This is a genomic window from Myroides odoratimimus, from assembly GCF_001485415.1.
Lineage (GTDB): Bacteria > Bacteroidota > Bacteroidia > Flavobacteriales > Flavobacteriaceae > Flavobacterium > Flavobacterium odoratimimum.
In genome coordinates this window covers 1-57,671 of sequence record NZ_BCMQ01000018.1, presented here as the reverse complement: position 1 = coordinate 57,671, position 57,671 = coordinate 1, and the positions used below count along the sequence as shown (strand labels likewise).

The 57,671-nt window shown below is 33.0% G+C and carries 49 protein-coding genes; 31 read left to right on the top strand and 18 right to left on the bottom strand.

The genetic code is table 11. The features are described 5' to 3' along the window. Nucleotides 1-67 precede the first annotated feature (67 nt). Nucleotides 68-640 (top strand): Crp/Fnr family transcriptional regulator, encoded by a 573-nt coding sequence (locus MODO_RS14040; RefSeq protein WP_006259408.1) that lies wholly within the window; start codon nt 68-70, stop codon nt 638-640. 43 nt (nt 641-683) lie between these two features. On the opposite strand, the gene MODO_RS14035 is transcribed toward MODO_RS14040, so the two are convergent. From MODO_RS14035 to MODO_RS13990, 10 genes are all read right to left on the bottom strand, one after another. Beyond that, nucleotides 684-2,204 carry a PH domain-containing protein gene (locus MODO_RS14035; RefSeq protein WP_006259409.1) on the bottom strand — a complete coding sequence of 507 codons (1,521 nt, stop codon included), beginning with the start codon at nt 2,202-2,204 and terminating at the stop codon, nt 684-686. Next, nucleotides 2,197-2,793 (bottom strand): PH domain-containing protein, encoded by a 597-nt coding sequence (locus MODO_RS14030; protein ID WP_006259410.1) that lies wholly within the window; start codon nt 2,791-2,793, stop codon nt 2,197-2,199. Before MODO_RS14030 ends, MODO_RS14035 begins: the two co-directional genes overlap by 8 nt. Before the next feature lie 145 nt (nt 2,794-2,938). Then, nucleotides 2,939-3,661, bottom strand: coding sequence for a DUF4397 domain-containing protein (locus MODO_RS14025; protein WP_006259411.1), 723 nt, complete (start codon nt 3,659-3,661; stop codon nt 2,939-2,941). Nucleotides 3,662-3,767: 106 nt separating this feature from the next. After that, a complete protein-coding gene (locus MODO_RS14020; protein ID WP_006259412.1) occupies nt 3,768-4,292 on the bottom strand; it encodes a hypothetical protein in 525 nt (174 codons plus the stop codon). Nucleotides 4,293-4,611: 319 nt separating this feature from the next. Further along, nucleotides 4,612-5,043: a carboxymuconolactone decarboxylase family protein gene (locus MODO_RS14015; RefSeq protein WP_006259413.1), complete on the bottom strand. Its 432-nt coding sequence runs from the start codon at nt 5,041-5,043 to the stop codon at nt 4,612-4,614. A gap of 69 nt (nt 5,044-5,112) precedes the next feature. Continuing rightward, nucleotides 5,113-5,688, bottom strand: coding sequence for a Crp/Fnr family transcriptional regulator (locus tag MODO_RS14010; RefSeq protein ID WP_006259414.1), 576 nt, complete (start codon nt 5,686-5,688; stop codon nt 5,113-5,115). A gap of 27 nt (nt 5,689-5,715) precedes the next feature. Then, nucleotides 5,716-6,660: an alpha/beta hydrolase gene (locus tag MODO_RS14005; RefSeq protein ID WP_006259415.1), complete on the bottom strand. Its 945-nt coding sequence runs from the start codon at nt 6,658-6,660 to the stop codon at nt 5,716-5,718. A 65-nt stretch (nt 6,661-6,725) separates the two neighbouring features. Continuing rightward, a complete protein-coding gene (locus tag MODO_RS14000) occupies nt 6,726-7,295 on the bottom strand; it encodes a Crp/Fnr family transcriptional regulator (RefSeq protein WP_006259416.1) in 570 nt (189 codons plus the stop codon). Next, nucleotides 7,295-7,915, bottom strand: coding sequence for an alpha-ketoglutarate-dependent dioxygenase AlkB family protein (locus tag MODO_RS13995; RefSeq protein ID WP_006259417.1), 621 nt, complete (start codon nt 7,913-7,915; stop codon nt 7,295-7,297). The genes MODO_RS14000 and MODO_RS13995 overlap by 1 nt, the downstream gene beginning before the upstream one ends. Before the next feature lie 146 nt (nt 7,916-8,061). Further along, on the bottom strand, nt 8,062-8,451 hold the full coding sequence (locus MODO_RS13990) for a group III truncated hemoglobin (protein ID WP_006259418.1): 390 nt from the start codon (nt 8,449-8,451) through the stop codon (nt 8,062-8,064). A 58-nt stretch (nt 8,452-8,509) separates the two neighbouring features. Between MODO_RS13990 and MODO_RS13985 the strand changes: the two genes are divergently transcribed. From MODO_RS13985 to MODO_RS13965, 5 genes are all read left to right on the top strand, one after another. After that, nucleotides 8,510-9,259 (top strand): Rossmann-like and DUF2520 domain-containing protein, encoded by a 750-nt coding sequence (locus MODO_RS13985; RefSeq protein WP_006259419.1) that lies wholly within the window; start codon nt 8,510-8,512, stop codon nt 9,257-9,259. Continuing rightward, on the top strand, nt 9,259-9,786 hold the full coding sequence (locus MODO_RS13980; protein WP_006259420.1) for a KdsC family phosphatase: 528 nt from the start codon (nt 9,259-9,261) through the stop codon (nt 9,784-9,786). Before MODO_RS13985 ends, MODO_RS13980 begins: the two co-directional genes overlap by 1 nt. A gap of 8 nt (nt 9,787-9,794) precedes the next feature. Beyond that, nucleotides 9,795-10,382 carry a Maf family nucleotide pyrophosphatase gene (locus tag MODO_RS13975; RefSeq protein ID WP_006259421.1) on the top strand — a complete coding sequence of 196 codons (588 nt, stop codon included), beginning with the start codon at nt 9,795-9,797 and terminating at the stop codon, nt 10,380-10,382. Nucleotides 10,383-10,384: 2 nt separating this feature from the next. Continuing rightward, nucleotides 10,385-10,909 (top strand): mechanosensitive ion channel domain-containing protein, encoded by a 525-nt coding sequence (locus MODO_RS13970; RefSeq protein ID WP_006259422.1) that lies wholly within the window; start codon nt 10,385-10,387, stop codon nt 10,907-10,909. Nucleotides 10,910-11,162: 253 nt separating this feature from the next. Next, a complete protein-coding gene (locus MODO_RS13965; RefSeq protein WP_006259423.1) occupies nt 11,163-12,851 on the top strand; it encodes an SLC5/6 family protein in 1,689 nt (562 codons plus the stop codon). A gap of 475 nt (nt 12,852-13,326) precedes the next feature. On the opposite strand, the gene MODO_RS13960 is transcribed toward MODO_RS13965, so the two are convergent. Then, the gene (locus MODO_RS13960; RefSeq protein ID WP_006259425.1) at nt 13,327-13,935 is read right to left on the bottom strand and encodes a trimeric intracellular cation channel family protein; all 609 of its coding nucleotides are present in this window, start codon (nt 13,933-13,935) and stop codon (nt 13,327-13,329) included. A 22-nt stretch (nt 13,936-13,957) separates the two neighbouring features. Further along, nucleotides 13,958-14,695, bottom strand: coding sequence for an RDD family protein (locus MODO_RS13955; protein WP_006259426.1), 738 nt, complete (start codon nt 14,693-14,695; stop codon nt 13,958-13,960). Between the two features lie 17 nt (nt 14,696-14,712). Here MODO_RS13955 and MODO_RS13950 point away from each other — a divergent pair, with 17 nt between their 5' ends. The 9 genes from MODO_RS13950 (at nt 14,713) to MODO_RS13910 (ending at nt 24,965) form a co-directional block, all read left to right on the top strand. Further along, nucleotides 14,713-15,678, top strand: a complete 966-nt coding sequence (locus MODO_RS13950; RefSeq protein WP_006259427.1) for a stage II sporulation protein M — start codon at nt 14,713-14,715, stop codon at nt 15,676-15,678. A 3-nt stretch (nt 15,679-15,681) separates the two neighbouring features. Next, the gene (locus tag MODO_RS13945; RefSeq protein WP_006259428.1) at nt 15,682-16,602 is read left to right on the top strand and encodes a hypothetical protein; all 921 of its coding nucleotides are present in this window, start codon (nt 15,682-15,684) and stop codon (nt 16,600-16,602) included. Then, the gene (locus tag MODO_RS13940; protein ID WP_006259429.1) at nt 16,602-17,429 is read left to right on the top strand and encodes a DUF4129 domain-containing protein; all 828 of its coding nucleotides are present in this window, start codon (nt 16,602-16,604) and stop codon (nt 17,427-17,429) included. The genes MODO_RS13945 and MODO_RS13940 overlap by 1 nt, the downstream gene beginning before the upstream one ends. A 1-nt stretch (nt 17,430) precedes the next feature. Continuing rightward, nucleotides 17,431-18,636, top strand: coding sequence for a DUF4350 family protein (locus MODO_RS13935; RefSeq protein ID WP_006259430.1), 1,206 nt, complete (start codon nt 17,431-17,433; stop codon nt 18,634-18,636). 9 nt (nt 18,637-18,645) lie between these two features. After that, the gene (locus tag MODO_RS13930) at nt 18,646-19,644 is read left to right on the top strand and encodes an AAA family ATPase (RefSeq protein ID WP_006259431.1); all 999 of its coding nucleotides are present in this window, start codon (nt 18,646-18,648) and stop codon (nt 19,642-19,644) included. 14 nt (nt 19,645-19,658) lie between these two features. Then, nucleotides 19,659-20,993 (top strand): DUF58 domain-containing protein, encoded by a 1,335-nt coding sequence (locus MODO_RS13925; protein ID WP_006259432.1) that lies wholly within the window; start codon nt 19,659-19,661, stop codon nt 20,991-20,993. A gap of 4 nt (nt 20,994-20,997) precedes the next feature. Further along, nucleotides 20,998-21,792, top strand: coding sequence for a TrmH family RNA methyltransferase (locus MODO_RS13920; protein ID WP_016361608.1), 795 nt, complete (start codon nt 20,998-21,000; stop codon nt 21,790-21,792). 109 nt (nt 21,793-21,901) lie between these two features. Further along, entirely contained in the window at nt 21,902-24,499 is a 2,598-nt protein-coding gene (locus MODO_RS13915; protein WP_006259434.1) for an SEL1-like repeat protein, read from the top strand. 1 nt (nt 24,500) lies between these two features. Beyond that, complete coding sequence (locus tag MODO_RS13910) at nt 24,501-24,965, top strand: GNAT family N-acetyltransferase (RefSeq protein WP_006259435.1); 465 nt, start codon at nt 24,501-24,503, stop codon at nt 24,963-24,965. Between the two features lie 40 nt (nt 24,966-25,005). Here MODO_RS13910 and MODO_RS13905 read toward each other — a convergent pair whose 3' ends face one another. Beyond that, on the bottom strand, nt 25,006-26,379 hold the full coding sequence (locus tag MODO_RS13905; protein ID WP_006259436.1) for an MFS transporter: 1,374 nt from the start codon (nt 26,377-26,379) through the stop codon (nt 25,006-25,008). Nucleotides 26,380-26,592: 213 nt separating this feature from the next. Here MODO_RS13905 and MODO_RS13900 point away from each other — a divergent pair, with 213 nt between their 5' ends. From MODO_RS13900 to MODO_RS13850, 11 genes are all read left to right on the top strand, one after another. After that, on the top strand, nt 26,593-27,495 hold the full coding sequence (locus tag MODO_RS13900) for a helix-turn-helix transcriptional regulator (RefSeq protein ID WP_006259437.1): 903 nt from the start codon (nt 26,593-26,595) through the stop codon (nt 27,493-27,495). A 92-nt stretch (nt 27,496-27,587) separates the two neighbouring features. Further along, nucleotides 27,588-28,061, top strand: coding sequence for a GNAT family N-acetyltransferase (locus tag MODO_RS13895; protein WP_006259438.1), 474 nt, complete (start codon nt 27,588-27,590; stop codon nt 28,059-28,061). Nucleotides 28,062-28,066: 5 nt separating this feature from the next. Then, nucleotides 28,067-28,858: a hypothetical protein gene (locus tag MODO_RS13890; RefSeq protein ID WP_006259439.1), complete on the top strand. Its 792-nt coding sequence runs from the start codon at nt 28,067-28,069 to the stop codon at nt 28,856-28,858. Between the two features lie 589 nt (nt 28,859-29,447). After that, a complete protein-coding gene (locus MODO_RS13885) occupies nt 29,448-31,664 on the top strand; it encodes a RelA/SpoT family protein (protein WP_006259440.1) in 2,217 nt (738 codons plus the stop codon). 97 nt (nt 31,665-31,761) lie between these two features. Then, the gene (locus MODO_RS13880; RefSeq protein WP_006259441.1) at nt 31,762-32,232 is read left to right on the top strand and encodes a Fur family transcriptional regulator; all 471 of its coding nucleotides are present in this window, start codon (nt 31,762-31,764) and stop codon (nt 32,230-32,232) included. A 27-nt stretch (nt 32,233-32,259) separates the two neighbouring features. Then, the gene (locus MODO_RS13875) at nt 32,260-33,531 is read left to right on the top strand and encodes an adenylosuccinate synthase (protein ID WP_006259442.1); all 1,272 of its coding nucleotides are present in this window, start codon (nt 32,260-32,262) and stop codon (nt 33,529-33,531) included. A gap of 124 nt (nt 33,532-33,655) precedes the next feature. Then, nucleotides 33,656-35,338 (top strand): OstA-like protein, encoded by a 1,683-nt coding sequence (locus tag MODO_RS13870; RefSeq protein ID WP_006259443.1) that lies wholly within the window; start codon nt 33,656-33,658, stop codon nt 35,336-35,338. 4 nt (nt 35,339-35,342) lie between these two features. Beyond that, nucleotides 35,343-36,536: an aspartate aminotransferase family protein gene (locus MODO_RS13865; protein WP_006259444.1), complete on the top strand. Its 1,194-nt coding sequence runs from the start codon at nt 35,343-35,345 to the stop codon at nt 36,534-36,536. Nucleotides 36,537-36,565: 29 nt separating this feature from the next. After that, nucleotides 36,566-37,963 carry a tetratricopeptide repeat protein gene (locus tag MODO_RS13860; RefSeq protein ID WP_006259445.1) on the top strand — a complete coding sequence of 466 codons (1,398 nt, stop codon included), beginning with the start codon at nt 36,566-36,568 and terminating at the stop codon, nt 37,961-37,963. 39 nt (nt 37,964-38,002) lie between these two features. Beyond that, entirely contained in the window at nt 38,003-38,755 is a 753-nt protein-coding gene (locus MODO_RS13855; RefSeq protein ID WP_006259446.1) for a shikimate dehydrogenase family protein, read from the top strand. Between the two features lie 133 nt (nt 38,756-38,888). Then, nucleotides 38,889-40,772 carry a DUF349 domain-containing protein gene (locus tag MODO_RS13850; protein ID WP_006259447.1) on the top strand — a complete coding sequence of 628 codons (1,884 nt, stop codon included), beginning with the start codon at nt 38,889-38,891 and terminating at the stop codon, nt 40,770-40,772. Between the two features lie 121 nt (nt 40,773-40,893). Here MODO_RS13850 and MODO_RS13845 read toward each other — a convergent pair whose 3' ends face one another. Together MODO_RS13845 and gyrA are read right to left on the bottom strand one after the other, a co-directional pair. Then, nucleotides 40,894-42,168: a tetratricopeptide repeat protein gene (locus MODO_RS13845; RefSeq protein WP_006259448.1), complete on the bottom strand. Its 1,275-nt coding sequence runs from the start codon at nt 42,166-42,168 to the stop codon at nt 40,894-40,896. An 18-nt stretch (nt 42,169-42,186) separates the two neighbouring features. Beyond that, nucleotides 42,187-44,700 carry a DNA gyrase subunit A gene (gene gyrA, locus MODO_RS13840; RefSeq protein WP_006259449.1) on the bottom strand — a complete coding sequence of 838 codons (2,514 nt, stop codon included), beginning with the start codon at nt 44,698-44,700 and terminating at the stop codon, nt 42,187-42,189. Nucleotides 44,701-44,950: 250 nt separating this feature from the next. Between gyrA and MODO_RS13835 the strand changes: the two genes are divergently transcribed. From MODO_RS13835 to MODO_RS13825, 3 genes are all read left to right on the top strand, one after another. Beyond that, nucleotides 44,951-47,485, top strand: a complete 2,535-nt coding sequence (locus MODO_RS13835) for an ATP-dependent Clp protease ATP-binding subunit (protein WP_006260846.1) — start codon at nt 44,951-44,953, stop codon at nt 47,483-47,485. Between the two features lie 530 nt (nt 47,486-48,015). Further along, nucleotides 48,016-49,380 carry a 30S ribosomal protein S6--L-glutamate ligase gene (gene rimK, locus MODO_RS13830; protein ID WP_006259451.1) on the top strand — a complete coding sequence of 455 codons (1,365 nt, stop codon included), beginning with the start codon at nt 48,016-48,018 and terminating at the stop codon, nt 49,378-49,380. A 62-nt stretch (nt 49,381-49,442) separates the two neighbouring features. Further along, the gene (locus MODO_RS13825; protein WP_006259452.1) at nt 49,443-50,612 is read left to right on the top strand and encodes an LETM1-related biofilm-associated protein; all 1,170 of its coding nucleotides are present in this window, start codon (nt 49,443-49,445) and stop codon (nt 50,610-50,612) included. A 10-nt stretch (nt 50,613-50,622) separates the two neighbouring features. On the opposite strand, the gene MODO_RS13820 is transcribed toward MODO_RS13825, so the two are convergent. Next, the gene (locus MODO_RS13820; protein ID WP_006259453.1) at nt 50,623-51,273 is read right to left on the bottom strand and encodes a carbonic anhydrase; all 651 of its coding nucleotides are present in this window, start codon (nt 51,271-51,273) and stop codon (nt 50,623-50,625) included. A gap of 4 nt (nt 51,274-51,277) precedes the next feature. After that, the gene (locus MODO_RS13815) at nt 51,278-51,922 is read right to left on the bottom strand and encodes a carbonic anhydrase family protein (protein ID WP_006259454.1); all 645 of its coding nucleotides are present in this window, start codon (nt 51,920-51,922) and stop codon (nt 51,278-51,280) included. A 456-nt stretch (nt 51,923-52,378) separates the two neighbouring features. On the opposite strand from MODO_RS13815, the gene metK reads away from it, so the two are divergent. Both metK and MODO_RS13805 read left to right on the top strand, forming a co-directional pair. Continuing rightward, nucleotides 52,379-53,671: a methionine adenosyltransferase gene (gene metK / locus MODO_RS13810; protein WP_006259455.1), complete on the top strand. Its 1,293-nt coding sequence runs from the start codon at nt 52,379-52,381 to the stop codon at nt 53,669-53,671. A gap of 130 nt (nt 53,672-53,801) precedes the next feature. Next, complete coding sequence (locus MODO_RS13805) at nt 53,802-55,451, top strand: MutS-related protein (RefSeq protein ID WP_006259456.1); 1,650 nt, start codon at nt 53,802-53,804, stop codon at nt 55,449-55,451. Here MODO_RS13805 and MODO_RS13800 read toward each other — a convergent pair. Beyond that, nucleotides 55,448-57,379: a polysaccharide biosynthesis protein gene (locus tag MODO_RS13800; protein ID WP_006260845.1), complete on the bottom strand. Its 1,932-nt coding sequence runs from the start codon at nt 57,377-57,379 to the stop codon at nt 55,448-55,450. The two genes, MODO_RS13805 and MODO_RS13800, sit on opposite strands and share 4 nt — an antisense overlap. Nucleotides 57,380-57,671 lie beyond the last annotated feature (292 nt).

The following is a 57,671-nucleotide window of genomic DNA, read 5'->3' as shown; positions in this document are numbered from 1 at the left end:
TGATACTGCAAAAATCACTATTATTGTATAACTCACATAGGACATTTGTCCTTAATGCTATAAAAAAATGTTAAGAATAAATATTGACTTTCTATCATACATTGAATCATTGGCACAGACTGATGTTTTTAATGACAAAATTTTATTGCAACCTTATAAGCCTAAAGAAGTTCTACTACATCAGGGTGATCCTGTTACTAAGGTTATTGTTATTAAAGAAGGGATTACTAAATGCTATATCACAGAAGAAAATGGTAAGGAATATATCCCTGAGTTCTTAAGTACAGGAGAGATAATGGGAGAGATAGAGTTTATTGGTAAAAAAAACTGTCTATGCTCAGTAGAAGCTATAACACCCGTAAGTGCTTATATCATTCCTCTATCCGTATTTGAACATTTATTAAAAACAGATATAACCTTTAATAACACCCTACTAGAAGTAGAAGCATTAAGAGTGTTTCATACTAGCGAAAGAGCATCTTTTCAACAACTTTATACAGTAGAACACGCACTAGAAAAACTGTTAGAGCTACAAGAGAAAGAACAAGTACATATCTCTAAAGAAGATATGGCTTCTTATCTAGGTATCACTACACGTACCTTAAACCGTGCTTTAAAAAAAGTACAAGAAGAGGAATAAAAAACGAGGGAATAGTATGTATTCCCTCGTTTTTTTATACTTATTACATCCAGTGTAATGCTGATGATTCTACCTGATAAAGCCATTTATCTCTTAACTTCACTAACTCACTATACTGAGTAGTACTAAAGGATACTATTCCACCTGCGGTATATATCTTTAAACTACCTACATCTGCAGACTGTTGCCACCATAACTGTGACACCACTATCTTCTGTATCTTATGCGGTTCTAAATAGATATGAGAGATATCCCATATTCCTCTTCTTATCACGATGAAGTCTTCATTTACTTGAAGTAATCCTACTTTATAAAGTCTATAAAGAGCTAATAACATTATCACACTATAGCTCATTGCCATTCCTATAAACGTAACAGAACTAAAGTTTGCTCTAAAGAACAAGGTTAAAAACACTAAAGGAACAACTATGAATAAGAATACTCTAAATCCTAAGTATCGATAATTATATTTTAGAACAGTAGTGTACCCCTTGTTATCTTCTTTAGCCATTATTATTTTAAACAGATCCTTTCTCTCTTGAGTAGAACAGCCAGGTATCTGTAATCCTGATTTCTTATTATTCTCCTTATCCCCTGCTACTTGGCTTATTTTCAAACTACAGATATCAAATAACTTCTGAAAATAATTCTGCTCTATCTCTATTTTTTGTACTCGATTAGGTCTAATGATTGTATTTCGTGTAGATAGTAATCCATGAGACAACAACAATGTCTTATTCGAAAATGTCACTTTAAAATCCCAAAATCGCAACAAAGTACGGATCACATTCACTACTAATACCGTAATCACTAAAAAAACAACTAAGTATAGAAAAGCGACCAAAGGCAGCCCTCCTTCTATATAATTTGTCACCTCTTCTTTATCAATATACTCTTCTATAGAAATACTTCTCACTATAGAATCATACACCATATTAAAGAATACAAGTATTAACCCCAATGTGTATAGATAATTAGACGTTATACCTACTTTTAGAAGAGTCGTTATACTGATTCGTTTTGAATCTTCTTGCTCTTCTATAATGTTTTGTTCTCCATCTACTAAGTCTATTGAGGTATCTTGTATTACGTGTTCATTCTTATAGTTCAGTAGTATTTGTTTTAATGCATTAGCATCTGATAAAGCCATAGAAGGGATGGTAGCTTCTTTATCTTTACTACCTGCAGAGTCTATTTCTACAGAGTACACATTGATTATTTTGTTGATAAAACTCTGATTAAGATTCACCTGTTGTATTTTCTCTAGTTGAATAGTAACTTTAGATTTATTAATAATCCCTTTTTGAATTATAAAAGAATTAGTTTCTTCATCAATGTAAAACAGAAAGTTACGATAACTTAAATAAGCTATTCCCAAACTTAAGATACTTCCTAAGATCACTACTCCCCAAATACTAATAGGTAAATCTATACGCTTATTCACTAAAAATAAGACTATAAGAGGAACAAAAGCTCTTACTATCTTCTGTAAAGCATTCAGAAAATTAGCAATGATTCCTATTGTAGCTTGTCTAGTAGGCTGATAAAAACTATTCTTATTCATGAACAGATTCGTGTGAGTGTTCTACAATATCTAGATTAGTCCTTAAAGCCTGTTGAGGAGACTTCGTTATCTTCTGTATAACATACGCTTTTAGTTGCTCTCCCTCCTCTTTAGATATCCCTGTTATCTTCAGATCACCTAATGCTCCTCCTGCAGTAAAAAACTCCACAGTACATAAATTAAATACACGTAGTAATGCTCCTTCATATACTCCTACATGCTGCACTCTATTAAAAGGAATAACAGTCTGAGATCTATTAATAATACCTGTTTTATAAATAATATCTAGCTCACGTAGCGCATAGCCTTTCATTGCTACTCCCTTCATAGAGATAATACAGATAAGAATAATCAATATAACTCCTAATCCCATAAGTGAGTATAACAATGCTTCATTCAACAAAGGTTCACTCGTCAAATACTGAAAAATATAAGGTGTAAAAGCAATTAGTAAGATAATAATAGAAATTATTATTAACCTTATCCCGACTACTGTTCGATACCTAGAATCTAAGTTTTTAAACATTACTTGCCCTACTTGAGGTAATGCATCGATATCGATTTGTTTATTTTCAAACATACTATTCATACTCTTGTCCTTCTGTGTAAACAGACATTAATTCTACTAGTAAATATATCATTTAAAAAGAGATACTACTGTATGCAATCCATAAAAAAAGTCCTTTAAAAGTAATACACCGTTAAAGGACTTCTTATTATAAGTTACTACATTCTTACTTTACAACTTGATTTACAACACCTATATAGTAAGGCTTTTTCGCATTATCTTTTGCACCAATTAAGATAATAGAATAAAACTGTGAAGGTTTAAACACAACATCTTTTCTAGTTGCGAGTACCTTACCATCCTTATCTTTGATTGTTAGTGCATAACTATTAGCATCTAATGCATTAAATTCCTGTGTTTTCACAGCAGTTGTCTCATTGTCTTGAACTCTATTTTCAAACTCCTTTACTACTGTCTTATCATTAAACTGAACAGTAGCTACTACATTATCCGAGCTCAAATTAAAGAAACGAACTCCTGACTGCTTAACTTCATTTAAAGGGGTTGCTTTCTTAACATTATCCTCTGTTATAAAGTGGATTACCTTCGATTCGTTCCCTCCTATAAAAGAAGTATAAAACTGCCCACTAGTTATCTTCTTCGTAGTTGTAGTAATTGGCTTGACCTTATTACCTCCATAGATGTCTATTAATCTATTTCCTTGCCATAGATTCACATAACCTACACTCTGATAAAACAGAGGATAATATGGACTCTGAATAGGGCGACCATCTGCAACATAAATAAGTGCATCTTCACTCTCATAGGCATTTACCATAGTAAAACCACCTGCATGTTCTGACAAATCAATATAATCGTCATCACTGCTACAACTAAACACTGCAAAACTTAGAAGCAATACTGTCAATAAACTTAAAACTCTTTTCATAATAGATCTTTTTAAATTAGTTTCTCATCATCTTTAATTACTTATAACGACATGCAATAATCATGCAAGTCTATGTATGAACTACCATTAAAATTTTCTAATACTCTTATTCACTTAGTTTTCTATTCGCATACAATAATAAAGACTCTACATAGTCTCCATCAAAGTCAATCTTATAAATTTTAGACACCTTAAATTCCTCTATCTCCTCAAACCATTCACCTGAAGCAGATAACTCTTCGAATGCAAAATACTCACTATCATCACTATCCATATACTTCCCTACATAGACACAATCCTCTTCCTTAAATTCTAATCCAAAAGCACCATATTTATTCCCAATAGCTTTTAAAGTATCAAAAATATTGTCTTTTAACTGAATAGGGCTACTATAAAAGTCAACATGTTTTGCTTTCAGTACTTCTTCAATAAAAGCAATATTTTCTCCACGCTCTATAGTAGATATTTTATCCACAGCTATCAACTCATACCCATCTATAATATAATCGACCGAATTACACTTCGTTAATAACCACTTATCATTATAAGCTAATACTATACCTAGTATTAATTCTTTCTTTCTACCTTTTAAGCGAATGCCTACTAATTTATTCAAGTAATCTTTTATCATAGTAATAGATATTAATGAATTAGGTAATACGTAATGAGAGAATTTTGCGCTCTCTACTCCCTATTCTCAATAGGTCTTTACTAAAATTATGAATATTTCGACAATTATTCACAAATAATCCCTCTTTTTTAACCACAAAACAGAAGTGAATCAACATTCTATTAATCAAATAGATATACTTAAATGAGTAAATCAATATTACTTTTTTTGATATTTATTTTTTCTATTCCCCTCTAAAAGAAAGCATATTTGACTAAAAACAAATACTTCTGTATAATAAAAAAGCAGGATATACTATCCCGCTTCTATTCTATAATTACTATTTTGCTTTAAGATGAGTAGCTACACCTATTCTATTCCATGCGTTTATAGTAACCATGCACATAATAAGTTGCGCTAAATACACTTCACCAAATAACTCTTCTGCTTGCGCATATAATGTATCACTAATTCCTCCTTGATGAATAAATGTAACCGCTTCAGTCATCTCCAGAATCACACGTTCTTCTTCTGTAAACAGCTCTGTTTCTTGCCACCCTGCTAACACTAATAATCTTCTAACAGATTCTCCATGCTTTAAAGCGTCTTGTGTATGAATATCTAAACAGTACCCACATCCATTTAACTGAGATGCCCTAATCTTTATTAGCTCTTTATGTATTGGTGTTAATTCTGATTCGTTTAAGTATTTTTCTAATAATAACATTCCTTCATACGCCTTAGGCTGTACACCATAAATTGTCTTTCTCATAATCGTAACTTTATTGTTTTTAATTTCAACAAATCTAAAGCTATGATTAATCAATAAACTTAAACAGGTTTAAGAAAATCTCTTCTTCTTTATCTCACTTAAATACTCTGGGCTAAACCCTAAATAAGAAGCCATTAAATACTGAGGAATACGTTGTATAAACTCTGGAAATCTCTCTTCGAAGTGGAAGTACAACTCTTCTCTACTAAACTCGTACAAATACTTCACTCTATATTGAGCAGCAGCATATGCACGTTGAAAAACTTGTCTATAGTACTTCTCCATAATTGGGTGTTTCTCTACTAGTAAAACAAATTGTTCTCTAGTAATCACGATTACTTCTGACTTCTCTACTGCTTGAATATAAAAGTTACTATTCGTATGCTGTTCAAAAGCCATATTATCCGTTAACCACCAATTCTCTATGGCAAAATCCGTAGTCTGTTCTATACCATTATTCTTCATATAATAACTTCTCAAGCACCCTACTTCCACAAAGAATAACTTATCACAAAGCATATCTGCTTCTAAAAGAATCTCTTTCTTTTTGACCTTGATCAGCTCAAAATAAGATAAAATAGAATCTGCTTCAGGTACTGATAAAGTCCCTACGAATTTTTCGATATGTTGTATAAGTTTGTTCATTGAATATAAGTTATAAAACAAAGATACTTACTTCAAGTGTAATTGTTTATAATACGTTATCTTATACTTTGTAAAATCATCTGTTAGTTTACACTCAAAGAAATCAAAAGTATGCACAGCACCTTTTACTTCTAAGACTGTGACTTTTCCTCCATTGCTCTCTACAGAAGTCACATACTCTTTTGCTTCATCTATTAGAGGATCATATTCTGCTAGTACCATTGTCATAGACGGTAGTGATTGGTAGTTCTGCATCTTATTAGGCACTGCATATTCCCTCCACTTATTCTTATCCCCTGACAAATAATGTTTCCACATATAAGTTGCACTTTTCTTAGATTGCATAGGTGCATAAGCATAAGTGTCCATAGAAGGAGTATTCAGCTCATCTGATGTAGGAGGATATAGAATAAAAGCATTGCTTATTGGGATATTATGATGATCTCTATTTAAGTGTAAGAGTGATAACGCTATTGTTCCTCCTGCACTACTTCCCATCACACTGATATTCTGTTTATTTCCTCCTATTGCTTCTATATTGCTATAACACCATTCTAGAGCACTTACACTATCTTCTAAAGCTGCTGGAAAAGGATGTTCTGGAGCTAATCTATAGTCAACAGAAACTATGATAACCTGAGCCTCTCTCATTAGATCTCGCAACTGAAAATCATACTGCTCTGGACTTCCAAAAATAAAAGCTCCTCCATGTAAGAACAAGACTACAGGCAAGGGTTTCTCTATTTCTCTTGGCTTATATATTCTTATTTTAAGAGAAGTATTATATGCTGTAGAAATTACTTGATTATATACACTGATATCATGAGGTATAGTTATAGCTCCCTCCCCTAGCATTAACCGTTCCTCTTCTATGCGTATTTGTTGAGGATTATACTCTAAAAGAGAGTCATAGGGTATCTGAGTCCAAGCGCTTAACGAAAGTGCTATTAATAGTTCTTTATCTATATTCATATCTTAAATGATTACTGTAAAGAACAAAAGTCTTGTCTTTTTACCACATCCTAGAGGACATAGGTCTATAAATTCACTTCCTTGCGTATTCTACTCAAATGCCTTGGGGTAATATTTAAAAATGAAGCTAAGTATATACCAGGTATCTGCTGTATATAGTGAGGATAGTTCTGAAGTAACTTCAGGTACCTATCTTTAGCATCTAGACGTTGGATATCGAAGAGTTTTTCTTCTAATTCCATAAACTGCTCTTCTAATAACTGTTTAAAGAAGTTTGTCCATACTATGCTATCTACACATAGTTTATCTACATCTGCTTTATAGAGGACATATAATTCTGTTTTGCCTATAGACTGTATATTCTCCTTAGATGGTTGTCCTGATATAAAGGAAGTCATCGCTGTCATCATACTTTCGTCGAAGGTGATACAGTATGTACGCTCTTCTCCACTTTCTAATAGAAAATAAGAACGCAAAACCCCCTTTTTTATCCACACTATCTTATCAGCTACCTCTCCTTCGCAGATTAGCATTTCTTTATTTTCTAATACCTGCTCTTGTACTAATAGTGATAATGACTTCCACAAGTCTTGTTCTATCACATTAGACAGTGTACTAAATGACTTCTTTCTCATCAGACAGACTCTTTTATTTCGATGGTTCTAAAGGTAAGATTAATACGTGGAGTATGAACCACTTTTGTAGGAGGTAATCTATGTAGCCAATTTTCTTGTGTAGTCCCTTTCATGACTAATAGACTTCCATTGTCTAAGATAATATCAATCTTAACTCCATTCTCTTTGTGTTTGAAAGCAAATTTACGAACTGCACCAAAGCTCAGAGAAGCTATAGCTCCATGTTTTTTTAAATCCTTCTCTCCATCGCTATGCCACGCCATTCCCTCTTCTCCTGTGTGATATAAATTTAAAAGACATGAATTATAAGTCTCCCCTGTCCTCTCTTCTACTATTTTCTTTAATGCTAATAACTCTTCCGTCCAGAGCAATGCTGTCTTTGTAATATTCGAATAAGTATAACTAAATGGAATGTCGCCATACCAAGCCACCTTTCGCTTAGTAGTTACTTTCTTCCCAAAGATAATAGCTTGATCACATTGCCAATCTACATGAGTCAAAAGTTGATCATAATAGTAGTCACACTGCTCTTTATTAAATACTATCCCATAATAATCAACTTCTCCATCATAAGGAAGAATGTTTGTAAACTCTTGACTATAATCACTAAACAAATCCATAAGCACTGATTTAATGCTACAAGTTTATAGATTATCTAACACAGAATAAAAAAAGTAATGCGATAAATTAAAGCAATATGATACTAACAAAAAAACGGAGTTACTATTTAAAGCAACCCCGTTTTATGATAACACTATATTCTTCTTTACTCCAATGGCTTCATCCCTGCTTCTCTAAAGTACTCTATTTTACTTAAGAACATCGCAGCCATACGCTCTGCTCGCCACTTCGCTTCATCAGCTATTTTTCCTTCATATAGTTCATCCACCGTACCATTAAAGATTCTCTTCCATTCTTCAAAATGCTCGCCTTCTACAGGTAGCTGTGCATGAGGAGGAAAAGGTTTTCCTCTATATGTATACTCTTCTAATAGAATAGTTTGCCAGAAGGCGTACATTTTCTCTAAATGCTCAGGCCATCTCCCCTCTAGTTTACTATTAAAAATAGGACCGATAAACTCATTCTCCTGTACTCTTCCATAAAAGGTATCTACTAATACCTTAATATCTTCTATGTTTTCTATATCTTTTCTCATTACAAATTATTATTTTTACACACTATCTGTTTACAAACAAATACTAAACTTCACTGCTATGATTTCAATATCCATTTTAGGTTCTGGTAAAGTTGCTCGACACTTGATACTAAACTTTTTAGAACACGACAATATTTGTTTACAACAAGTGTATGCACGAACTCCTAACAAAGTTAAGGACTTAGTCTCTCAGAATCAAATTATTTCAGATATCAATGAGCTAAAACCTGCAGATATTTTTATCATTGCAGTTAGTGATGATGCTATAGAAGAAGTATCCTCTATCATCCCTTTAAAAGATGCCTTTGTGGTTCATACTTCTGGGACAATGCCGATGAACTCTATTGCTACCACAAGTAGAAAAGGAGTCTTCTATATGCTACAGACTTTCTCTATCGATAAGGAGGTTGATTTCAGCCTTATCCCTTATTGTATCGAAGCTAGTAACAAACAAGATTTTGAACTTTTAGAAAAGTTAGCTTTATCTTTTTCTGAAAGAGTGTATAAAATCTCTACTGACCAGAGACAGTCTATACACCTAGCAGCAGTATTTGTAAACAACTTCACCAATCATCTTTTTAAACTAGGTGAAGATATTTGTAAAGAGAATATGGTGCCCTTTGACATTCTAAAGCCTCTAATTCTAGAGACTGCTACTAAGGTCCAGACTTTATCTCCTAGAGAAGCCCAGACAGGACCTGCTGCACGTAATGATCAAGGAACTATAGACCGTCATCTAGAAGCGCTAAATGACCCAATAAAAAAAGAAATATATCAACTTATAACTAATTCAATACAAAATAACTAATGTCTAAACATTTTAAAGAAATAATGAATGACATCACTACATTCATATTTGATGTAGATGGTGTATTAACAGATGGTACTGTACACGTAACGCAAGAAGGAAATTTACTAAGAGATATGTACATTAGAGATGGATATGCGATGAAAGCCGCTATCGAAAACGGATACAATGTATGTATTATCTCAGGAGGTAGTAATGAAGGTGTACGTACTAGATTTGCTAATCTTGGAGTGAAAGACATCTACTTAGGAGTACCTGATAAAGTAAAAGTATTTAAAGAGTATATAGCAGCTAATAACATCAATCCTGATACTGTATTATACATGGGAGATGATATACCTGACTATCATATCATGCAAGAAGTAGCACTACCTACTGCTCCACAGGACGCTGCACCAGAAATAAAAAGAATCTCTAAGTATATCTCTCATCTTAACGGTGGTAGAGGGGCTGTGAGAGATGTGATCGAACAAGTCATGAAAACACAACAAAAGTGGTTTCAACACTTTAACGCTAAATTTGACTAATAAAAACTATGCTTAATAAGCTATTTAAGGATTATAATATCGTACTAGGATCTAATTCTCCTAGACGTAAACAATATTTAACAGACTTAGGATTCACCTTTACAGTCCGAGCTTCGGATATAGATGAGTCTTATCCTGAAGAACTAGTAAGAGAACAAATCACTGACTATATCGCTAAAGCAAAGGCTGATGCTATAGAAATACTACACGATAACGAAATCATCATCACCAGTGATACTACAGTATGGAATAATGATACCTCACTAGGCAAACCTGAAAGTAGAGATGAAGCCTATACCATGCTGAAGAGCTTATGTGGTCATGAGCATGAAGTAATCAGTTCTGTATGTTTAAAGAGCAAGGAGAGCGTAAGTGTATTCCACTGTATTACTAAAGTGAGTTTCTCTGACCTATCTGATGAAGCCCTTTATTTCTATATAGACCAATACAAACCTTATGATAAGGCTGGGGCTTATGGTATACAAGAATGGATAGGATTAGTAGGCATAGATAAAATAGATGGTTCTTATACTAATATAGTAGGCTTACCTACTAAAGAGCTTGTTGAAGAATTACTAAAATTCATTAAAAAATAAATATGCTAAAAGAATATTACACAGAGATCATAGCGACTGTAATTACATTAGTTCTATATATTCCTTGTAGAAAGTTAATAGGATATATCATCCGATCATTCTCTACTAAAGAACAGCGTAAAGATAGCCGAGTACTACTGATCATCAGATTATTTAATACACTTCTATCTGTTATTTTTCTAATTCTCATACTAACGATTTGGGGAGTTCAGCCGGAGAATTTCATGGTTACACTTACGTCTGTATTTACAGTAATAGGTGTAGCGATGTTCGCTCAGTGGTCTTTATTAAGTAATATCACTGCCGGAATCTTATTATTCTTCTCATTTCCATTTAGAATAGGAGATACCATCAGATTACAAGACAAAGATTTTCCTATAGAAGCTAAGATCATTGATATCAAGGCATTCTGTACTATATTACTCACTACAGAGAATGAGAAAATCTCTTATCCAAACAGTTTATTATTACAAAAGGGAATCGTTATAGTCAATAAAAAAGAGGATATAGACAATCCTACAATATAATAGTGGCACAAATTTTGTATTTACCATTTCGGTTTAAATAGTCAAATGGTAGTAGAAGAAAGGCTAGTTAACCTATTTATAGGTTTTACTAGTCTTTTTTTTATAAAGTCAAAACTAATCAATAAAACTACTTCAGAACACAAACACTTATCTATACTGTACTCTTTATAGAAGATCATAGATTCTATTCTAGCTATATAAAGAACAGTACCACGAGATCATTTGCAGTTTATACCTCCTTAATTTCGTTGAAATGAATGCAATTGATTGGAGTATTTTTATACTAATTTTATTTATTGTTATCACCATTAAGCACTTTAAACTTAATAAAGCAGATAACAACTCTATTTACGAAAAGTCAACACTACACTATGGTTTCAAGATTATAGCGGTACAATCTTTTATATACACTTTTATCTCTCTTCCAGGACAAGCTTATTCACAAGGAATGACATTCCTACAGCTGTATCTAGGTATTCCCTTAGCCGTATTTATCGTTATATTCTTAATTATCCCAAAATACAAAAAACACAATACTAAAAGCGCATTTGAGTACATCAAGACGAAGTCTAATAAAAGAGTCTACTACTTAACCAGCATTATTTATCTAATCCTAAGATTACTTGTTCTTACTATTACATTCTATGCTACGGCTATGATACTCTCTATTTTATTAAAAATAGATTTCAAAATCTTACTCTTAATCATAAGTGCAATTTTTATCGTTCTAAACATTCTTTTTAAAAACAAAACCAATTTATTCCCTAGACGAAACCAGTTATTATACGCCATTATAATAACGACTATCATCTTTCTGACCATATTATATAAACTACCAGAAGGTATGTATCTAGAAGATACATTAAGCTTCACCGCCTCTTTTGATAAACTTACCGTGATCGATAGCGATCTTGCTTTAAAAGATAATTTTGACTTGCTTAAATGTTTAGTAAATGGTACTATACTATTCGTCGCCCTATTATCTATAGATACAAAGATTCTACAGATATATAGACAGAGTAAATACTCTGATAAGACTAAGGATGGATTGATTATCAATGGGCTATTCAATGTCCCATTTCATTTCTTTATTCTATTGACAGGGTGTGTGTTATTTACATTTTATCAGTTTAACGATGCCCCGCTACACTACAACCCTCATAATGTACACACAGTATATCAATCTGAATATGCAGAACAATACGACCATATCAAACAAGAGTATCAAAAAATATTGAACTTAAAGAAAGAAGCTAGCTTCTTATACAGTGGGCAAATCTATCAGAACTACAGTAATCAAATACTAAAAGATCAAATACTAAGCTTAACAGAAAATGCAAATAAACTTCAACTAGAAGCAAAAAAATTAATTAAAAAGGCGAATCATAATGTAGAAGTGAATGATTCTGACTTTATACTTCTTCACTTTATCAACTTTCATGTACCCACAGGGATAGCAGGTGTTATCATGGCTTTATTTTTTATCTGTTTACTTTCGATAGGATTTCACGAAATAAATTGGCTATCAAAAAAAACAAAAAAACTGTTATCTCAGACCAAGTCAAGTGCTCTGCCTCATCCAGACAGCAAAAGATATCATGATATCATTACTCTTATTATTATTATCCTTGCTCTGATTATAGTATATAATATTCCCGTATTTTTAAATCTTATCCAAATACTATGGGCGTACTCTTCTCTGTTTTCAGGAACTCTACTTGGTATTTTACTAGTGACCATGTACTTTAAAAACAATAATAAAGCTTTGTTTTACACCATTTTACTAACTCAAATCACTATTATTACCCTATACATCACTACTCCTATTCATTATCTATGGTATAACACTATTGGGCTAGCTACTATCCTTATACTAGTACCTATCTCTAACCTAATTAGTAAACTATTTTCTAATCATAATAGATCTAATATTTTATCTTAGTATTAGATTAACCACACTTAGTTTCTAACGCATATCATCCAAAGATTCGGATTAGCACTCTATTGCACTGAAGCACGTATGATGCTCTAGTCTCATTTTGTATAAAAGCTATATGATAATGCTATAGGTCTATATTGTGTCCGTTATTTTACTTGATTTAACGGACTCACTACAGACTCATAACGGACTCACTACGGACTCAAATCAAGTGAGACAAGAATAAGAATGCTCTCAGAGTACAATAAATTACTTACTTACCTGGCTTTAAAAAATGTACTGATGTATGAGTAGCTATATTATTACCAATGCATTGTTATCTCCTTAGCTCTTTGTAATATAGGTTCTTCTACTCTTTCACTTTTATAACCACCTATTATTTAACAATATAATCAATAAAAAAAAGTATATACTACATCATGATATGTACTATACACTTTATATTCTTTCTTTAGTTATTTATTCTAAGAAAGCAAGCTTACACATTCGCAAATGGCAAACTCCACTTATACTTCACAGCTAATACTCTAATCAGAATAATAATACCTGCTGTACCTACGTATAAGATATCCTTACTCAGCTCAAAATAATTTAGTAAATAATAAACCAAACCTCCAAGGATACATGCTGTGGCATAGATCTCTTGTTTAAAAATAAGTGGAATCTTATTCGCTAAAATATCGCGAATAACCCCTCCAAAACAAGCAGTAATCGTACCTAAGGTAACACAGATAATCGGGTGTAAGCCTACTGTCATCCCTTTTTCTATACCGATTAGTGTGAACACAGCGATACCTATGGTATCAAATAGGAAAAGAGAATAACGCAAGAAGTTAAACTTCTTATAGAACACAATAGCCATAGCTACCCCTAATAAGGTTACATAAAAATAACTAAGATTAGTAAGCCACATCACAGGTGTCCATCCGATCATCATATCTCTGATAGTCCCTCCTCCAATAGCTGTCGCGAATGCTAAAATAGTCATCCCAAACAGATCTAACCTTCTTTCACGCCCTGCTAATGCTCCCGAAATTGCAAAAGCTAATGTTCCGAGCAAATCTAAAATATCGAAAAAATTAAACATTAAATAGTATAAAAATAATGCGCTAAACCTTAGCTGTTAAATAATTGTAGTCTTTTAATACCGTTTCTATAAACTCCTGATCAGAGAGTGTCTTCAGCTCACCTATACCTAGTACGCTCTTAAGTTTAACGACTAGCTTCTGTAATAACTCGTGATCTCTATTTGCTTTAAAAGTAGTTAAAGCTTCTTTTATAATATAAACATCTTTATCTGTCAAACTTAACACCTGCGCAAATAATGGGGTGTACTCCTCCTCTACTTCCTGAAAAATAGTGGATGACAAAAGTAATCTTTCTTTAACAGATATCACTGCTGTACCTGCTAAAATATCACCTAATCGCTGACTCTTATCTGTACATATAATTGTAATCAAACCAACTGCTGCTGAACCTATCCAAAAATCTACTAATCTCATTACCCAACGGCTAGCATAGTCTACCACAGAAGCTTCATAGCCATCTATCTTAATTACCTTAATCCTCATAATCTTCTTACCAGGAGTAGCTCCCTGCATAATCGTCTCAAAAAATAGAGTATAAAACAAAGCAGGAGAAGCGATGAGAATCATAACCGCAATTTTAGACCAATCATCTATAAAAGCATTAACTATTCTTAGTTGACTTACAATATAAAAAATCAGAATCAAATACAATCCCTTAAAAATAAGATCTAAAATAGAAGCAATCATTCTTTCACCAATAGATGCAGTTTTAAATTCTATTTTGATATTTTGTGTTGTATTTATTGTTAAATTAGCCATAAATTATCTGCTTTTAAATGAGAGAAGTCGCTTTTATCAAATATAATAAAGAAAAATGGATTGAATATGAACATACAATATATTCTAACTCAATTCATAAACCTGATTACTTAGCCGATATGTACATTCAGTTAATGAATGACTTATCCTATGCACAAACTTATTATCCCAAGAGTAAAGTTACACAATATCTCAATATTTTAGCAGCGCAAACTTATCAAAAAATTTACAAAACAAAACGTATTGAGGAAAATAGACTTGTTTATTTCTTTAAAACAGAAGTACCTCTAGTTGTGCATGAAAATCGTAATTATCTTTACTTTTCTGTACTAACCTTTCTGATTATTGTAGGTATTGGTTTTGTTTCTGCTCATTATGATTTAGAGTTTATTCGTTTAATATTAGGAGATCATTATGTTAATCTAACGTTAGATAATATACAGAATGATGACGCGATGGGTATCTATAAATCTGGTAGTAACTGGGGAAGCTTTGTAGGTATAGCGTTTAACAATCTATATGTATCTCTACAATTTTTTATATACGGAATCTTCGCTGGGTTAGGCACACTATTCTATCTACTCTATAATGGCATTATGCTAGGTGCGTTTCAATATATGTTTATTAGAGAAAATGCTTTTATGGATAGCTTTAGAGGGATATGGTTACATGGAGCTATAGAGATCACAGGGATTATCATTGAGGCATTTGCAGGCTTTGTATTTGGAGGAAGTCTTCTATTTCCTAAAACCTTCTCGAGAAAGAATTCCTTTATTCGAGGATTTAAGAATGGATTTAAAATATTCTTAGCGATGGTACCATTCGTTATCACAGCTGCTTTTATAGAGGGCTTTATAACACGCTATGCTAAAGAGATGCCTGATGTACTAAACTATATTATTATACTAGGTACATTCTCTATCATTATTTATTACTTCTTCATCTATCCGAGAAGAGTATATTCAAAACTTATTAAATTATAATCTATGTTTGTTGTTTTTAAAAAAAGAGATTTTAGTGACTTAATGAATGATACAATTTCATTCTTTCAAAAAGAAGGAAAACCATTCTTCAAAAATTACTTTACCCTATGTGGTATCCTATTACTAGTCTTATTTGTATGTACTTACTTTTTATTTGATATGGTATTTTCTGGGTCTAGCTCTGCAAATAACTCATCATTAGATACATTTATAGACAATAATGTTGGTCTTTTCTTCTTAGTAGTCTTAGTAGCGGCGGTTGTTACTATTCTTATAAGTATTATCGCTATGTCATATCCTGTATACTATCTAAAGGCGATGGTAGAACACCCTAAGGATTATCAAGATATAAAGCATATTACTAATCCTCTAAAAAAGGATATTTGGAGATTACTTGGCTTCGCACTTGCTTCTTTTTTCACTATATTTCCCTTAATTATAATTGCTTTCTCTATCGCGGCTGTTTTAATATTTTTATTAATAGGGATTCCCCTTTTACTGATTATGATGCCTGCTATTGCTTCATGGATAAACTTAGCTTATTATGAATATGTGACCAATAGAAGTGGAATCTTTGAATCATATCAAACAGCTTACTATATGCTGAAAAGTAAATTCTGGATTATCGTAGGGAACACTTTCTTAGTATATCTAGTAATACAAATCGTTACTACTATGGTAAATATTATCCCTCAAATCATGTTCTATGGAGGTACAATATTCAGTGAAAAAAGTTCTTATGATCTAGAAGACACACAAGGTTTTAAACTAATGTTCATCGGTATCGTTATCTTAAGTACACTAGTATCTTTCGTAATGAATAATATTATGTTGATTAATCAAGGATTAGTTTACTACAGCATCAGAGAACAAAAAGAAAATACACAGTCTCATGCAGACATTGATATGATTGGAAAAAACTAATGAAGAGATTCTTATTTATACTATTATTTTTATCATTTGCTACTCCTCATTTTGGGCAGGTAGAGCAGGATACTATTGTATCTGATGTAGAATCTTCACAAGATGAAGAAGACATCTCTGCGACTGCTCATGAAGCTGGAGTTATCAAGGCTAAGCCTGTCAATGTACTTCCATACTTAGAGGAGACGAGTACAGATATAGTACTTACTAAATTTGAGACAGATTATAAAAAGAAATACAAGAAAGATCCTGACTTCGATTATAAAGAAGAACTTAACAAAGACTCTATCTGGAAGCGCTTTAAGCGATGGTTAAATCAGCAATTAACTGACTTCTTTAGACAATTTGATATTGACTATGAAACAAGTAGCCGTTTACAAGTTTTTTATAGAATAGCAGGAACACTAGTTATCTTTCTTTTAATTTATTATATCGTAAGAGCTGTTATTCAGAAAGATGCCTATTGGCTATTCAAGAAGAGCGCTAAAAAGATGGAGATACAGGTCGATGAAATTGAGTTAAACCTTAAAGTTGTGGACTTCCCTTCTCTAATAAGCAAGACCATTGCGGAACAACAATACCGTCTAAGTATTCGTTACTACTACCTATGGCTTCTACAGAGATTACAAGAAAAAGAGGAGATCGAATGGCATATCGAAAAAACGAACTCTGACTATCAAAACGAAATAAAAGATAGCAAACTAAAAGAGGATTTTAGGTATCTTTCTTATCTATATAACAATATATGGTATGGAGAATTTGAAATAGAAGAATCTGAGTTTAACCGTGCAAAACAGTCATTTGACACTATACTAAAACAAAGCTAAAATGAGTAAATCAACAAAAACAATGTTGTTCCTTTTTATCGTGATTATGGGCTTTGTTTATTTTATAGAGTCTAATAAAGTAGATCCGATAGATTGGCGCGAAACCTTAGATAATACACATAAGATTCCCTTTGGGACATATATACTAGATCAGGAAATAGACAAAGTGTTTCCTAATGATAGTATAATCAGAATCACTGGAAATGTCTATGACTTCTTTAAAGATAAAAAGTATGATAGTATACACACTAACACACTGTTCTCTTTAAAGAACTATGGGTATATAGACTCTTTCGCTAGAGTCAACCTACATCACTATATAGCAAAGGGAAACACTGCTGTTATCTTTCAAGATAATATAGATGGGTTAATCGAAGGTATAGAGACAGACTATCTACAGTATACATTACAAGAGGAATTATTAGATCAAGATAAGGTGTCAGTAACATTAGCTAATCCGAATATTTCTACTTATTCGTTTCAGTTAAAAGACTTAAATACGAACTACTTCGATATTCCAGATTCTCTACGTACAAAGGTAGAGGTGCTAGGATACTTAAAGTATAAAGGAGTCAAATATCCTAACCTTATCCGCTATAAAGAGGGATCAGGTCAACTTATATTAGGACTTCAGCCTATTGCATTTACAAACTATAATTTGTTAGAAAGTAATAATCACCTTTATGTTCAGGGTGTATTATCTTACTTACCTCAACAGAACACCTACTTCACTGTATCTAGATTACCAGGAGATAATGAGTACCACTCTACTTCTATTCTTAGATTTGTGTTTAAACATCCTGCCTTGACATGGGCGTGGTATTTCTTCCTTGGAACGTTGTTTGTGTTTATCATTTTCACAGCAAAAAGAAAGCAGAGAGTAATACCGATTATCACACCGCTGTCTAACACTACTGTTGAATTTACCAAAATAGTGTCTAATCTTTATATTCAAAATAAAGACTATGAAGACTTGATTAATAAACACATTATATACACCTTAGAAAAAATAAGACGTGTACATTGGCTAGATACCACTAAACTAGATGAAGTATTTATCAATAACCTGCATACCAAAACCAAAAAAGACAAAGAAGATATCATCAAATTTGTCAGGTTTATAGAGCAGTTTAAAGCTGCCCCACACCATGCATCAGAAGAAATGCTAATCGAATTAAACAAAATAATTGAGAAAATCATTGATTAAAGATATACTATGGAAAATACAGTAACCCCAGAAGAAAACTTACATTTCGAATCTAGACTAGATTTGAGTTTGTTACAAGAGAAGGTAAAAGGAATCAAAAGTGAGATACAGAAAGTAATCGTTGGTCAAGATAAAACGATAGATCAAATCATTGTATCTCTATTAGCTAATGGGCATATTCTATTAGAAGGTGTACCGGGAGTAGCCAAAACACTTTCTGCTAAATTATTAGCTCAGACTATCGATATGGGCTTTAGCCGTATTCAGTTTACACCAGATTTAATGCCTTCTGATATATTAGGTACCTCAATTTTCAATATGCAAAAAAGTGAATTTGAGTTTAAAAAAGGCCCAATATTCTCTAATCTTATCTTAATCGATGAGATAAACCGTGCTCCTGCCAAAACTCAGGCTGCGCTATTTGAAGTAATGGAAGAACGCCAAATCACAATAGATGGACATTCTTATAAAATGAATGAGCCATTTATAGTAATAGCTACTCAAAACCCTATTGAACAAGAAGGTACTTATAGATTACCTGAAGCGCAATTAGACCGTTTCTTATTTAAGATTAATATAGACTATCCTTCATTAGAAGAAGAAATCGCTATCGTTCAAAGAGAACATGAATTATTAGATAAAAAGAAAACTACGATGATTAATAAAGTAGTTACTCCTAATGAGATCATTTCTTTCCAAAAGCTAATCAAAGAAATTATCGTTGAAGAGAAGATCATTGAATACATTGCTAAGATTGTTGCTGATACTCGTATTAATCCATTGTTATACCTAGGAGCTTCTCCTCGTGCCTCTATTGCCATCCTGAATGCCGCAAAAGGATTCGCTGCTATTAACAACAGAGACTTTGTAACACCTGAGGATATTAAAGAAGCTGCTATACCAGTACTAAAGCACCGTATAATAGTATCTCCTGAAAGAGAGATGGAGGGGGTGACAGCCAATGATATTATTAATCAAATCATCGAATCAATAGATATTCCTAGATAATAAAAACAATACTTATGTTTAAATTATTCAAGCAACTTTATTTACAAAAACGAGTGTATATGGTCTTAGGGACTATTATAGCTCTATTTGTACTTGCCTTTATATTTCCAATACTGTATAAAGTTGTTTGGGGGTTATTTGTATTATTTTTTGCTATCATATTGGTAGATATCACCCTGTTATTCAACAAGAAGAATAAAGTAGATGCTGTGCGTATCTTACCCGAAAAGCTATCTAATGGTGATGATAATACCATCTATATCTCCATAGAGAATAAATATAATATCACAGTACAATGCGATATTATAGATGAGATCCCTTTTCAATTTCAGAAAAGAGATTTTGAAATCACTAAAACCTTGGCTCCTAAGGAACAAAAAACTCTTAGCTATACCTTAAGACCTACGACTAGAGGAGAGTATGTCTTCGGAAAGTTAAACGTATATATATCTAGTCCTCTTAAATTAGTATCTAGAAGATTTGTTTTTTGTGATGACAATACCTTAGCTACCTACCCTTCTTTCATTCAGATGAAGAAATATGATTTGATTGCTTTTTCTAAAAACAAGTACGCTTTTGGAATGAAGAAAATCAGAAAGATTGGTACTACTACTGAGTTTGAACAAATAAAGGAATATGTATTAGGAGATGATATACGCAATATTAACTGGAAAGCAACGGCTAAATCTAGTCAATTAATGGTCAACCAATTTCAGGATGAGAATACAGAGTCTGTTTATAATATTATCGATAGAGGGCGTGTGATGCAGATGCCTTTTAATGGTTTATCTTTACTAGATTATGCGATTAACTCTACCCTAGCCTTATCTAATGTTATTCTTAAGAAAAATGACAAAGTAGGATTAATGACTTTCTCAGAGAATATCACAAACCAACTCCCTGCTGAAAGTAAAATAAGTCAATTGCAAAAAGTCATGGAACAATTATACAGAGTCAATACTAACTTTGTAGAAAGTGACTTCGGAAAACTATATGCGCATATTAGACATAAGATTACACATCGTAGCTTGATTATTCTTTACACTAATTTTGAATCCTTATCTAGCTTAAAAAGACAGTTACCTTACCTAAGAGCTATTGCAAAAAATCACGTTCTATTAGTCGTTTTCTTTGAGAATACAGAGTTAACTAAACTGACTGAAAAAAAGGCTAAAAACACAGATGATATTTTTGACAAAGTAATTGCAGAAAAATTTAACTTTGAAAAGCGTTTAATAGTAAATGAATTAACCAAATATGGTATTCAATCTATACTAACTGCTCCAGAAGAATTATCCATAAACACGATTAATAAATACCTGCAAATCAAAGCTAAGGGTACCTTATAATATGATGATTAAAAAAATAGAAAGCTCACAAAACACCTTGATTAAAAGCATTGTTCAACTTCAAGAAAAATCTAGAAATAGGAAACAATCGGGTACATTTGTTATTGAAGGGCTTCGAGAAATAGAATTAGCAACTAAAGGAGGATATTCATTAAAGACTCTTTTATTCTATCCTGACCTTGTGTCTGAGACCTCTCTACGACCTTTTATTTCAAGAGAAACAGAGCTAATAGAAATATCTAAAGATGTATATCAGAAACTAGCTTATAGAGATACAACTGAAGGGGTAATAGCTATCGCACATACAAAATCATTAGACCTAGAGGATCTAAAGCTTTCTGAGAACCCTATAATCTTAGTAGCTGAAGCTACAGAGAAACCCGGAAACATAGGTGCCATACTTAGAACTGCTGATGCGGCTAATATAGATGCTGTCATCATCGCTAACCCTAAAAGTGATATCTATAATCCTAATGTAGTGCGTTCTAGTGTAGGATGTGTTTTTACAAATCAGATAGCCATGGCTTCTACTACGGATGCTATTGCCTTTCTAAAAAAACACAACATCAATATCTACTGTGCCACATTACAAGATTCAACTTCTTATCATACAATAGATTATAAAGAAGCTACTGCATTCGTAGTAGGTACAGAAGCTACTGGACTTACTCAAGAATGGAGAGATGCTAGTACGAAGAATATCATCATACCTATGAGTGGGGTGATAGACTCCATGAATGTATCTGTAGCTGCTTCTATCTTACTGTTTGAAGCAAAACGCCAACGAGATTTTAAATAACAATATATACAGCACCTTATCCAAGGTGCTTTTTTGTTTTATATAGCGGTAAATAGTGACATTGCAATACTATTTTTTATTCTATTTTTGAATACAAAAATAAAGCAACATGGGACATAGACATATCGTAACTAATATAGACTTAACATCACAGGGAGAAGTAGAATATCACTTCGTAGGAGAGTGGAAATATGAAATACCTTTATTCTTCTTTCCCCTATTCTGCATTCCTGTACAGTCTAAAGAGTTAAAAGATTACAGTCTTAAACCTTCTTATCTTCTATACTTCAGAATGAAAGAAGCCATGCCTTTATTTGAACAGTTTCATCAGTGGATACAATCAAATATAGATATACTCGTTCCTAAAGAACATCAACCTAGTTATTTTGAGTCTTATCAAAAGCAACTATATTACTTCAATAATTTAGAGGGAGATAGCTTTGTACTTGATGGTTCTGATGTCTATAATATGAGTGAAGGTAGCCATAAAGCTCTAGCTAAAGAATATTTAGCTACTATAGAGCGATTAGCTGCTGAGTTTAAAGAGCTATTAGATAGTAACGCTTCTATAGAACAATTCAACAACTCTGATATTGCAAGTTACTTCTTTCCTTTTAGTACATTCCAAGAGTATCTTAATAATGATAATGCTAACTATGGATGGGATTGGTTAGAAGTTGCTTTTCAACCAAACTATGACTTTTTACACTTTGAAGAGAACGAGCGTTGGGGAATAAAAAAGCTTGATGGAGAGATTATTCTACCTGCTATTTATGATGGAATTGGGGAGTTTGAAGAAAGTGGATTAGCTTATATTATTTTAAATGATAAATGTGGATTAATAGATAAAACAGGAAAGATTGTCTTAGAGCCTGTTTGGGATTATGTAAGTGATACAGGTGTCACTTATGTGCAAGGTAATACTGATGATCCTGAAAACTATGACACCATAATAACTTGTTCTTTAAAGAAAGAAGAGAAATACGCACTGTATAACCTTACTACCCAATCTTATATTACTGACTTTATCTACGATGAAATAGAGCTACTAAAAGACGATTATTACAATGTTCTACAAGGTGATTTATACGCTGTATTTAATTATAAGGGAGAAGAGTGCATATCGTTTACCTCTACTGCTCCATTCGAATACTACTATCAATATTTCTGTGGAAAACAGAAGAACAAAAACATCATGTATTCTAACGAGTATAGTTTTATAGGTAACTTTGATTTTAGTGATATCACGGATATTGGGACAGGTAATTGCTTATTAGTTCCTTCTATAAATGGCCCAAAAATCAAGAAAATTATTAATGCGCAAGGAGAACTTGTCTTAGATAATGTAAAAACAGCAGAAGGGCTTACAGAGAAGTGTATTAAAGTAATCACTGATGCAGGAATGTCTATCTATGATCTTGAGTTACAACAAAACTTATTTGAACCAATAAAAGGACGTATCGAGAAGTATATCTTAATGGATATTAACCTTAGAATAGGCGAAGTATATGTAAGTTCAGGCAAGAAAAAAGGTATTTATGATTGTAACAGACGGGTATGGACTACTCCATTACAAGTTTGTACAGACTTAAAAAATGTGGCAGATGATTTGTATGCATTAAAAAACAATCAATGGTCATTAATAAGAACAGAAGAAGAAATACCATTAGTAGAAGGATGTAGTTATATAACAATACACCCTCTAAACAAAAGTACCTACCCTGTTATTATTTACAAAGACAATGGTGTATATACTTGGCATGACAATAGTTTGCAACTATTATCTAATACCCAATTAATAGCATTAGCTACTCGAATGCATTACAATCAGGAAGGTGAAGTAGGTTTGTTTAAACCTTCTTTTACAGTACAGTCAAAACAATTTACACTAAGGGATTATAAAGATTTAGAACCTTTTTATATTACTAAGATTAAAGATTATTACTTAGAAAATGACTTTACAGAGTTGTATGAACAATTACTGAGCTTTGCAGAAGAATTAAACAATGATGATCTCTTGCAAGACTTAGGGTACAAATATTTAACTGAAGAAGAACATCTTGATTATCCTAAAGCATTAAAGTTATTTTTAAAGGCTTCTGAGTTGGGTAATCATTATTCTGCTACAAACATTGGTTATATGTATTTTGAAGCCTTAGGAGTAGCTTATGACAGTAAACAAGCTATAAAATATTATAAATTAGGAGCTGAAAGAGGAAATAGTCAAGCTAAGTTAAACTTAGCTTATATTTACTATGAAGGCGCAGAGGGAGTTGAAAGAGATTTTAAAGAAGCACTAAAGTACTTTCTTCCTTTAGACAAAACATGGGGCTTCTATGTGACTAATTATATTGCTGATTGTTATTACCTTCTTGGTGAGTATAAAAAAGCGTTGAAGTATATTAAAAAAGACCTTAAAGAAGAAGATCATTTAGGTTCTTTCTTAATGGGTAAATTCTATAACCTTGGTTATGAAGTTAAACAAGATACGGCTAAAGCCATTGAATACTTTGAACAAGCTGTGGAAAAAGGTTATGTATATGCTACTACTGATTTGTTGTATATTTATGCCTATGATGAGAAGTTTAAAAACAGTGAAAAGTTGGCTTATTACTTAGATATAGCTAAAGAACACGATTTAGATGTTCCTTTAGATCTTAAAAGCAAAAACACATTGAAAAACTTTTTAAGTAAATGGTTTAAATAATATGATACAAATACGTCCTGCTAGATTAGAAGATATACCTCAATTACAATTGCTTTATCAAAAGCAGTTTGTAGTAATGCAAGAATATCAACCTGATTACTTTAAAGCTGACCTACCTGCTATTGAATTCTTAGAAGAAACCATACAATCGGATGAATGGGACTTCTTAGTCGCTGTAGATAATGAACAACTAATTGGTATGGTTGCCTTGTTTATAGAGCATACTTTACCTTATGAATGCTTTGTGCAACATAGATACCTCAACTTTGCTGATATCTATGTAGAGCCTGAGTATCGTAGCTCAGGAATTGGGAAGCAATTAATTGATGCTGTTAAACTATGGGCAAAAGATAAACAAGTAGACTACATAGAGCTTCTTGTAGTAGAACAAAACAAACGTGCTTATGAGTTATATCTCAAAGAACATTTCGAGCCTGTTCATACTGTAATGAGGTATAAGATATAATAAGAAACGCCCTTGCAATGATTTGCAAGGGCGTTTCTTATTACTCTTTTAGAGCTTTAACAATGCCAAAACTCAAAAAAAAAGCTATCAATAGCAATACACAAATTAAAGCCAGCACTACTGCAAACGCTAAAGTATAATCTATAGTTTGAGCAATGCCAAAAAACACACTTCCAATAGCAGCTACTCCAAATGCTGAACCTATCTGCAAACCACAATTGACAACTCCTGAAGCTAATCCTGCAAACTGAACAGGTATATTACTTAAGCTTAATCGAACTACAGATGCTAATGTCAATCCCATACCACATCCAATTACAAATAAATCAACCTTAAACAAAAAGGGCTCAAAACTATACAAAGTATATAGTAATAATAAGAAACCTATTCCATACACAACTAATCCTAAAGAAAGAATAGTCTGCTTAAAATACTTACTTATTAAAGAAGAGCTCAACGACATTATAATAAAACCTATGCCGAAAGGAATAATAGCCTTACCTGCCTCCATACTTGTCCAGTGTAATTCTTCTTGTAAATAAATACCTAATACTAAATAAAACACTCCACTTGCATAGTATAGAAAGCTTGTAATTACTCCTAGTTTTAAATTCTTAAACTTAAAGATAGCAAAGTCTACTAAAATGCTCTTTTCTTCTTGTTTACGCTTATACTGAACCTTGACAAACAAATACAAAAATACTACTGAAGCAACTAAGAATACTATAGTCTGTATATCTATTCCCCTCTCCACTATAGTAGTCAAAGGATAGATAAAGCTCATTAATCCTAAACTTAACAAAGCAGTCCCTCCATAATCGACTTTCTCTATTGACTTAAACTCTTGTTTAGGCAAGGCTATAATTGCCATGACCAACGCAAATAGCCCCACAGGCAGATTAACTAAGAATATCACACGCCATCCTAAGTTAAACACATTCCACTCTATCAATACTGCCCCAAGATATTGTCCTAATGCAGCGGCTATCCCAAAAGTAAAACTATACAAAGCCATTACTAAACGCTTTTCTCTTTCATCAAAAAGCGTATGAAGAATAGCTAAAACTTGTGGTATCATTATAGCTCCAGACACTCCTTGTAATACTCTACCAATAATCATCATCACAGGTGACTGAGAGAGGCCACAGAGTACAGAAGAACTAATAAAACCTATTAACCCAATAATGAATATTCTCTTGCGCCCATAGATATCTCCAAATCTCCCACCTGATATCTGAAACACAGCATAAGCACAAGTATAGAAAGATACAATCATCTGCAATTCACTACTACTCGATTGAAGAGAGTGTTGTATAGAAGGCAATGCTAAATTGACAATATAAAAATCTAAAGGTGAAAGTATAGTGGCTACTAATAATATAAATAGTATAAACCATTTGTCTTTAAAAATCATAAAACACATTTTAAAAACTTAGTCTAAGATCTACCTCAACTAAGCTATTATTACCTTACAAAATTCTTAAAGAATTATACTTACTTGATAACGCTATAAGGTCACAAAACAACGTGAGAAGAAGTATCATAACTAACTACAAATCATTTCACTAACAACTTATTTAAAACCAATATAAAAACTTATTTTTGCAGATGATAAGAAACATAAGCTATGTTACAAGGAAATAATCAGGGAAACCTAATCGTAGATAATCATCATATAGTAGGAGCTACATATACTATGGATATTACAGTAATCCATACTGCTATAGCGAGTATTAAACACGGAGTATACACTGCCGAAGAAGACTTCTATCACACTGTACTTCCTACTAAAGAATCTATTCTTACATGTAGCTGTATACAAGGAAGTAGCTTAACCTTAAACCATGACAACCTCAACATTCATGAGCAAGGGGCTCTATTGTTTAAAGAAAAAGCTGTTCCTTATGAACACATTATGAAAACAGCAAAAGACAAAAGAGGAGAATTCTTAGAAATAGCAGTAAACAAAACCTTTGTCACCAACTTATTTGAAGAAGAAAAAGAATACTTAGAAGAGCTATTAGGTAGCCAATCTTCTAAACTCATCTTTGACTTAAATCTTAATACATTACAAGTATTACAACAGCTTATCTCTAATCCATATCAAGGAAAACTTGCAGAACACTATATCAATAATAAAGTAGAGGAAGCTCATTTATTACAATACCACAATTGGAGTTATAATAGACCCCATAAAGAATTAAGCCTTCACCGAAAAGATGAACAGGCACTACACGAAATCAAATCGTATATCACAGATAATTATAACAAAGACTTCACAATACAAGAGTTAGCGTTGAGAGTAGGTATTAACCAAACCAAACTAAAGAAAGGCTTTAAAACACTCTTCGGAACGACTACGTTTAAGTATATCCATGACCTGCGCATGCAGAAAGCTTTAGAAATGATAAAAAGTAGAGAGTATAATATCTACGAGATAGCAGAGTATGTAGGTTATAAACACAGTCACCACTTCTCCACAGCATTTAAGAAATACTATGGTCAGCTACCTACTAAGATAAAAACATAACCTATGCTACCAACTCCTTTCATATAAAAATATCATATGTCCTAGTCAGTCTAATGATAAACCTATATTTTAGTCACTTAATACTACAACCCATGATAAGAAAAGCACACTTAGACGACATCCCTGCGATACATAAACTATACAGCACTCTCTTTGACGGAATGGCAGCATTAGAGCCTGCCTATATGAAGGTAGCACAGCAAGACACTGCTTTTATAGAAAGTGTTATCAAAGGAGAAAATGATTTTATTATTTTTGTAGCAGAAGACGATAAGGAAGTTCAAGGTTTTGCTATAGCACAGTTACAGAGTGCACCACCCTATAGCTGCTTTGTACAGCAACGTTTAGTTTACCTAATGGATTTAGTTGTTAACCCTGATAGTCGCGGAAAAGGCTATGGAAAGAAGCTAATCCAAACTGTCAAAGAATGGGGAGTTCAAAATAAGGTAGACTACTTCGAATTAAGTGTTCTATCTCAAAATAATAAAGCAATAGACCTATACCTAAGAGAAGGGTTCGAGACCTTTAATATCTCTATGCGTATGCGCCTTGACGACAAAGCATAAAACAAATGAATCAAACTGACTATGCAATAGGTATCACCGTACCAATAGAAGCAGATTATGTATTATCACCTACTGTACTGTATGATGACGAACTTACAGGTATCTACTTTAACACAGAAGATGAGCAGTACGGCCGTATCACATTTAATAATCTAGATGCGATACGAGTATGTCGTGGAGAATATCTTCCCTATCCAGATGACTGGACAGAAGATAAGGAAGTGCCTTGGGTCTATGAAGTACAGCATTCAAAATGGCAGATGGAACGATATAGGTATGAAAAAAGTCATTATGGAAGAGCTTATGAATTCGGTGGTGATGTAGAAGATATGTGTACAGATTTTAAGCATTATATCTTTAAGTTTCATGACCAATTTGTTGAAGTTATCGCAAGAGGTTTTTGGTGGGAAAAAGACACTAAATCTTTAATGAACCAACCTCTACAAGTAGGTCATCCTTTCTTAAACTTACCAACTGAAGAAGCAACTTTACATCAAGCCCATGGGTTAACTACTCAGATTACTAAAAATACACTGCCTATTGAGGTGCTAATAGAACAAGCTAAGTATTGCTCTCAAAAGTTATATCAATTTTCATTAGTATTAGAAGGGAGTACTAGTGTGGACAACACCGTATCTATAGTGAATAAAGAAGGAAAAATACAGAGTGAACTAAGAGGATACTTTGGCGGAAAGACTAAGGCTTTTGATGGCATCCCTACTTTAGAAGAAGTCCTTCCGTATATAGAACAGTACATGTCAGAAGTAGCAGAAAGAAGAAGAGCAATGGGAAAATAGATTCTATTTTCATTATATTGCTCTCAAGAACTTCTAATCGTTATTTAGCCACTTTCAGATTAATGACTCATAAGATATTTCAGATTACCTAATTATCCTAAACTACTCTAGTTTTCTAGCTGAATGGTATTAGATTGATTTGGTATAAGTCCGTACTGTGTCCGTTATGAGTCCGTAGTGAGTCCGTTATTTTGACTAAAATAACGGACTCACTACAGATTCATGTCTTAATTACTACTTACTCATTTCGAATGAGATTAAACCTATACATTAAGGACAGTAAAAGAGATTTACTAGATTATTCTTAAGAATTACACAATATCATATATAATATATCTCTTTCATAAACATACAGTTTATCATTTCACCTTTATCAGTCAGTATTTTACTATCATTTACTCTATTATTTAGCCCTCTTAATCTTATATAAATCCAAATATACTATCTAATCAATTGACAACAAACAAGGTGTAACAAATAAAACTAAATAATAAATCTCTATTTTTTTAACAAATCATAGTCCTCCTATAACTGTTTTTTCACTATATTTAATGAACACTATTTTAGATATAAAAGTTGCGAATTATATATGACAGAGGAAGAAATTGAATTAGAAAACAAAGCAATTGCTAAAGAATACAAAGAGCTTTTAAAAATAAGTTATCAGACCTTATCTGAGGATGATAAAAAACTAATCCGTAAAGCATTTGATGTAGCGGTTGAAGCTCATAAAGACCAAAGAAGAAAATCTGGAGAAGCTTATATTTTCCACCCAATTGCTGTGGCCAAAATTGTCGCTTCAGAAATCGGTTTGGGTCCTACTTCTATTGCAGCTGCTTTAATGCATGATGTAGTAGAAGACACAGATATTACGGTAGAGCAAATAGAAGAATGGTTTAATCCTAAAATTGCCAAAATTGTTGAAGGATTGACAAAGATGGCGCTGTTAGAACCAGATCCTCATATCTCAATGCAAGCGGAAAACTACCGCAAAATGCTATTGACACTAAATGATGATGTCCGCGTAATCTTAATTAAGATAGCTGACCGACTGCACAATATGCAGACGATGGAAAGCATGGTAGATTATAAACAGGCCAAAATAGCGTCTGAAACTTTATATATCTATGCCCCTTTAGCCCATAGACTAGGATTATTTAACATCAAGACTAAACTAGAAGACTTAGGTCTAAAATATACAGAACCTCGCATCTATCAAGACATCGTCAATAGAATGCAAGAAAGTAAAGAGGAACAAGATCAATACATAAAGACTGTAAGTGAGATATTAAAAAAATCATTAGACGAAGAGCAAGTAGAATATTCAATGAAAGGTAGACCGAAATCTATCTACTCTATCCGTCGTAAAATGAAGGCTCAGAACGTAACCTTTGATGAGGTTTACGATAAATTTGCCTTGCGTATTATCTATAAGTCTACTCCACATGATGAGAAATTTATCGCATGGAAGATTTATTCTATTGTGACAGATCACTTCCGCCCTAGCCCGAATAGACTTAGAGACTGGATATCAGCGCCTAAATCTACTGGATATGAAGCATTACACATCACAGTGATGGGACCTAAGGGAAGATGGATAGAGATACAGATACGTAGTGAGCGTATGGACGAAATAGCTGAGAAAGGGTATGCTGCTCACTATAAATATAAACAAGGTATCACAGAAGAAAACAGCTTAGACAGATGGCTTAATCAACTGAAAGAAGCATTAGAAAATGCGGAAACAGATGCTGTAGATTTTGTAGAAGACTTTAAGCTGAGTTTATATGCTAAAGAGATTTACATCTTTACTCCAAAAGGAGAGATTAAATCTCTACCTAAAGGAGCTACAGCCCTTGACTTTGCCTTTGCGATACACTCAGAGGTAGGCTTGCGTACTAGAGGAACTCGTGTTAACGGTAGACTAGTACCACTGAATCACGTGCTTGCTAGTGGTGATCAAGTAGAAGTAATCACATCAGAAAACAAAAAACCTAGCGTAAGTTGGCTAGATTATGTGACTACGACTCGTGCTAAAAACAAGATTAAGAGTTCTTTAAATGAAGATACGAAGCGCATAGCTGAAGATGGTAAAGAACAACTACAGCGCAAGCTAAAACACCTAAAGGTAAATCTAGACGAAAAAACGGTCAATGAAATGGTAGCTTATTTTAAGCTAAAAACAAGTCAAGATTTATTCTATAGAATTGGAGCTGGTGTCATTGATAACGTTCAATTAAAAGAATACGCTGCCAATAGAAACAACTCTTTATTTAGCTTCTTTAAAAAGACAATAAAAAGAGCGCCTTCTATCCCAGTTATCACAGATACAGCTGCTAATAAAACAGGTGATTTACTTGTATTCGGTAAAGACAATGAGAAGTTAGATTACAAGCTAGCTACTTGTTGTAACCCTATACCAGGTGATGATGCATTCGGATTCGTAACGATAAATGAAGGAATAAAAGTACATAAGACTGACTGTCCTAACGCGATCAGTATGCGATCTAATTATGCTTATAGAATCATCCAGGCACATTGGGTAGATTCTAAGGAAGCGATGAACTTCGAAGCGACTATTAACATTACAGGTCTTGATTCTGCTGGTCTAACTACTGAGATTACGAAGATTATCATAGAAAGTAAAGTCATCAATATTCGCAGTATCTCATTAAGTGAAAATGCTGGAATATTTAAAGGATCTATCACAGTGATCGTTCCAAACAATGATGTACTGAAAAAAATGATGGGTAATCTTAAGAAAATCGAGGGAATAGAAAAAGTAACACGTGTAAATCCATCATAAAATAATTATAATTTATTCGCATATAGACTAACCTTATTTGATTTATTATAATTCAAACGAAAATAGCTCTATATTTGCAACTAAGATATTTTTGAATATGGGAAGTGAAAAAAATCAAGAAATCGTAAAAAATGTGTTCACGAAGTTTTTAGAAGAAAGAGGACATCGTAAAACACCTGAGAGATATGCTATTCTTCAAGAAATATATGATAGCGAAGAGCACTTTGATATAGAGTCTCTTTATATCAAAATGAAGAATAAAAATTATCGTGTAAGTAGAGCTACGCTTTACAATACTATTGAAATTCTTTTAGAATGTGGGCTTGTAAGAAGACACCAATTTGGTCAAAACCAAGCACATTACGAGAAGTCATATTTCGATAAACAGCATGATCACATTATCTTAACCGATACAGGAGAAGTAATCGAGTTTTGTGATCCTCGTATACAGACTATTAAAAAGACAATTGAAGAAATCTTTAATATAGACATCCACAATCATTTTCTATACTTCTACGGAAGTAGAAAAACAGTAGAAGAGGAAGAACAAGTGGAAAACAACAACTAATTTTCAAACTTTTTAACAACACAAACAATGACAGTAGACTTACTACTAGGCTTGCAATGGGGCGATGAAGGAAAAGGTAAAATCGTAGATGTACTAACTTCTAAATATGACATCATTGCTCGTTTTCAAGGAGGACCAAACGCGGGACACACTTTAGAATTTGATGGGATTAAACATGTATTACGCACTATCCCTTCTGGAATTTTCCATAAAAATTCTATTAACATCATTGGAAATGGTGTAGTGATTGACCCAGTAGTTTTCATCAAAGAGATTGAGGGATTAGAGAAGTTCAACATCGACATTTACACAAGATTATTAATTTCTAGAAAAGCTCACTTAATCTTACCTACTCACCGCTTACTTGATGCAGCTTCTGAAGCAGCAAAAGGAAAAGCTAAAATCGGTTCTACATTAAAAGGTATTGGCCCAACTTATATGGACAAAACAGGTAGAAATGGATTAAGAGTTGGAGACATCGAACTTGCTGACTTTAAAGAGCGTTACCGCAACTTAGCAGATAAGCATGAGGCAATGATTAAGTTTCACGATGTAGAATTGCAATACAACTTAGCTGAATTAGAAGAAGAGTTCTTCGCAGCAGTAGAGCAATTAAAGAAATTAACGTTCATCGATAGTGAAAACTATATCCATACAGCTCTAAGAGAAGGTAAATCAGTCCTAGCAGAAGGTGCACAAGGATCACTGTTAGACGTTGACTTTGGAACATATCCATTCGTTACATCATCTACTACTACGGCAGCAGGTGCATGTACAGGATTAGGAGTAGCTCCAAATAAAGTTAAAAATGTATTTGGTATTTTTAAAGCTTATACTACACGTGTTGGTAGTGGACCATTCCCTACAGAATTAGATAACGAAATCGGTGCTACTATGGCTACTGTAGGTCGTGAGTTCGGTTCTGTTACAGGACGTGCTAGACGTTGTGGATGGTTAGACCTTGTAGCTTTAAAATACGCAGTAGACGTGAATGGAGTTACAGAATTATACATGATGAAAGCTGACGTATTATCAGGTTTTGAATCATTACAAGTATGTACTAAATACTCGTATAAAGGAGAAGAGATTACTCACTTACCTTACAATATCGAGCCAGAAAACGTTGAACCAATTTATGTTGAGAAAAAAGGTTGGAAAGCTGACTTAACAGGATTGACAGAGTATGATCAATTACCAGTGGAACTAAAAGAGTACATCAAATTCATCGAAGATGAAGTAGGTGTACCTGTAAAAATAGTTTCTGTAGGTCCAGATAGAACACAGACTATCGTAAAATAAAATACTTAAAAAACACTTCTTAGGAAGTGTTTTTTTTTGCCCTTCTACTACCCTGTTTATAAATTCTTCTTAACTAAAATCTTTGTACGCATTTTTTACTTAAATTTGAAAAAAATATAGTGACTTGAGAACAATACCGTATTATTTACTTTTTATACTATTCGCATTACTAGGTTTTAGTCAAAACAAAAAAAAAATCATCATACATCACGCAGACTACTCTGATATCAATCATGAAGTACTGCCAGATGCCGTAATCTTAACAGGAAATATCTCTGCTGAGCATGACGGTATGAATATGACATGTAATAAAGCGTACTTCTTCGAAAAAGAAAACTACCTAAAGCTTTTTGGGAATGTACACATTGTACAAGGTGATACCCTAACGATGAATAGCCATTATGCTGAATATAATGGAATCAATGGTTTTGCTTATGCACAAGGTGATGTACTACTTACTTCTCCAGACTCTACCTTAGAGACCGATACTTTAAAGTATGATCGTTTTAAAGATCTTGTATTCTATGATAGTCATGCCACTATTCACAACAAGGGTAGCGTATTAGAAAGTGAAAAAGGACGTTACTACACTACTGAAAAGAAATTCCAATTCTTCACAGCTGTAAAAGTAACTTCAGATAAAGGAACAGTGATCAAGTCTAATCACTTAGATTTTTATGAAGTACCACAACACTCGTATGTATTTGGCCCTTCAACAATAACTAACAAAGAAGATTATATCTATACAGAAAATGGTTTTTACGATGTAAAAAACGATTTAGGTAAGATGGTAAAAAACTCTTTTATCTGGTATGATAAAAGAAAAATAGAAGGAGACTCTATCTATTACTCTAAACTAAAAGATTTTGCTTCTGCAACGAATAACGTTAGAATAACAGATACAATCAACAAAAGTAAAATAACAGGACACTACGCAGAGTTATACAAAGCTCAAGACTCGATGTTCGTGACTAAAAAAGCTTTAGTTAGTATGAAGTCACAAGAGGGAGATTCTGTATATATGCATGCTCCACGTATCTTACTGACTGGAAAAGACAAAGAGCGTGTAATACGTGCCTTTAACGATGCTCGTATACTACGTGATAGTATGAGTGGTAAAGCTGACTCTATTCACTGGAGTGAAAAAGTTGGGTTAACACAGATGATAGGTAAACCTGTTATCTGGAATGGAGATAGCCAGGTCACAGGTCGTTTTATTCACCTACTAAGTAATGCAGAGACACAGAAGATGGACTCTCTAAAAGTATTAGAAAATGCCTTCGTGATTCAAAAAGATACTATCGGAGATGGTTATAATCAATTAAAAGGTGTTAACTTATATGGTAAGTTTAAAGAGAATAAATTAGATGAGTTAGACCTGATTAAAAATGCTGAACTTATCTACTATATGTACAATGATAAGAATGAATTAGTAGGTATAGATAAAGGGATTTGCAGTCATATCAATGTTACTTTCCTAGAAGGTAAGATTAATACGGCTACGAAGTACGTAGATCCTAAAGGTGATCTCTACCCTGAAAAGCTACTACCTAAGAATGCTCGTCTATTAAGAGATTTCTTATACAGAGGGGATGAAAAAATAAATTCATTAGAAGATATATTCACTGATGAAGAAATAAATAAAGAAAAAAAGGGAGAACAAGCGAGAGAAGACATGAAAGAAGGGTTCAACAAACCAATTGATATACTCCCTGAAACTATAAAAGCTACTCCTGGTCTATCTAAAAAGCTAGAAGAGGACAGCAAAAAACAAGAGAATAAAGCGTCTAAAAAAGACAAAAAGTAAAGTAATGAAAGAAGATTTTTATAAATACCAAGCACAGACTTCACCTAATCCTCTAGCAATGGAGATTTCTCATGCTAAAGGATCTTATATATATGACAAGAATAACAAAGCGTATTTAGACTTCGTAGCAGGTGTATCTGCATGTACATTAGGACATCAACACGAAAGAGTAAATAACGCGATTAAGGATCAATTAGATAAGTATTCGCATGTAATGGTATATGGTGAATATATCCAAGACCCATCTGTAGAATTCTGTAAACTGCTAGCAGAGAATATCCCTGCTCCGCTAAATAAAACCTATTTAGTAAACTCAGGTACGGAAGCTACTGAAGGTGCTTTAAAATTAGCAAAAAGAGTAACGGGAAGAAGTCAACTAATCTCTTGCTTTAACGCTTATCATGGTAACACTATGGGATCTATGAGTGTTATGGGATTTGAGGAAAGAAAGCGTGCTTTTAGACCATTACTTCCAGATGTAGACTTCATTCACTTTAACTGTGTAGAAGACTTACAAAAGATAACAACTAAAACAGCTGGTATCATCTTAGAGACTATACAAGGAGGTGCTGGATTTGTAGAGCCTTTTGACGGATTCTTAACTAAAGTACGTGAAAGATGTACTGAAGTAGGTGCGTTAATGATCGTAGATGAAATCCAACCAGGTTTCGGTAGAACAGGTAAACTGTTTGGGTTCCAAAACTATGATGTAGTTCCTGACGTAATCGTTATGGGAAAAGGTATGGCTAGTGGGATGCCTGTAGGTGCATTCACTGCTAGTGACGAACACATGAATCTGTTATATGACAACCCTAGATTTGGTCATATCACTACTTTTGGTGGGCACCCTGTTATCGCAGCAGCGAGTTTAGCTACTTTAAGAGAATTAGTAGAAACTGACCTTATGGCTCAGACACTAGAAAAAGAAAAGTTGTTTAGAGAGCTATTAGTTCACCCTCTTATTGAAGAAATCAGAGGTCGTGGTTTAATGATCGCTCCTATGACACCTAGTGCTGATATCACCAATAGAGTGATCATGAAGTGTCAAGACAAAGGATTAATATTATTCTGGTTACTATTTGAAGGAAAAGCGATAAGAATCACTCCTCCCCTTACAGTATCAGAAACAGAAATAAAAGAAGGATGTGCTATCATCATTGAAGCGCTAAATGAAGTACAAAAAGAATTAGGATTATAATATTCTAAATAATCAACTTAAATACAAATATGCATTTAGATAACGAAGAAGAAGAATACAAATTATCTCTATCTCGTTTTGAGTCTATGTTAAAGACCAATAAGGTTTTGTTTTTTGATTCAGAAGAGTTTGAGAATATCATTCTACACTATCTCGATTCTGGAAAGCTAAACCTAGCGAAAAAAGCACTAAAACTGGGACTAGAACAACATCCTAACTCTATTGGGTTAAAACTGGTAGAAGTAGAATTATTAGTATTCCAAAACAAATTAGAAGCTGCTGACCGCTTATTAAACGAAATAGAGAGTATCGATCCGGAGAATGAAGAAGTTTTCATTCAACGCGCTACTGTATACTCTAAAAAAGGAAGACATGAAGAGGCTATTGTATCTCTACAAAAAGCATTGACTCTGACAGAGGATCTAGCAGATGTCTACTCTTTATTAGGAATGGAATATCTATTATTAGATAAAATAGATCAAGCAAAAGATAACTTTATCCTATGTCTAGAACATGATGAAGAGGATCAGTCTGCTTTATATAATGTTATATACTGTTTTGACTTCCTTAGTGAGAATGAGGAAGCTATATCGTACTTAACTAAATTTATTGATAAGAATCCATATAGTGAGATTGCTTGGCACCAATTAGGAAGACAATACTTCACTGTTAAGAATTATGAGAAGGCAGAGTGGGCTTTTGATTATGCTACCCTGATAGATGAAGAGTTTATCGGAGCTTATATCGAAAAGGGAAAAACGCAAGAAAAGCTAAATAAGTATAAAGAAGCTATTGAAAACTACATGACTACACTAGAATTAGACGATCCTAATTCTTATGTACTTATGCGTATAGGTAGTTGTCATGAGAGTCTTAATAACTTCCCGCAAGCTTATCAGTATTACAAAAGAGCGGTACATGAAGATCCTATGCTAGACAAAGGTTGGATAGCATTGACTGATTTATGTATCATAGAAACTAATTACGAAAAAGCATTATTCTATCTACAAAAAGCATTACAAATTGATGAATTCAATGAAAAATACTGGATAAGACATGCTATTCTAAATAAAACATTGTTTAACTTTGAAGAAGCTGAACGAGGTTATAAGGTAGCTGCAGAGCTTGGAACTGATATTGTAGAGCATTGGACTGGTTGGGCAGATGTATTATATCTTCTAGGAGATTTTGACACTGCTATACAGAAGCTTTTACAAATAGCTAACTTCCATCCTAATGATGCTGAGATAGATTATAGACTAGCTGTTATACACTTTACCCTACATGATATAGATAAAGGTACAGAATGTCTAACTAATGGTCTAAACAAGAACTTTGAAAAGAGAACAATTATAGAGACATACTTCCCTAATCAATGGGAGAATCCTATAGTACAAAGTATTATCAAAAATCACAATAAACAATAAAGCTATTCTTCTGAATAGCTTTTTTTATAAGAACTCAATATGACTAAACGCTACGGATTAATAGGTAAAAACATAGATTATTCTTTCTCACGTACCTACTTTGCAGAAAAGTTTGAGAAATTAAAAGATAGAAAAAGTATCTATGTAAACTTTGATTTACAAAACATAAATGAGTTTTCTAAAATACTAGAAGACCACAAGGATATTAAAGGGTTAAATGTAACTATTCCTTATAAACAATCTATTATCCCATATCTAGACTCACTTTCTAAAAAAGCGATAGCTATAGGAGCAGTTAACACGATTCAAATTAATAAAAAAGGCCAATTAAAAGGTTATAATACGGATTGGTATGGATTTTACCATTCTCTAAAACCAATGCTTAAATTTCATCATAAGCGCGCCTTAATACTTGGTACTGGAGGAGCTAGCAAGGCAATAGAATATGCTCTTAAGAAATTAGGCATAAAATACACTTTCGTAAGCAGAACAAAAGAAGAATATAATCTAACTTATAGCGAACTGACTGCAGAAGTAATGAATCATTATACCATTATAATCAATACTACACCTGTTGGGACTTTTCCTAATATTGATCAGATGCCTGAAGTCCCTGTACACTTGCTATCAAAGAGACATATAGTATACGATCTTATCTATAATCCTGAAGAAACAACCTTAATGAAAGAAGCAAAAGTGTATGGTGCAAAAGTAAAGAACGGCTATGAAATGCTAGTACTTCAAGCAGAAAAAGCATATAAGATTTGGAATAAGCCATTCAGTGGAGATTAATACTAAATAATTGATATAAATAGTTCTAGCAAAAGAAAATTGCGATTTATTCAATATTTTTTCCTAAATTTGAGAGAGCACGTTTATTTATTGTGCTTTACTACATATTGTTTAAATAAATACTTTTTCAAACATGTTAGAACAAAAGAATGATAACCTGCATGAGCTAGCAGATGGACAAAAACCGGAATCAAATTCAAATGCGGTTGTCCCAACTGATAAAGAAAAAGCTCTTGATTCTATTACAGCTTCAAATGCTGAAGAAGGTGAAGATTTAGCTTCTTATGAAGAAAGCAATATCCCTACTGTTAACTATGAAAAACTAGACTTAGAGAAGCTAACTAAGGAACTTCATAAGCTAATCAAGAATTACAAGGTAACAGCTATTAAAGATCACGTAGAAGACATCAAAAAAGAATTCTATACTAAGTATAATGATCTTGTGGACGAGAAGAAAGAAGCTTTCTTTGATGAGAATCCTGATGCGAATGAGTCAGATTTTCAATACATCCTTCCTATTAAAACTGATTTTGACAAATACTATGATGAGTATAGAGTAGCTAAAAATGCATACTTTAAACAACTTCAGAATAATCTTAATGTAAATCTAGAAAAACGTTTATCTATTATAGAAAAATTAAAACAATTAATAGAAAACGAGCATAACGGTGATGCATTAAAACAATTAGGAGAACTTAGAGAAGAATGGAAGACTGCGGGACCTATCCCAAAGGACAAATACAATCACGTATGGAATAACTACCACTTCCATGTAGAGAGATTCTACGATCAGTTACACCTAGATAGAGAATCAAGAGATCTTGACTTTAAATATAACTTAGAACAGAAACAAAAGCTAATCGCAAGAGCAGAAGAGCTATTAGAGAATGATGACATTATTAAGTCATTTAGAGAGCTACAGACCCTACACAGAATCTGGAAAGAAGAGATTGGCCCTGTAGATCGAGATATAAGAGAACAAATCTGGGATCAGTTCAGCGAAATCACAAAACAACTGCATGATAAGCGAGAAATATTATTCGAACAACTGAGAAGTGTCGAAAGAGAAAATCTTGCCTTAAAAGTGGCTATAATAAGCGAAATAGACATTCTTTCTAAACAAAAGATAACTAACCATAACCAATGGCAGAAAGAAATAGCTAAAGTAGAAGAATTAAGACAACGCTTCTTCTCTATAGGTAAAGTGCCATTAGATAATAATGAGCAAGTTTGGGATTTATTTAAACTAGCTACAAGAAACTTTAATAGTAATAAAAATGCTTATTACAAAGAACTTAAAAAAGAGCAACAAGACAACTATGCTAAAAAACTAGCATTGATAAAAAGAGCTCAAGAATTAAAGGACAGTGAAGATTTTGCAAAGGTTACTCCGATTATGAAAAAGATACAGGATGACTGGAAACTAATAGGCCATGTACCTCGCAAATACTCTGATCAACTATGGGCTGACTTTAAAGAAGCTTGTAACTCTTACTTTGATAGATACCATGCTATTAAAAATAAAGAATCAGCTGTAGAATTAGATGCTTATAATAGAAAGAAAGAATACTTAGATCTATTAAAAGGATTCCAACTATCTGGTGATCACAAGACAGATTTAGGAGAGATTAAGAATCATATCAATAACTGGAAATCTATTGGTTCTGTACCTGCTAATAAACGTTTTATAGAAGGTAAGTTCAACAAGATTCTAGATGTACTATTTGATAAACTAAGTTTAAGTAAAAGAGAAACTGAAGCTGTTAAATTTAATAATAGATTAGAATCTATATTAGAGACAAATGACAAGCGAAAGCTACAGAATGAAGCTCTATTTATTCAAAGAAAAATAGAAGAAATAAACTCTTCTATCATTCAATTAGAAAACAATCTAGCCTATATTCACAATGCTACTGATGACAATCCTTTTGTAAAAGAAGTTAAAAAGAGCATCGAAAAACAAAGAGATGATTTAAAAATCTGGGAAGATAAACTAACCCAAATTAGAAATATATAAGTACAAAAAAAGAGAAACATTAGTTTCTCTTTTTTTGTTTAATAATAAACTGAAATACTCTAAAAAAACAAAAGGTGGATTTAATAAATCCACCTTTTTATATTATAATAGAATCCTATTATTACTTGTTTGTTTTAGCTTCTAATGCTTTTAATTTATCTGTCATTTCTAATGCACGATAAATATTTTTTAAAGTACTAATAGCTGCTTCATTACCAGGATTGATAGAAATAACTTTCTCTAAGTCATTCATCGCATCTTTATAAATAGCATGTTTTTCTTTTTGGTACTGCTCATATTTCTTATTATCAGCAGCAGACATACCTAAGCTATTCATTTTATTAGTCAACTCTTGGTCTGGTTGTAACTTAAGGAAAGCCATGTTTAAATAAGCATTCTCAGACTTAGGGTTGATACGGATAGCTTCTTCATAATATTTACGGGCATCTTCAAAACGTCCAGCATCAAAACTAGTAACTCCTAAGTTGTATAATAATACATCATCATTAGGGTTTTTAGCTAAAGCTTGTTTTGCTAACTCCTCATATTTACCCATATTATTAGACTTTAAATAAAGATCCATATGAGTTAATAATAAGTTGATATCGTCTGGGTTAGCTTCTCTAGCTGCAACAATAGCTTTCTCAGCCTCTTCTGTTTTACCTTCTTGGCTATAGATTAACACTAAGTTTTTAAGAATTTCTGGTCTTTTAGAATCCTCTTTTACAAACTTAGGATCAGTATGAGTACCTTGTTTTACCATCAAGTCACGCATTTTAGAGTCTTTTCCAAAACTTTGTACTTGACCAGAGGCTTTCTCTATAGCTGTATAGTAAGACTCACTTCCATTATATCCTAAATCAACTAATTGCTTATAGTTCTCTACAGCAGTAGCATAATCTTTAGAGTTAATAGCCGTAGAAGCAGCATAGTATAAATACACTGTGTCTTTAGGGCTTAACTGATAAGCTTGAGTAAAACGTCTAGTAGCTCCTTTATAATTAGCAGAGCCATTATCTTCGATAGCTTGTCCTACAACTTTAGTTGCAACGCTTGCTATCTCTTCATCAGCTTGTTTAACGATTTTACTTCCTTTATTTGTTTCAAACTCATTCAATTTTTTGTAAGAAGCAATAATAGCATCAACGTTATTATCTACATCTACATCTTTTTGAATTTGAGAATACGCTAATGTTCCTTGTAGAGCATAATATTGTGCTTTCTCAGCGTTAGAAGCATTTCCTAATACTGCCTCAACTGCTTTTAACGCAGCAGTTGCTTCAGTTACATTTCCTTTTTTTACAGCTTTCTCAGCGTCTTTAAGCTCTTTCTTTTGAGCCATTGTCAACCCTGATAACATTAAAGCTGACAATAAGTAAACATATCTTTTATTCATAATATATTGGTATGTGTTTTATTCTAAATTATCACTCCCTTGATCATCAATATCAATGATTGTATCAACATCTCCTTCTAAGATATCTTCATCATCCTCTGCCATAACTTTACATACAGCTGCGATAGAGTCGTTTCCTTTAATATTAATTAAACGAACTCCTTGAGTTGCACGTCCCATTACGCGAAGATCAGAAACCTTCATACGAATAGTTAAACCTGATTTGTTAATAATCATTAAGTCATCTGCATCAGTAACAGAATTAATAGACACTAACAACCCTGTCTTATCAGTAATGTTCATTGTCTTAACTCCTTTACCTCCACGGTTAGTCTCACGGTATTCATCTAAAGAAGAACGCTTACCATAACCATTCTCTGATACTACAAGAATCTCACTATTTAAATCACTTACAGACACCATACCGATTACTTCATCTTTGTCATCTGCTAATGTAATACCTCTAACTCCTGAAGCAGTTCTACCCATAGGACGAGTTTTCTCTTCATCAAAACGAACTAACTTACCAGAACGAAGTGCTAATAACACCTTACTCTTACCGTCAGTTAATTTTGCTTCTAGTAATTCGTCATCCTCTTTAATCGTAATCGCATTAATACCATTTTGACGAGGTCTAGAATATTGCTCTAATGGAGTTTTCTTCACCTGACCTTGTTTTGTAGCCATGATAACGAAGTGCTCATTGATGTACTCTTCATCTTTAAGATCTTGAGTACAGATAAACGCTTTCACTTTATCATCATTCTCGATATTGATCAAGTTCTGAATAGCACGTCCTTTACTAGTCTTAGTACCTTCTGGAATTTCATAAACTCTCATCCAGAAACACTTACCTTTTTGAGTGAAGAACAACATGTACTGGTGATTAGTAGCCACATACATATGCTCTAAGAAATCTTGATCTCTTGTACCAGCAGACTTCTGTCCTACTCCTCCTCTATTCTGAGTTTTGTACTCAGTCAGTGGAGTACGTTTAATATATCCTGCATGAGAAATAGTAATTACTACTTGCTCATCAGCAATTAAATCAGTGATACTAACATCTCCTCCTGCATATTCTATAACAGAACGACGCTCATCACCATATTTTTCTTTTATCTCAGTTAATTCCTCTTTAATCAAGTTCATTCTTAGCTCTACGCTAGCTAATAACTCTCTTAAATGATTAATTAACTTCATGATCTCTTCATACTCAGCACGTAGTTTATCCTGCTCTAGTCCAGTTAACTGACGTAAACGCATTTCTACAATTGCACGAGCTTGAATCTCTGATAAGTTAAAGCGCTCTATTAATTTAGCTCTAGCCTCATCAGCATTACTAGAAGAACGAATAAGAGCAATTACTTCATCGATATTATCAGATGCAATAATTAATCCTTCTAAAATATGCGCTCTTTCTTCTGCTTTTCTTAACTCAAACTGAGTTCTACGAGTCACTACATCTAAACGGTGATCAACGAAATGAGAGATTAACTCTTTTAAATCTAATAATTGAGGTCTTCCGTTTACTAATGCGATATTATTCACACTAAAAGAAGACTGCAATTGAGTATATTTATAAAGTGTATTTAAAACAATATTTGGAACTGCGTCACGCTTTAATACGTATACAATACGCATTCCTTTTCTATCAGATTCATCGCGAATAGTAGCAATACCTTCGATCTTTTTCTCGTTAATAGCTTCAGCAGTTTTCTTAATCATTTCTGCTTTATTAACTTGGAAAGGAATCTCAGTCACTACGATAGACTCTCTACCATCTACTTCTTCAAAATTAGCTTTAGCACGCATTACTACACGTCCACGACCAGTTTTAAAAGCTTCGCGTACTCCTTCATATCCATAGATAATACCACCAGTAGGGAAATCAGGAGCTTTAATATAATTGATTAATTCATCGATTTCAATATCATTATTATCGATATAAGCTAATGTACCATCTATAACCTCTGATAAGTTATGAGGTGCCATATTCGTTGCCATACCTACCGCGATACCCGATGCCCCATTCACTAATAACGTAGGGATTCTAGTCGGCATTACTTTAGGTTCTTCTAAAGTATCATCGAAGTTTAATTGAAAATCTACAGTCTCTTTGTCAATATCAGCAAGAATCTCTTCAGATATCTTTTTCATTCTTGCCTCTGTGTAACGCATCGCTGCAGGACTATCTCCATCTACAGATCCAAAGTTACCTTGTCCGTCCACTAGTAGATAACGCATACTCCAATCCTGTGCCATACGTACCATAGCGTCGTACACTGAACTATCTCCATGTGGGTGATATTTACCTAAAACCTCTCCTACAATTCTCGCAGACTTTTTATGTGCTCTATTAGACATGATGCCTAATTCATACATTCCAAATAATACTCTTCGATGAACAGGTTTTAAGCCATCTCTAACATCAGGAAGCGCTCTAGAAACAATAACTGACATCGAGTAGTCGATATAAGCAGATTTCATTTGCTCTTCTATGTTAATAGGAATTAACTTTTCTCCTTCAGACATAAGTATATAAAATTAAAAATTGTCAAATTATTAAACGCGCTAATATACAGTTTTTATAGGTTTTCTCCACGTTTTTATACAAGTATTTCATTTGATTATCTAGCAAATTGATTTTTTCTAAAAAAAACACATTCTTCCTTTTTTATTAAAGTTTTTTTTTGTCAATTAGCTATTGTCAGCTTTATACTATAGGTACACTTTTTGTATCTTTAAAGATTAAAATGAATATTCACCTAATTTGAATTGAAAAATGGATGATAATTTCTCACAAGAAGTAAAAGATGTTATTTCATATAGCAAAGACGAAGCTATTAGGCTTAGTCATGACTCTATCGGTACTGAACATCTATTACTAGGACTATTAAAAGTGGAACAAGGTGAAGCGTCTAATATTTTAAATAACCTGGACATAGATGTTGATTTTCTACGTCATAAAATAGAAACATTAAACCCTGCTTCTCATAATAAAGAACTGCTGAGTAATAAACTACAATTGCACCTTACAAAACAGGCTGAGCGTGCATTAAGACTTACATACTTAGAAGTAAAACTATTCAAAAGTACAGAGATAAACACTGTTCACTTGCTGCTTTGTATTCTAAAAAATAGCGATGACCCTACTACACAAATCTTAAATAAGATGAAAGTGGATTATGAAGCTGTGAAACAAGCGTATTTAAATACTAGCGAGGCTCAAAAAGACTCTTCTGATGATTTATTCGAAAGTCCAAAAGCACAAACTTTTGATGATGCAAGTCAAGATGACAGTAAAAGTACTGACAGCAATGACAATGTTACAGCTAAAACATCTAAAAGAAGTAAAACTCCAGTATTAGATAATTTTGGTAGAGATTTAACCGAAATGGCTGAGAATGGCAAACTAGATCCTGTAGTTGGGCGTGAAAAAGAAATAGAACGCGTATCTCAAATTCTAAGTAGACGCAAGAAGAACAACCCTCTACTAATCGGTGAACCTGGTGTAGGTAAATCTGCTATAGCGGAAGGATTAGCTCTGCGCATTGTTCAGAAGAAAGTATCTCGTATCTTATATAACAAGAGAGTCGTAACTCTTGACTTAGCTAGTCTTGTAGCAGGTACTAAATACAGAGGACAGTTTGAAGAGCGAATGAAGGCTGTAATGAATGAACTAGAGAAGAATGATGATATTATCTTGTTCATTGATGAGATACATACTATCGTAGGAGCTGGTGGAGCTACGGGTTCACTAGACGCATCTAATATGTTCAAACCTGCATTAGCTCGAGGTGAAATCCAATGTATCGGTGCTACAACATTAGATGAGTTTAGACAGCATATCGAGAAAGATGGAGCTTTAGAACGTCGTTTCCAAAAAGTAATCGTAGAACCTACTACTGTAGACGAAACAATTACGATCTTAAACAATATTAAAGACAAGTACGAAAGCCACCATAATGTTACTTATACTGATGAAGCTATCGAAGCATGTGTTAAGCTAACGAACAGATATATGAGTGATCGTTTCTTACCAGACAAAGCTATCGATGCTATGGATGAAGTAGGTTCTCGTGTTCATATCACTAATATCAATGTACCAGATAATATCCTTGAACTAGAACAAAAACTAGAACATACTAAGGAGCAAAAGAATGAAATGGTACAAAAACAGAAGTATGAAGAGGCTGCTCGTTTAAGAGATGATGAAAAACAACTAGAAAAAGACTTAGCTGTAGCTCAAGAAAACTGGGAACAAGAAGTAAAAGAAAACAGAATAGTGGTTACTGAAGAGAATGTTGCTGACGTTGTTTCAATGATGACAGGCATTCCTGTAAATAGAATTGCAGAAAAAGAAATCACTAAACTTGCTAATCTTCCTCAGTTAATCAAAGGTAAGGTTATTGGTCAAGACGAAGCCGTTAGTAAAATAGCGAAAGCAATCCAAAGAAATAGAGCTGGATTAAAAGACCCTAATAGACCTATTGGTTCCTTTATTTTCTTAGGACAGACAGGAGTTGGTAAGACACAATTAGCTAAAGTAATCGCTAAAGAAATGTTTGACTCTGAAGATGCTCTTATCCGTATCGACATGAGTGAATACATGGAGAAGTTCGCTATCTCTAGATTAGTAGGAGCGCCTCCAGGATATGTTGGTTATGAAGAAGGTGGTCAGTTAACAGAGAAAATCAGAAGAAAACCTTATAGCGTGATTCTTTTTGATGAAATCGAAAAAGCACATCCAGATGTATTTAATATGCTTCTACAAGTACTTGACGATGGACATCTAACAGATAGTTTAGGACGAAAAGTTGATTTTAGAAACACGATTATCATCATGACTTCTAATATCGGAGCACGTCAGTTAAAAGATTTTGGACAAGGAGTAGGTTTTGGCACCACTGCTAGACAGGAACAAACGGATCAACATTCTAAATCTGTGATAGAAAATGCGCTGAAAAAAGCCTTTGCACCTGAGTTTTTAAATAGAATAGATGATATCATTGTATTTAACGCTTTAGAAAGAAATCATATAGACTTAATCATAGACATAGAGCTTCAGAAATTGTTTAGAAGAATTACTGACCTTGGTTATGAATTAACATTAAGTCCAGACGCAAAAGACTTTATTGCCGAAAAAGGTTTCGATAAACAATATGGAGCAAGACCTCTTAAAAGAGCGATTCAGAAGTATATCGAAGATCCTCTAGCAGAGGAGATTGTAAATTCAAAAATAACGTTAGGTGACAGTATCGAGATGAAACTTAACGAAGCTAAAGATGCATTAGAAATAGCAATTATAGCAAAATAATAAACATTCTTCTCTCAAGAAGAAGTCAATAAAAAGAGGATATCCTTAAAGGATATTCTCTTTTTTTATTCCCTTACTTCGCCTATTTCCCTTCCCTTCTAGACTCTACTTTTCTTTATTTTGTTCTAAGTTGCTTTAGGGTTTCTAGGAGTATTCTAGGACATTCCTTCGACAAAACCCGCTTTTTGCCTAGTAAACCCCAAGGATACCCCTAGCAAACCTCAAGAAAGTGCAAGCTAAGTCCTTATATTTTATCTTCTTAAATCCAAGCTATTACACTACAACACACCTACTCTTTTACCTTTTGATTGGATTATTTTATTCCACTCTTAGCACCTTACAACTCTAACTACGATCCATATTTTATTATAAAACATAAACAATCAAACACTTAACAAGCTTTTTTGTCACATATTCTCTCTAAACCAGCATCAATATGTTGTAAAATCATTAAATTTTACTTTTTTTTCTATCTCGTGTAAAAGCATTATCTTTAATACACTACATTCGCATTAGATTATTATTAATATATGTTAGACAAAGTTATTGTTGGTAGTGAAGAATGGTGTTCTTTTTCTACTTTAAATATCCCTGCTATTAAAGCGCGTGTTGACTCGGGTGCTAAGACATCTGCGTTACATGCTATAAACATTGTTCCTTTTGAAAAAGAGGGAGAAAAGTGGGTCAAATTTGATGTCAATCCTCTGCAAAACAATGGAAAAACTGTTATCCACTGTGAATCTAAGGTAATAGATAAAAGAATCGTGAAGAGCTCTAGTGGCTCTAGAGAATCTAGATACGTAATCCAAACAGAAATATCCATTGCGGATACAAACTGGGTGATAGAACTGACTTTGACTAATAGAGATTCTATGGGATATAGAATGCTACTAGGAAGAGAAGCTATGGGAGGACGTGTGTTAGTAGATCCTGAAAAACACTTCTTACTAGGTCAACCAACAACAGAAAAACTAGAAGAATACTATACTAAACCAAAAACAGAGAAGAAAGGTCTGCGTATAGGATTATTAGCTAGTAACCCAGAACTATACAGCAATAAAAGAATTATAGAAGCAGGAGAATTAAGAGGTCACGAAATGCACTTCTTAAATCTGAAATACTGTTATATGAAACTAGATGCTAACCAACCAGAGATACACTATCGAGGTGGGCGAGTTCTAAATGATTTTGACGCAGTGATACCTCGTATACGACCAAGTATGACCTATTACGGATGTGCGTTAACTAGACATTTCGAATCTCTTAAAGTATATAGTTTAAATAGTGCTGCAGCGATAGCTCAGTCTAGAGATAAACTGTTTTCACTTCAATTATTATTAAATAATGGTGTAGACATCCCTACTACAGGTTTTGCTAACTCGCCTTTAGACACTAATGATTTAATAAAGATGGTGGGAGGAAGTCCTCTTATTGTCAAATTATTAGAAGGAACACAAGGTAAAGGTGTGGTACTAGCAGAAACTAAAAAAGCAGCAGAAAGTGTGATCAATGCATTCAAAAGTCTTAATGCAAACATCTTAGTTCAAGAGTTTATTAAAGAGGCGAATGGTAAGGATATACGTTGCTTCGTGGTAGACGGAAAAGTTGTAGCAGCTATACAACGCGAAGCCCTACCTGGTGAGTTTAGAGCTAATATTCACTTAGGTGGTACAGCATCTGTAATCAAAGTAACACCAGAAGAGAAAAAGATAGCAATCAAAGCTGCTAAAGCTATGAACCTAAAAGTAGCTGGAGTAGATATTATTCGCTCTGCTAAAGGCCCTCTTCTACTAGAAGTAAACTCTTCTCCTGGATTAGAAGGAATAGAAGGTGCTACAAATAAAGATATTGCTTCAGAGATGATTAAAGCGATAGAAAAACAAGTAAAATGGTAATATTATAAAAAAGTGGTGATCTAACCATCACCACTTTTATTCTTTTTAAATCAATACAAGCTATGAACCCATCTACTAACGGCTGGATCAAAAAATACTTTACAGAACACCTAGACTATCAAATCTTCTCTACTCAGAATTGTCATGAGATTTCAACACAGATTAGAAGAATAGGATTCAGTTATGGTATAATTGATATTGATGAATTACCAAGTATTTATAAAAACTTTAAATACACACAAGAAGAACTTTCTAAGATCTGCTACTTACAGCTTTTAGAGAAGATTTATTATATATATAACAATGGGGATAATCAACAGAATTTCATCGATAAGCTCATAGAGTTTTACGAAGTATTCATTCCTCATAAGAGCAATATATTCTCTTCATTCTTTGAAGAAAAGAACCCTTATAACAAACTAGAAAACATCTTTTCTATCAGATGTAAAGAACACTTCTTTTCTCAGTCAAAAAACAATGATTTTGTACTAAATATGATTCTATTATTCATTGATATACTAGCATTCGAGGCTTATATCAATGAAAAAACAGATCCTACTATCTTTATACAACACACGGTAGAACAATTAAAAGAAATAACATTATCTGTTAAACGAAATAAAGAGGAGTTAAGCAAAAAAGATCTACAACTAATAGACTTTTTAGACAAAACTAATAACAGCGCAGCTATTGATTCAATAAAACCGAATACTCCTATCAGTAGCTTCGAGGCAAACTTTATGATAGACTACATCGTATGTAACTCATGGAAAAACGATGTACAAGAAATTATACTACCTAACTTCGAGGAAGAGCCATTCTTGTCTATTCCTTATTCACAGACGATGATAGAAGAGAGTATATTTTACTTTTCGATAGTATTGGTTAAAAATAAATATGATTACCATTATTACAAATCAAGCAACTTATTTGATAATGTAATCAAAAACTCTACAAGTTATATCGAGCTTTTACTAACGCGAAACAAAACTAGGCTAGTAAATGAATTACAAAAGAATACCCAACTAATGAAGTTATTAGTGGATTCTACACATAGAGATTTAAATAAAGAAGAAAAAAAGATGGTCAAAAAACAAACTATAGAAGTTATTAAAACCATCCCTTCTCTTGCTATCTTTATTTTACCTGGAGGAGGTATATTATTACCTATTTTATTAAAGTTTATCCCATCATTACTTCCCTCTTCATTTAATGAAAATACAGAGCAGTAACGAACATAAACTATATCTTTCTAAATCGAAGTTGGTATACTTCGTCTAGATCTTGATTACTCATCAAGTTTACATTTAAATCTGTTACATAACCAGAGTTAAGACCGTATACCCATCCGTGTATTCCAAGTTCTTGATTGCGAGACCAAGCTTCTTGTACGATTGATGTTTTTGCTAAATCATACACTTGCTCTTGTACATTTAGCTCTACAAAACGATTAAATCGTTTTACTTCATCATCTATCTGATCTAACTCTACATTGTGTAATCTATAGACAGTCTTGATATGTCTAATCCAGTTATCGATCAGACCATAAGACTCATTCTTCATTGCAGCTAGTACCCCACCACATCCATAGTGACCACAAACAATGATATCTTTAATCTTTAGAATATTAACAGCGTAATCTAGAACACTCAACATATTCATGTCAGAGTGTATTACCATATTCGCAATATTACGATGTACAAAAACATCACCTGGTTCTGCTCCTATAATTTCGTTAGCTGGTACTCTACTATCAGAACACCCTATCCATAATACAGGAGGTGTTTGTTTTTCGCTAAGTCTTTTGAAGTAATTAGGATTTACAGTTAGCCTCTCCTCTACCCATTGCTTATTGCGTTCTAGAATTTTCTTATAAAAATCACTATGTGCCATAGTCTTATTTTTTCTCTACAAACATTTCTTTTACAATGTTCACTTCACCTGTTTCTACTTTATAAAAAGCCCCTACAATTCCTATCTCACCTGCTTGATACATTTCACTCAGAACAGTACTTTTACTTAAGATATGGTCAATAGTATGATCTACATTGTGATAAGCAACTAAATCAACTGCTTCTTTCGATTCTATATCAAGGTTTTTATTATTCTCTTTTACATACTCTATTGAAGGTTCTACTTTAGCTAATAAATTAGTTAAATGCCCTAATTTTGCACCTTTACAAGCTCCAGTAATAGCTCCACAATGTGAATGTCCTAAAACCATGATAAGTTTACTACCTGCTAATTTACATGCAAATTCCATAGAACCAATAATATCTTCATTCAATACATTACCAGCAATACGAGCACTAAAGATATCACCTAATCCTTGGTCAAAGATTAACTCAGCAGAAGTACGGCTGTCAATACAACTCAATATAATAGCGAATGGAAACTGTCCTTCTTTAGTAGAGTTTACTTGTTCTAACAGATTACTATGTGCTTTTAAGTTTTCTACAAAACGCTTATTTCCTTCCACTAAGAAATCTAAAGCTAATTTTGGTGTAACTAATTTTTGGTCTTCTATGTTGTGTAGTCTCATTCGATTGTTGTTTATTTAAGTTGTAAACTGATAGCAAAAATACAAAACAATCAATAAAATATAACGTATTATTATTTTTTGAAGTAATTTTTATTAATACTATAATTCATAAACAATAATTAACAATTAATATCTCAACCTTTATCTTACTCTTCAATGTAAAAGAGTTAAAAAGAGATGAACCATACAGAGATATAAAATTAGTAGGTCTTCAAATCAGTTCTTATCGATAAGCATTTAAATTTCATCTATTTACAAACACCATCAATCGTTAACATAAATATAAATTACAAAAATATTTGTTTGATTACCAAAATAGTTAATACATTTGCACCATAAATAACAGGAGGAAAAATTTGTACTGATTGCAACCTCGGTAAAAAATGCTAAAGCAGAAATTCATACTTCCCCTTTAGCCATTTCCTCTATTTTTAAAATCTTAAAAAAACAATTATTATGGCTTATTACTTTACATCTGAATCAGTTAGTGAAGGACATCCAGATAAAATTGCTGATCAAATCTCTGATGCTTTAATCGATAACTTTTTAGCGTTCGATCAAGATTCTAAAGTGGCTTGTGAAACTTTAGTAACAACAGGACAAGTAGTTTTAGCTGGTGAAGTTAAATCTAAAACATACTTAGACGTACAACAAATCGCTAGAGAGGTAATCAAACGTATTGGTTACACTAAGAGTGAATATATGTTTGACGCTAACTCATGTGGTATCTTATCTGCTATCCACGAACAGTCTGCTGACATCAACCAAGGAGTAGACAGAAAGAGTCCAGAAGAACAAGGAGCTGGTGACCAAGGGATGATGTTTGGTTATGCAACTAAAGAGACTGAAGACTATATGCCTCTAGCATTAGACCTTTCTCATAAATTGCTACAAGAATTAGCAGCTATCCGTAGAGAAAATACGGAAGTTACTTATTTAAGACCAGATGCGAAAAGTCAAGTTACATTAGAATATGATGATAACAATACTCCTATCAGAATTGTTACTATCGTACTTTCTACTCAACATGATGATTTCGTTCAACCAACGGATAACTCTGCTCAAGCTAAAGAAGTTGCTGAGAAAGCAATGCAAGCACGAATAGAGAAAGACATCAAAGAGATCTTAATTACTCGTCTTTTAAATAAATATCCTCAATACAAATATTTATTTGAAAATAACGAAGAAATAGAGTACTTAATCAATCCAACAGGTGTATTCGTTATTGGAGGTCCTCATGGAGATACAGGACTGACAGGTCGTAAGATTATCGTAGATACTTATGGTGGTAAAGGTGCTCACGGTGGAGGTGCTTTCTCTGGTAAAGACCCTAGTAAAGTAGACCGTAGTGCAGCTTATGCGACAAGACATATTGCTAAGAACCTAGTGGCAGCAGGTGTTGCTGATGAAGTATTAGTTCAAGTTTCTTATGCTATTGGAGTTGCTAAACCAACAGGTTTATACATCAATACTTACGGAACAAGCAATGTTAATCTAACTGATGGTGAAATCGCTAAAAAAGTTAGTGAGTTATTTGACCTAAGACCATACTTCATTGAAACTAGTCTTAAACTAAGAAACCCTATCTATAGCGAGACTGCTGCTTATGGACATATGGGACGCAAACCTCAAGTAGTAAAAAAAGTATTCACTAGACCTGGTGGAGAAACTAAAGAAGTAGAAGTAGAATTATTCACTTGGGAAAAATTAGACAGAGTAGAAGATATCAAAGCTAAATTTAGCTTGTAATATTCTTATCCAATTCATATAAAGAGACTGCTGTTAGTAGTCTCTTTTTTTTTATATTTTCCTATAAGAAGAATCCTCTCTTATACACATTACTAGAATTGGTTTATATTTACTTAACTAAACCAAAATTATGAACTGGATTCTAGGTGCATTTATATTACTGATACTATATATTCTTTTTGATAAAAAAAGAAATAGAAACAAAAGGAATGCTCAACTTCAAAAATTAAAAGAAAGCTGGGGACATCCAAAAGGATTAACTGATTTTAATTTTGACAAAATAGCATCATACCATCACGCATTAGGTCATAATACATCGTATCAAACAATTAGCAAAACTATTAATCAAGATCTTGATTTAGACGATACGTTTACTTATCTAGACAGAACACACTCCTTAATAGGACAACAATACTTATATCACAAACTGCACACGATTAAGTCACCAGAAGAAGTAAGAGACCTTGATCAAACAATTAATTTCTTCAGAACTGACAGTGATGAAAGATTAAAAGTACAAATGCTACTAAGTACCTTAACGAATAGAAGTATATACTACTATCACACTCTATTCACCCATAACATCACAATAAACCGTTTCAAACTAAAACTAGCTTATGTATTGAATATCATTACAATTAGTTCTTTACTATTAAGTTTACATAGTTTAATCTGGATACTAGTATTACTTCCGGTATTTAGTGTCAACTTGGTCTTACATTATAAAAATAAATATGCGCAATATGATCAGCTAAGTGCTACACAAAACTTTAAACATATTCTTAATTCAACTAGTCAGTTACTAAAGATGCAAAAGTTATCTACAGCATATAATTTTACCGAAACAAAAAAAGCTATACCTACACTGCGCAAATTAAATACACTAACCTATTTTTTCACATCAGACAGCGCTATTAAAGATGAGATAACTACATTAGTAATGTTCCCTATAGAACTACTAAAAATAATGCTTAATATCGAAGTTATAACCTTCGAATCTTTTCTTTTAAGAGCACAACATGCTAAAGAAGAGCTAAAAACTTCTTTTGAAACAATTGCAAAGATAGATACAGCAATCTCAATAGCTTCTCTACAAACAAATAATCGACTATGTCAACCTGTATTCCACAATAGCAAAGAAATACAAATAGAAAACCTAATCCATCCATTAATCGAAAATTGTGTAAGTAATACAATACATTTAGAAAATAAAAGCCTGCTACTAACAGGTTCTAATATGGCAGGTAAAACTACATTCATAAGAGCATTGACCTTAAATACAATATTAGCTCAAACAATAGGGTATGTATTCGCTACATCATATAAAGCTAACTTTTACCAAATCAACAGTTCTATCCGAATAACAGATGACTTATATAATGACACTAGTTATTACCTACAAGAAGTAAAACAAATAAAGCACTTCATAATACAATCAAATACTACAAATCCACAATTATATGTATTAGACGAAATACTAAAAGGAACTAATACAAAAGAAAGAATCTCCGCTGCGTATGCTATACTTAAATATCTAAATAAAGAGAAAGATATAGTTATAGTATCTACACATGATATCGAACTCATTGAGCTACTAGAAAAAGAAGGTTATCAATGTCAATACTTACAAGAAAGTATTGTCAACAATGAGTTACATTTTGACTACAAATTAAAGCTAGGTCAACCACAAACAACTAATGCAATCAAAATATTAGAATTAAATGATTTTCCTACTGAGATTACAGATTTAGCATATAACACAAAAAAAATGTTCAGTTAGCTAACTGAACATTTTTCTATTTCTTCATCTAAGCATTCAAATCTTGAATTCTGAGATTTAAATTCTGGAACGATTATCTTTAATTGTTTCACTAAGTACTCTACATCATCCTGTCCCTCATTCTCACACACATAGTTACACATCATCTCTAGATTCGCTTTTACCACATCTAAATCTTGATTACGTACTTTTGCAATCATTATCTTTTCATGATGTGTCTTCACCGTATTCTCATCATTAGCGAGTAACTCTTCGAAGATCTTCTCTCCTGGTCTTAGACCAGTAATCTTAATATCAATATCTTCAGGATAACTATAACCACTCAGTCGTATCATACGTTTAGCCAAGTCAAATATCTTCATAGATTTCCCCATATCGAATACAAAGATTTCTCCTCCATTCCCCATAATTGAAGCTTCTAATACTAATTGACAAGCTTCAGGAATCGTCATAAAGAAACGTGTAATATCTTGATGTGTTACAGTTAATGGTCCTCCAGCATCTATTTGACGCTTAAACAATGGAATCACAGATCCATTAGAACCAAGAACATTTCCAAAACGAGTAACTATAAAGCTTGTAACACCATTATCTTTTAATGTAGATACATATAGTTCAGCTGCACGTTTAGTTGCCCCCATAACGTTAGTAGGATTAACAGCTTTATCTGTAGAAACCATTACAAACTTTGATACTCCAAATTGAACTGATAAGTCTGCAATCACTTTAGTCCCCTTTACATTGGTATGAATAGCTTCATAAGGGAATGATTCCATTAGAGGAACATGCTTATAAGCCGCTGCGTGATATACTAAATTAGGTCTATAAAGTTCAAATAAAGATTCCATCTTCTTTGTATCCCTAATATTCCCAACAACATAGATAATGTCATTACATTTATTAGAAACCATAGTCTGTTGCACATCATATAAAGGAGATTCAGCATGATCTACTAATATAAGTTTCTTAAAATTAAATCGAGCTACTTGTCTAGCTATTTCACTACCTATAGACCCAGCTGCTCCAGTAATCAATACTACTTTATCATCAATCTCTTTACCAATAATAGGGTTATCTAATTGTATTGCTTTACGTCCAAGTAAATCATCAATCTTTAACTCTTTAATTTGCTTATTTGTATATGAACCATCTAACCAATCTGTTGCTGGTGGAATTATTTTAATCTTTACAGGAAGTTTCTCTAATACCTCTGATATATCATTTAATCTTTCTCTAGTGATATTTTGAATTGAGATAATAATTTCATCTATACGATTACTAGTAACATAAGTCTCATCAAGAATAGAAGGATTATAAATTCTGTAACCTCCTAGTCTATTTCCAGATTTACTATTATTGTCATCCACAAAAGCTACTATATGTGTTCTAACTTTTGTATCTCCTTGCAGTGCACCAACAGTAATAATACCAGAATCACCAGCACCATAGATAATCACGCGTTTATGATTTCTAACATCTAATACATAACTACGATAAAATTGACTATAAAACAAACGAGCTAAAATAAGCATCGCTGAAGTAAAGAATAAATGCAGTAATACAAATGAATACGAATATCTTAAATAAGGCTCTAAACTATTCCCTAAGAACTCATTTCTTTGTAGCAAACTCACAATCATCATGACTGCTCCTGAAAACAAGCAAGAAATAAAAATAGTCTCGATATCCTTTATGCTTGTCTGTCTGATAACACCTTTAAAAGGTTTAAATATCAAAAAACTAACAATATAACAAACTAATAATACAGGTATTCTCTTTAACATTAATTCGATAGAGAAATTACCAAAAAAATTAGTTAACAAAAGGTTAGATATAAAATAGGTAAACAAGACAATCAACAAGTCTATTACAAATATGATACCCCTAGGTGTATCACGCTTTAACTGTCTTTTCAGCGCATTATTCATACGATTTTCTTTTGGTAGCAATTATTACAATTTTTCTAAATGCAAATATAATGCATAAAATGTCACATTTATTACTCTTCACTAGAAAATACAGTGTCTTCACCCTTTTCCTAGATTATTTAATCTTTATGAACATATTAACAACTAACACTACACTAAAATTAACAAATAGTAAATATATACAGATGATCCCTTCGAAAATCTAAAGGATTAGCACAATTATAAAATACATATAAACAAAAAATCCCCAACCTCATACGAGATTGGGGATTCTATAAAGAAAGGCGGCGAC

What these genes read in the sequence shown, in the direction of transcription:
- MODO_RS14040 (WP_006259408.1), top strand. Translation starts at nt 68, where the DNA reads ATGTTAAGAATAAATATTGACTTTCTATCATACATTGAATCATTGGCA.
- MODO_RS14035 (WP_006259409.1), bottom strand. Translation starts at nt 2,204, where the DNA reads ATGAATAAGAATAGTTTTTATCAGCCTACTAGACAAGCTACAATAGGA.
- MODO_RS14030 (WP_006259410.1), bottom strand. Translation starts at nt 2,793, where the DNA reads ATGAATAGTATGTTTGAAAATAAACAAATCGATATCGATGCATTACCT.
- MODO_RS14025 (WP_006259411.1), bottom strand. Translation starts at nt 3,661, where the DNA reads ATGAAAAGAGTTTTAAGTTTATTGACAGTATTGCTTCTAAGTTTTGCA.
- MODO_RS14020 (WP_006259412.1), bottom strand. Translation starts at nt 4,292, where the DNA reads ATGATAAAAGATTACTTGAATAAATTAGTAGGCATTCGCTTAAAAGGT.
- MODO_RS14015 (WP_006259413.1), bottom strand. Translation starts at nt 5,043, where the DNA reads ATGAGAAAGACAATTTATGGTGTACAGCCTAAGGCGTATGAAGGAATG.
- MODO_RS14010 (WP_006259414.1), bottom strand. Translation starts at nt 5,688, where the DNA reads ATGAACAAACTTATACAACATATCGAAAAATTCGTAGGGACTTTATCA.
- MODO_RS14005 (WP_006259415.1), bottom strand. Translation starts at nt 6,660, where the DNA reads ATGAATATAGATAAAGAACTATTAATAGCACTTTCGTTAAGCGCTTGG.
- MODO_RS14000 (WP_006259416.1), bottom strand. Translation starts at nt 7,295, where the DNA reads ATGAGAAAGAAGTCATTTAGTACACTGTCTAATGTGATAGAACAAGAC.
- MODO_RS13995 (WP_006259417.1), bottom strand. Translation starts at nt 7,915, where the DNA reads ATGGATTTGTTTAGTGATTATAGTCAAGAGTTTACAAACATTCTTCCT.
- MODO_RS13990 (WP_006259418.1), bottom strand. Translation starts at nt 8,451, where the DNA reads ATGAGAAAAGATATAGAAAACATAGAAGATATTAAGGTATTAGTAGAT.
- MODO_RS13985 (WP_006259419.1), top strand. Translation starts at nt 8,510, where the DNA reads ATGATTTCAATATCCATTTTAGGTTCTGGTAAAGTTGCTCGACACTTG.
- MODO_RS13980 (WP_006259420.1), top strand. Translation starts at nt 9,259, where the DNA reads ATGTCTAAACATTTTAAAGAAATAATGAATGACATCACTACATTCATA.
- MODO_RS13975 (WP_006259421.1), top strand. Translation starts at nt 9,795, where the DNA reads ATGCTTAATAAGCTATTTAAGGATTATAATATCGTACTAGGATCTAAT.
- MODO_RS13970 (WP_006259422.1), top strand. Translation starts at nt 10,385, where the DNA reads ATGCTAAAAGAATATTACACAGAGATCATAGCGACTGTAATTACATTA.
- MODO_RS13965 (WP_006259423.1), top strand. Translation starts at nt 11,163, where the DNA reads ATGAATGCAATTGATTGGAGTATTTTTATACTAATTTTATTTATTGTT.
- MODO_RS13960 (WP_006259425.1), bottom strand. Translation starts at nt 13,935, where the DNA reads ATGTTTAATTTTTTCGATATTTTAGATTTGCTCGGAACATTAGCTTTT.
- MODO_RS13955 (WP_006259426.1), bottom strand. Translation starts at nt 14,695, where the DNA reads ATGGCTAATTTAACAATAAATACAACACAAAATATCAAAATAGAATTT.
- MODO_RS13950 (WP_006259427.1), top strand. Translation starts at nt 14,713, where the DNA reads ATGAGAGAAGTCGCTTTTATCAAATATAATAAAGAAAAATGGATTGAA.
- MODO_RS13945 (WP_006259428.1), top strand. Translation starts at nt 15,682, where the DNA reads ATGTTTGTTGTTTTTAAAAAAAGAGATTTTAGTGACTTAATGAATGAT.
- MODO_RS13940 (WP_006259429.1), top strand. Translation starts at nt 16,602, where the DNA reads ATGAAGAGATTCTTATTTATACTATTATTTTTATCATTTGCTACTCCT.
- MODO_RS13935 (WP_006259430.1), top strand. Translation starts at nt 17,431, where the DNA reads ATGAGTAAATCAACAAAAACAATGTTGTTCCTTTTTATCGTGATTATG.
- MODO_RS13930 (WP_006259431.1), top strand. Translation starts at nt 18,646, where the DNA reads ATGGAAAATACAGTAACCCCAGAAGAAAACTTACATTTCGAATCTAGA.
- MODO_RS13925 (WP_006259432.1), top strand. Translation starts at nt 19,659, where the DNA reads ATGTTTAAATTATTCAAGCAACTTTATTTACAAAAACGAGTGTATATG.
- MODO_RS13920 (WP_016361608.1), top strand. Translation starts at nt 20,998, where the DNA reads ATGATTAAAAAAATAGAAAGCTCACAAAACACCTTGATTAAAAGCATT.
- MODO_RS13915 (WP_006259434.1), top strand. Translation starts at nt 21,902, where the DNA reads ATGGGACATAGACATATCGTAACTAATATAGACTTAACATCACAGGGA.
- MODO_RS13910 (WP_006259435.1), top strand. Translation starts at nt 24,501, where the DNA reads ATGATACAAATACGTCCTGCTAGATTAGAAGATATACCTCAATTACAA.
- MODO_RS13905 (WP_006259436.1), bottom strand. Translation starts at nt 26,379, where the DNA reads ATGATTTTTAAAGACAAATGGTTTATACTATTTATATTATTAGTAGCC.
- MODO_RS13900 (WP_006259437.1), top strand. Translation starts at nt 26,593, where the DNA reads ATGTTACAAGGAAATAATCAGGGAAACCTAATCGTAGATAATCATCAT.
- MODO_RS13895 (WP_006259438.1), top strand. Translation starts at nt 27,588, where the DNA reads ATGATAAGAAAAGCACACTTAGACGACATCCCTGCGATACATAAACTA.
- MODO_RS13890 (WP_006259439.1), top strand. Translation starts at nt 28,067, where the DNA reads ATGAATCAAACTGACTATGCAATAGGTATCACCGTACCAATAGAAGCA.
- MODO_RS13885 (WP_006259440.1), top strand. Translation starts at nt 29,448, where the DNA reads ATGACAGAGGAAGAAATTGAATTAGAAAACAAAGCAATTGCTAAAGAA.
- MODO_RS13880 (WP_006259441.1), top strand. Translation starts at nt 31,762, where the DNA reads ATGGGAAGTGAAAAAAATCAAGAAATCGTAAAAAATGTGTTCACGAAG.
- MODO_RS13875 (WP_006259442.1), top strand. Translation starts at nt 32,260, where the DNA reads ATGACAGTAGACTTACTACTAGGCTTGCAATGGGGCGATGAAGGAAAA.
- MODO_RS13865 (WP_006259444.1), top strand. Translation starts at nt 35,343, where the DNA reads ATGAAAGAAGATTTTTATAAATACCAAGCACAGACTTCACCTAATCCT.
- MODO_RS13860 (WP_006259445.1), top strand. Translation starts at nt 36,566, where the DNA reads ATGCATTTAGATAACGAAGAAGAAGAATACAAATTATCTCTATCTCGT.
- MODO_RS13855 (WP_006259446.1), top strand. Translation starts at nt 38,003, where the DNA reads ATGACTAAACGCTACGGATTAATAGGTAAAAACATAGATTATTCTTTC.
- MODO_RS13850 (WP_006259447.1), top strand. Translation starts at nt 38,889, where the DNA reads ATGTTAGAACAAAAGAATGATAACCTGCATGAGCTAGCAGATGGACAA.
- MODO_RS13845 (WP_006259448.1), bottom strand. Translation starts at nt 42,168, where the DNA reads ATGAATAAAAGATATGTTTACTTATTGTCAGCTTTAATGTTATCAGGG.
- gyrA (WP_006259449.1), bottom strand. Translation starts at nt 44,700, where the DNA reads ATGTCTGAAGGAGAAAAGTTAATTCCTATTAACATAGAAGAGCAAATG.
- MODO_RS13835 (WP_006260846.1), top strand. Translation starts at nt 44,951, where the DNA reads ATGGATGATAATTTCTCACAAGAAGTAAAAGATGTTATTTCATATAGC.
- rimK (WP_006259451.1), top strand. Translation starts at nt 48,016, where the DNA reads ATGTTAGACAAAGTTATTGTTGGTAGTGAAGAATGGTGTTCTTTTTCT.
- MODO_RS13825 (WP_006259452.1), top strand. Translation starts at nt 49,443, where the DNA reads ATGAACCCATCTACTAACGGCTGGATCAAAAAATACTTTACAGAACAC.
- MODO_RS13820 (WP_006259453.1), bottom strand. Translation starts at nt 51,273, where the DNA reads ATGGCACATAGTGATTTTTATAAGAAAATTCTAGAACGCAATAAGCAA.
- MODO_RS13815 (WP_006259454.1), bottom strand. Translation starts at nt 51,922, where the DNA reads ATGAGACTACACAACATAGAAGACCAAAAATTAGTTACACCAAAATTA.
- metK (WP_006259455.1), top strand. Translation starts at nt 52,379, where the DNA reads ATGGCTTATTACTTTACATCTGAATCAGTTAGTGAAGGACATCCAGAT.
- MODO_RS13805 (WP_006259456.1), top strand. Translation starts at nt 53,802, where the DNA reads ATGAACTGGATTCTAGGTGCATTTATATTACTGATACTATATATTCTT.
- MODO_RS13800 (WP_006260845.1), bottom strand. Translation starts at nt 57,379, where the DNA reads ATGAATAATGCGCTGAAAAGACAGTTAAAGCGTGATACACCTAGGGGT.